Origin of the sequence: Streptomyces rimosus subsp. rimosus, assembly GCF_000720725.1 — a bacterium.
Taxonomy (GTDB): domain Bacteria; phylum Actinomycetota; class Actinomycetes; order Streptomycetales; family Streptomycetaceae; genus Streptomyces; species Streptomyces rimosus_A.
In genome coordinates, this window is record NZ_JOCQ01000052.1 from 1 (window position 1) to 57671 (window position 57671).

Below are 57671 nucleotides of genomic sequence, written 5' to 3' on the forward strand. Positions count from 1 at the left end.
GCTTGTCCTCGTCGGCATGCGGCCAGTTGAAACCGAGCATGTCCAGGACCCACTCCAGCGGATCCGGCAGCATGAGAGACAAGACGAAACTCCCCCGTGGAAATGCGTGAAATCGTTCAGTGGAAGGTGGCGGCCCGCGCGGGACGCCTCCTGTCCGGGAATCAGCTGTCCGTCCGGGCCCGGTGCCGGGGTGTGAAACCAACGGCACCCCTCGCCGCGGAGCGGAACGCATGAGTTCCGGTCACACCGGCCAGGCTCAGGGCGTCTCCCGGCTCAGCAGCAGGCGGTAGAGCTCGACGGCATCCTCCGGCGGATGGTTCGGAACGAACGTCACCTTGCCGTCGGCCTTGGCGATGACGGCGTTGCTGCCACCGGGGCAGGGCGGCGGCACGGTCGGATCGTCATGGACCGGATAGCCGGGGTAGATGAGGTAGCCGATGTCGAATTCGTGCACGAAAAGGCCGACCGGGCCGTTGGGCGAACCCTCAGGCGGAAACAGCGTACGGCCGATCTCCAGCGCGTGATCGGCGTCGGTCGGCACCACCGCGGGAGGGGTGGCGGACGGCGGGGGCGGCGGAGCGTAGGGCGGCAGCGACGGCGGTTGAGGGCCCGGGGCACCTGCTGTGTTTCCGCCGGCGATACCGGCCGCGTTCCCTTCCGTGCCGGCGCCTCCGTTGTTACGGGCGGAAGCCGCGTCATCCGGTATTCCACCCGTATTGCCGGACTCCGTCATGGAATGACCCTCCCCTTCTCATGGCTCAGCTGTCTGCTGATCAACCTAACCGACGCTCCTGCCGCCCTTTCGGTTTCCCGCGAGCGCGCCGACCCGCCGGTCGCCGGTCATGGCCCCGTGGCCGGCACCCCGTCACGCGTTTCGGCCGGTCGGCCGGTCGGACGTCGGCCAGACGTACGGCAACCCCGTCGGGACGTCCGGAAAGACCTGCCGGTAGTGCTCCGGATCCTTCGTCACCAATGCCGACCGGTGGCTCCGGTGGAATGCCGGGTCACCCAGCCAGTTCGGCAATTCTCCGGCGTCGGAAAGGGCGGCGTACGAGCGGATCTCAGCTCGTGGGCGGTGGGCGGTGAAGTCCGTGGTCATGGTGACGGCGCAGGTGTCCTGGCGGCCGGCGTCGGTCCATACCCGGCACATTTCCAGCCCGTACCGAACCAGCGCCTCCTCGTAGCCCTGCCACATCCGTACGGCCGGATGATGCCGCCAGCCATAGCCGGGCACGGTGAGGCCCCTCAGGACCTGGAGTGTCTCCACCCGCTGTTTCCCCAGGCGGCGTGCGTCGAGGACGGCGGCGGAGGCTGCGAAGTCGGGGTACGGGAGGAAGGTTTGCATGGGGACAGGTGTATGCCCTCGTGGCCGCCGCCGGCGGGATCGGCGGGGCCCGCTACGTCATCCGGGCGAGGTTGCGGGCCCCGTTCTCCCGACCGGCTACGGGAGCAATTCGGAGAGCGCCCTGTCCGGCCCCGCCACAGCCGCTCCCAATACTCCGATCAGCTTCTCCGCGATCCCCATCACAGTTCCCTCCTCGAACACATCCGTATTGAATTCCACAAACCCGTCCAGCCCCTCGGGAACCCCTTCCCCCGACCGCCTCTCCGTGAGCCCGAAGGACAGGTCGAAATGCGAGACCCCGAGATCCACCGGCTCGGTCCGGGCCGCGTGGCCGCCCAGGGTGAAATGGCGCTCCGGTGCGTTGTCGAGGGTAAGGAGGGTTTGGAAGAGGGGGTGGCGGGCGGTGGAGCGGGTGGGGTTGAGGGCTTCTACCAGTTGTTCGAAGGGGAGGTCCTGGTGGGACCAGGCGGCGAGGTCGGTTTCGCGGACGCGGTGCAGCAGTTCGCGGAAGGTGGGGTCGCCGGAGGTGTCGGTGCGCAGGACCAGGGTGTTGACGAAGAAGCCGACGAGGTCGTCGAGGGCCTGGTCGGTGCGGCCGGCGATGGGGCTGCCGAGGGGGATGTCGGTGCCGGCGCCGAGGTGGGTGAGGAGGGCTGCCAGGCCCGCCTGGACGACCATGTAGAGGCTGGTGCCGGTGTCGCCGGCCAGGGCGTTGAGGCCTTGGTGGAGGTCGGCGGGGATGTGCAGGGGGAACATGTCGCCCTGGTAGGTGGTGACCTCGGGGCGCGGGCGGTCGAGAGGGAGGGGGATTTCGGCGGGGAGGCCGGACAGCGTGGAACGCCAGAAGTCGAGCTGGCGGCTGTAGGTGCTGTCGGGGTCGGCCGGGTCGCCGAGGAATTGCTGTTGCCAGAGGGTGTGGTCGGCGTACTGGACGGGGAGCGGCGTCCACTGGGGTTCCTCGCCCGCGCTGCGGGCGTCGTAGGCCGCGGCGAGGTCGCGGGACAGGGGGGCCATGGACCAGCCGTCGCCTGCGATGTGGTGCAGGAGGAGGAGCAGGACGTGGTCCGTCGGGCCGGTCGAGAAAAGGGTCGCCTTCAGCGGGTGTTCGGCGGTGATGTCGAAGGGGTGGCGGGCGGCCTTCTGCAAGGCCGGAGCGAGATCGTCGGGGGTCGCCTCCACCACGGTGAGGAGGTCCCGGCCCGAGTCCGGCGGGAGGATGATCTGCTGCGCCGCGCGGGCGCGGCGCGGGAAGACGGTGCGCAGGCTCTCGTGGCGAGCCACGAGGTCGCCGATGGCGGCGCGTAGGGCCGCGGGGTCGAGTTCGCCGGAGAACCGCAGGGCCAGGGGGATGTTGTAGGTGGGGCTGGGGCCTTCGAGGCGGTGCAGGAACCAGAGGCGGCGTTGGGCGTAGGAGAGGGGGATGCCGGCGTCGGGGCGCACGGCGGGTTTCAGCGGTGGGCGGGCCTCGGACGTGGCGCTGTCGATGCGCCGGGCGAGGGCCGCGACGGTGGGGGCCTCGAAGAGGGCGCCGATGGGGAGTTCCACGTTCAGGGCCGTACGGATGCGGCTGATCAGGCGGGTCGCCATCAGGGAGTGGCCGCCGAGGACGAAGAAGCTGTCGTCGATGCCGACGCGCGGGACGCGCAGGACGTCGGCGTACAGCGCGCAGAGGATCTCCTCCTTCGGTGAACGCGGGCCGCGTCCGCCGAGTTCCGAGCGCGGGTCGGGGGCGGGCAGCGCCGCGCGGTCCACCTTGCCGTTCGGGGTGAGCGGCAGGGCGTCGAGTGCGACCAGGGCGTACGGGATCATGTAGGCGGGCAGCCGGTCGCGCAGGTGGCGGCGCAGGGCCGTGGAGTCGAAGGCTTCCTTGGTCACGGGGACGAGGTGGGCGATCAGGCGGGTGTCGCCCGGGGCGATCTCGCGCAGGTTGACGGTGGCCTGGGCGACGGCGGGGTGGGCGTCCAGGACGGTTTCGATCTCGCCGGGTTCGATGCGGAAGCCGCGCATCTTGATCTGGGAGTCGGCGCGGCCGACGTAGTCGAGCTGTCCGTCCGCGGTCCAGCGGACCAGGTCGCCGGTGCGGTACATACGGGCGCCCGGGGCGCCGAAGGGGTCGGGGAGGAAGCGTTCGGCGGTCAGCCCCGGCCGGTTCAGGTAGCCGCGGGCGAGGCCCGCGCCGCCGACGTACAGTTCGCCGGTCACCGACGGCGCCACGGGGCGCAGCGCGCCGTCGAGGACGTAGGCGCGCATGTTGTCCATGGGGCGGCCGATGGGGACCGTACCGGCGACGCGCCGCGGTGCCTGGAGCGCGTGGTACGTGGCCGCCATGGTGACCTCGGTGGGCCCGTAGACATTGTGGACGCGGGTGTCCGGGCAGGCGTTGAGGATCTTCTGTACGGCGGACGGGGAGGCCGCTTCGCCGCCCGTCCAGACCTGGCGGACGCCGGAGAGGGCGGCCGGACATTCGTCGGCGATCAGGTTGAACAAGGCCGTGGTGAGGAGGACCGCGGTGATGTGGTGGTCGGTGAGCAGGGCGCGGTAGTCGTCGGGGGTGAGGTCGCCGGGCGGGGCCATGACCAGGTGGCCGCCGTTGAGCAGGGGGACCCACAGGTCGAAGGTGGAGGCGTCGAACGCGGTGGAGGCGTGGCCGAGCACGGTGTGCCGGGCGCCGTCCGGCGCGCCCTCGCTCCAGCAGTGGTCGGCGGCCAGGCCCACCACGTCGCCCTGGGTGACGGCGATGCCCTTGGGGGCGCCGGTCGAGCCGGAGGTGTACATGACGTACGCGACGGTGTCGGCGCAGGCGGTGGGAGCGGCGAAGTCGGTGGCGGGGAGGTCCGCCGACGTGCCGTCGCAGGCGTCCACGTTCAGGGCCGGTACGCCGGGGAGGTAGGCGGCGGCCGGCACGTCGCGCCGGGTGAGGACGAGGACGGCCTCCGTCTCGGCCGCGATCAGGCGCATGCGGGCGGCCGGGTAGCGCCGGTCGAGCGGTACGTACACGCCGCCCGCCTTGAGGACGGCGAGGATCGCCACGACCAGGTCGGTGGAGCGGTCCAGCAGGATGGCGACGCGGCTCTCGCCGCCGACTCCGTACTCGCTGGTCAGGTGCCTGGCCAGGCGGTTGGCGCGGGCGTTCAGTTCGGCGTAGGTGAGGGTGGTGCCGTCGGCGGAGGAGGTCACGGCGGGGGCGTCGGGGTGGTCGGTCGCCGCGGCCTGGAACGCCTCGGCGAGGGACGTGCGCACGACGGGCCGGTCGGTGGCGTTGACCTCGCCGAGCAGCAGGGCGCGCTCGTCGGCGGTCAGCACGTCGAGGTGGGCGAGCGACTGGTCGGGGTCGGCGGTCACCGCGTCGAGCAGCGCGACGAGCCGGGCGGCCAGCGCTTCGACCGTGCCGCGGTCGAAGAGGTCGGTGCTGTATTCGATCGCGCCGTCCATGCCGGGCCGTTCACCGTGCGCGCCGCGCCGTTCGGTCAGGAAGACCGACATGTCGAAGCGGGACGCGTCGACGTGCACGGGTTCGGTGTGGGCGGGGTGGCCGCCGAGGGTGAACTCCCCCTCGGGCACGTTGTCGAGGGTGAGCATCGTCTGGAAGAGGGAGTTGCGGGCGGCGGAGCGGACCGGGTTCAGGGCCTCGACCAGCTGCTCGAAGGGGAGGTCCTGGTGGGCCCAGCCGGTGAGGGCGGTGTCCCGTACGCGCTGGAGGAGTTCGCGGAAAGTGGGGTCGCCGGAGGTGTCGGTGCGCAGGACCAGGGTGTTGACGAAGAAGCCGATGTGGTCGTCGAGGGCCTGGTCCGTACGGCCCGCGACCGGGCTGCCGAGCGGGATGTCCGTACCGGCGCCGAGCCGGGTGAACAGGGTGGCCAGGCCGGCTTGGAGGACCATGTAGAGGCTGGTGCCGGTCTCTCCTGCGAGCGCGTGCAGGCGCTGGTGCAGTTCAGCGGGGATCTCCCAGGTGATGGAGTCGCCGCGGAAGGAGGCGCGCTGCGGTCGCGGGCGGTCGAAGGGCAGGGCGATCTCCTCGGGGAGGTCGCGCAACTGCTCGCGCCAGTAGGCGATCTGACGGCCGTAGACGCTGTCCGGGTCCTCGGGGTCGCCGAGGAACTGCCGCTGCCAGAGGGTGTAGTCGGCGTACTGGACGGGCAGCGGCGTCCACTGCGGGGCCCGGCCCGCGCGGCGCGCGTCGTACGCCGTCGCCACGTCGCGCGACAGCGGGGCCATCGACCAGCCGTCACCGGCGATGTGGTGCAGGAGGAGGAGCAGGACGTTTTCCTCCCGGCCCTGCTCCTGCTGATTCCCCGGCCCGACGCGGAACAGCTTCACGTGCAGCGGCAGGTCGGCGGTCAGGTCGAAGCGGTGCCGCGCCGCCTCCTTGAGGAGTGCGCGGAAGGCGGCGGGGTCGTCCGGCACGTCCTCCGGCTCCGTGACGCTGAGGATGTCGAAGGCGTCCGGCTCCGTGGCCGGGTCGAGGACGACCTGCCGCGGTGTGCCGCCGGTCTCGCGGAAGACCGTGCGCAGGCTCTCGTGGCGGGCCAGCAGGTCGCCGAGCGCGGCCCGCAGCGCCTGCTCGTCGACCGGTCCCGCGATGCGCAGCATGAGCGGGATGTTGTACGTGGGGCTGGGGCCCTCCAGGCGGTACTGGAACCACAGGCGGCGCTGGGCGTAGGACAGGGGCAGGGCCTCGGGGCGCGGCATGGGCCGCAGGGCGCTGCGGGTGCGCGCGGTGGACAGGCCGAGGCGTTCCACCAGGGCCTCGACGGTGGGTGCTTCGAAGAGGGCGGCGATGGGCAGTTCCACGCCGAGTACGGCGCGGATGCGGCTGACCAGGCGGGTGGCGAGCAGGGAGTGGCCGCCGAGGGCGAAGAAGCTGTCGTCGATGCCGACGCGGGTGACGCCCAGGAGGTCGGCGTACAGCTCGCACAGGATCTCCTCCTGCGGCGAGCGCGGGGCCCGGCCGCCCGCTTCCCCGCCGGCGCGGGCCGGATCGGGGGCGGGCAGGGCCTTGCGGTCCACCTTGCCGTTGGGGGTCAGGGGCAGCGCGTCGAGCACCATGATCACGGACGGCACCAGGTGCTCCGGCAGCCTGCCGAGGAGGTCGCGGCGCAGATCGGCGGCGAGGGTCTGCCGGGCGGCGTCGGCGGTGGGCACGACGTAGCCGGTCAGGCGCAGGCCGCCGGTGCGGTCGGCGCGCGCCGCGACGGCGGCCTGGCGCACTGCCGGGTGTTCGGCGAGCGCCTGCTCGACCTCGCCCGGCTCGACGCGGTGGCCGCGCACCTTGACCTGGTCGTCGGCGCGGCCGACGAACTCCGGCTGCCCGTCCGCGCGGCGCCGTACGAGGTCGCCCGTACGGTACATGCGCGCGCCCGCCGGGCCGAACGGGCAGGCCACGAACCGCTCCGCGGTCAGCGCGGACCGCCCCAGGTAGCCGCGGGCCAGGCCGGAGCCCGCGAGGTACAGCTCGCCCGCGGCGCCGTCCGGGACCGGGCGCAGCAGCGCGTCGAGCACGAAGAGCCGTACGTCGCCGATCGGCGCGCCGAGCGAGGGCACGACGCGCCCGCTCAGCGGCTCACCGGCCGTGGCGCACACGGTGGCCTCGGTCGGCCCATACGCGTTGACCATGCGCCGCCCCGCCGACCACCGTTCCACCAGGTCGGCCGGGCACGCCTCGCCCGCCACCACCAGCGACGCCAGGCCGGGCAGCGTCGCCTGGGGCGGCAGCGCGGCCAGGACCGACGGCGGCAGGGTGGCGTGGGTGACCTGCTGCTCGGCGAGCAGTTCCTCCAGGCCCGCGCCGGGCAGCAGGCGCTCCCCCGGTGCCATGACCAGGGCGGCGCCGGACAGCCACGTCACGCACATCTCGGAGACCGACGCGTCGAAGCTCGGCGAGGCGAACTGCAGGACGCGGCTCTCCCCCGTGACCGCGAAGCGCTCGGCCTGCGAGGCCGCCAGCGCGGCGAGGCCCGCGTGCGTGACGACGACGCCCTTGGGCGTGCCGGTCGAGCCGGAGGTGTGGATCACGTACGCCGGGTGGGCCGGGCGCAGGGCGGTGGCAGGGGCCGTCTCCGGGTGAGCGGACAGGTCACGGCGTACGGCTGTCTCGTCCAGGACGAGGGCGGGCGCGGCGTCGGTGAGGACGAACTCGCGGCGCGCCTGCGGATATTCCGGGTCGACGGGTACGTACGCGCCGCCCGCCTTCAGTACAGCCAGCAGCGCCACCGCCAGCTCCACCGAACGCGGCAGCACCACGGCCACCCGCGCCTCCGGCCCCACACCCTGGCCGATGAGCCAGTGCGCCAGCCGGTTCGCCCGCGCGTCCAGCTCCCGGTACGACAGCGTCTCACCCTCGAAGACCAACGCCGTCGCCTCCGGCGTACGCGCCACCTGCTCGGCGAACAGTCCGGGCAGCGTGCTGTGCCGTACGGCGGGGGCGGCGGCCGACGCGTCCCGGCGCAGCCGCTCGCGCTCCCCGGCCGTCAGGATGTCGAGGTGGGCGAGGGGGACGTCCGGGGTGGCGGCCGCCGTTTCCAGGACGCGGACCAGCTGGGCGGCGAGTGTTTCGGCCGTGCCGCGGTCGAAGAGGTCGGTGCTGTACTCCACGAAGCCGTCCAGGCCGCGCGGCTCGCCGTGCGGGCCCTGGCGCTCCCAGAGGCTGAAGAAGAGGTCGTACTTGGCGGTGCCGGTGCTGATCAGCTCCGAGCGGGTGCGGACGCCGAGCCGTTCGAAGCCGCCCTCCGGGGCGTTCTGCACGGCGGCGACCACCTGGAACAGGGGCTGCCGGCCCGCCGAGCGCACCGGGTTCAGGGCCTCGACCAGCTGCTCGAAGGGCAGGTCCTGGTGGGACCAGGCGGCCAGGTCGGTGTCGCGGACACGGCGCAGCAGCTCACGGAAGGTGGGGTCGCCGGAGGTGTCGGTGCGCAGGACCAGGGTGTTGACGAAGAAGCCGACCAGGTCGTCGAGGGCCTGGTCGGTGCGGCCCGCGACGGGGCTGCCGAGCGGGATGTCCGTACCGGCGCCGAGGCGGGTCAGCAGAGCTGCCAGTCCGGCTTGGACGATCATGAACAGGCTGGTGCCGGTGTCGCGTGCCAGTGCGTGCAGGTCGGCGTGGAGGGCGGCGGGCAGCTCCAGGGCGAAGGCGTCGCCCCGGTACGTCGCGCGCCGCGGGCGCGGGCGGTCGTACGGGAGGGCGATCTCCTCGGGGAGGGCCTTCAGTTGCTCCGTCCAGTAAGCCAGTTGGCGGCTCTGGACGCTGTCCGGGTCCTGCGGGTCGCCGAGGAGGTCGCGTTGCCAGAGGGTGTAGTCGGCATACTGCACCGGCAGCGGGGACCACTGGGGCGCCGCGCCCTTGCGCCGTGCGTCGTACGCCTCGGCCAGGTCGCGCGCGAGCGGGGCGGCGGACCAGCCGTCCCCCGCGATGTGGTGCAGCAGGAGCAGCAGGACGTGCTCGCGATGTTTCACGTGGAACAGCGTTGCGCGCAGCGGAAGTTCGGTGGCGATGTCGAAGGGGTGGCGGGTGGCTTCGTGGAGCAGCCGCCGTACGTCGTCGGGACCGGTCCGTACGACGGAGAACACCAGCGGCAGATCGCCGGGGTCGCGGACGACCTGGTGCGGAGTGCCGCCCGCCGTCTCACGGAAGACCGTGCGCAGGCTCTCGTGCCGGGTGAGCAGGTCGCCGACTGCCGCCCGCAGCGCGTCGTGGTCCAGTTCGCCGGAGAGGTGCAGTGCGAGCGGGACGTTGTACGTGGCGCTCGGGCCCTCCAGGCGGTGCAGGAACCACAGGCGGCGCTGGGCGTACGACAGCGGGAGCGCGTCGGGCCGCGGGGCCGGGCGCAGCGCCGGGCGCCCCCCGGAGACCGCGGCGTCGATGTGCTCGGCGAGCCCGGCGACGGTGGGGGCCTCGAACACGGCGGTGATCGGCAGGTCCACGTCCAGGGCGGTGCGGATGCGGCCGATCAGGCGGGTGGCGAGCAGGGAGTGGCCGCCCAGGGTGAAGAAGCTGTCGTCGATGCCGACCCGCGGCACGCCGAGGACATCGGCGTACAGCTCGCACAGCACGCCCTCGCGCGGGGTGCGCGGCGCCCGGCCGCCGGTCCCGCCGCCGACGTGGGACAGGTCGGGCGCGGGCAGCGCGGCGCGGTCCACCTTGCCGTTCGGCGTCAGGGGAAGGGTGTCCAGCGCGACGATGGCGGAGGGCACGAGGTAGGCGGGGAGCCGGTCCCGGAGGTGCCGGTGCAGGTCGGTGACCAGGGCCGCGGTGGTCAGGGCGGCGCCGGGGTCGGTGGTGTGGTCCGCGAGGGGGCCGGTGAGGTCGCCGGACGGGCGGCAGAGGGCCACGGGGGACGCCGACGCCAGGTCGGCCTCCGGCGCGAAGAGGACGTCGTACTGTCCTTCCGTACCGTCGGGCGACCAAGTGACGGCCGTCCACAGACCGAGGCGGGCGCCCAGTTCGGTGATCAGCTCGGGTTCGACACCAGCGGTGGCGTCGGCTCCGCCGAGCCGGGCCCGCGCCTCACCCACCGGCAGCCCCGCCGCCACGGCGGCCACCGCCGCCGCCTCGCCCGCCAGCCGCGGGTTGGGCACTCCGGTCAGCCGCAGCCGCTGCCCGGACCGCTCCCGCAGGACGGCCTCCAAGCCACCGGTGTCGGCCACGTCCTCGCCCCAGGCCAGGCACGGTACGTCGGCGAAAGAGACGGTGCGCGCGGGCTGCTTGTGCAGGACGGCGTCGTAGCGGTGGCGGGTCAGCTCGTTGTGGTGGCGGGTGCCCTTGAGCCGGAGGTCGGCGCCTGCTGCCAGGTCCGGCAGTTCGGCGGGCAGCGCGGCGAAGAAGTCGGGGTCGACGAGGAGTTCCTTCTCCAGCCGGACGCCCTGGTCGATCACCGCCGCGAGCGCGCCCGTCCCGGTGCCGGCGTCGGCGCGGGTCAGCTCGACGGCCGTACGGAAGTGCCGGAGCAGGCGCCGGTTGCGGAGGTCGCCGAGGAAGATCCGGCCGCCGGGGGCGAGCAGGTCGGCGGCGTGGCGCAGGACGCGCAGGAAGTAGGCGGCGTTGGGGAAGTACTGGGTGACCGAGTTGATCACGATGGTGTCGAAGTAGCCGGCGGGCAGGCCCGTCGTGTCGTCGGCGGGGCGGCAGCTCAGCTCGACCTTGCCGGCCAGCTCCGGTACGGCGGCGACCTGGCGGCGCAGCCGCTCGACGGCGGGCGCGGAGAAATCCGCGCCCCAGTACGCCTCGCAGGCGGGCGCGACCTTCGAGAGCAGCAGGCCGCTGCCGACGCCCATCTCCAGGACGCGGCGCGGCTCCAGCGCGAGGATGCGCCGGACGGTCTCGGCGCGCCAGTCGCGCATCTCCTCCACGGGGATCGGGGTGCCGTCGTAGCTGCTGTTCCAGCCGCTGAAGTCCTCGCCGAACGGCGGTTCGCCGTCCTGCGGCTTGGCCTCGTCGGCGTACACGAGGTCGTGCATCCGCTGCCACTCGCCGACCTGGTGCGCGTCGGCCCCGGGGGCGTCCGGCGCGGGGCCGTCGGCCGGTACGACGTAGCCGATCAGGCGTACGTCGCCGGGCCGGTCCTCGCGGGCGGTGACCACGGCCTGCCCGACCCCGGGGTGCCCGGTGAGCGCCTGCTCGATCTCGCCCGGCTCGACGCGGTGGCCGCGTACCTTGACCTGGTCGTCGGCGCGGCCGACGAACTCCAACTCACCGTCGGCCCCGTACCGTACGAGGTCGCCCGTACGGTACATGCGCGCACCCGCCGGGCCGAACGGGCAGGCCACGAACCGCGACGCGGTCAGCGCGGACCGCCCCAGGTAGCCACGGGCCAGGCCGGTGCCGGTGACGTACAGCTCACCGGTGCCACCCGCCGGGACCGGGCGCAGCGACGCGTCGAGCACATACAGGCGCATGTCCGCGATCGGCGTGCCGAGCGAGGGCACCACCCGGCCGTACAGCGGCTCGCCGACCGTGGCGCACACGGTGGTCTCCGTCGGCCCGTACGCGTTGACCATGCGCCGTCCGGCCGACCAGCGTCCGGCCACGTCCGGCGGGCACGCCTCGCCCGCCACCACCAGCGACGCCACGCCCGGCAGCGTCGTCTGCGGCGGCAGCGCGGCCAGCACCGACGGCGGCAGGGTGGCGTGGGTGACGCGCTGTTCGGCGACCAGCTCCGCCAGGCCCGCACCGGGCAGCAGGCGCGCGGCAGGCGCCATGACGAGGGCGGCGCCCGACAGCCAGGCGACGCAGAACTCCGCGACCGACGCGTCGAAGCTGGGCGAGGCGAACTGCAGGACGCGGCTCTCCCCGGTCACCGCGAAGCGCTCGGCCTGCGAGGCCGCCAGTCCGGCGAGGCCCGCGTGCGGGACGACGACGCCCTTCGGTACGCCCGTCGAGCCGGACGTGTAGATGACGTAGGCGGCGTTCGCCGGTGCGAGGCGCGTCCCAGGGTCGGTCGCGGGGTACGCGGAGACGTCGCGGCGCAGGGTCTCCGCGTCGATCACCAGCGCGGGGGCCGTGTCGGCGAGGACGAAGGCGCGGCGCGCCTCCGGGTATTCCGGGTCGACGGGTACGTACGCGCCGCCCGCCTTCAGTACAGCCAGCAGCGCCACCGCCAGCTCCACCGAACGCGGCAGCACCACGGCCACCCGTGCCTCCGGCCCCACGCCCTGGCCGATGAGCCAGTGCGCCAGCCGGTTCGCCCGCGCGTCCAACTCGCCGTACGACAGCGTCTCACCCTCGAAGACCAACGCCGTCGCCTCCGGCGTTCGCGCCGCCTGCCGGGCGAAGAGTTCCGGGAAGGGCATGGCGGAAACCCCCGCGTCGGCGGAAACCCCCGCGTGCGTCCTGTCGTTCACTGGTCCTCCACTCGTCGGCCGACGCCTGGAGCGGGCCGTTCAAAAGGGTCGAAAGCGGGAATGGGGTTGCCTTGCCCGGTCCGTGGGCGCTCTGGAAAGGTGATCACCATGGGGGCGAGCGGACGGCCGTGGGCGATGGTGGCGGACACGGACGAGGTGCTGGGTCTGGTTCCGGCGTACGAACGGCTGCTCACCGACGTCGAGCGGCGGCGCGCGGACGCGATGCTGACGGCACGCGCCCGGGCCGACTTCGTCGCCGCGCACGTGCTGGTGCGGCTCTGCGCGGCCCGGCTGCTGGACCGGCCCGCCGACACCCGGGTACTGGAACAGCTCGTACTGGAACAGCGCTGCCCCGGCTGCGGCTCCGCCGAGCACGGCCGCCCGTCGCTGGCCGGGCTGCCGAAGGTGTCCGTGAGCCTGTCGCACACGACGGGCGTGGTGGCCGCGGCGGCGGGCCGCGAACCGGTCGGGGTCGATGTGGAGCGGCGCAGGCTGCCGGACGGCGTACGGAGTGCCGCGGTCCGGGTGCTGAGCGCCGCCGAGCGGGCAGCGATGGGCGAACACGCTGACCCGGACGCGTACTTCCTGCGCCAGTGGGTGCGCAAGGAGTGCTTCGTCAAACTCGGCAGGACGACGCTCGGCGGGCTGGCCGCCGTCGATCTCTCGGGCCTGCCGGACGGCACCGCGGAGGGCCCGTCCCGCCACGGCGACCTGTACGTGCTCGACCACACGGACGCGCGCCTGGACGCCGTGGCCGCCGTGGTGAGCGCGGGGCGTCCCCGCATCGGAGCGCTGCCCGCGCCCGCCGATGCGCGGTGCCCGGCCGCCCCGGAGGGCCCGATCACCTGACCGTCACCCCTCACGCCAGCAGCTCGGCGAGCCGCGCGCGGTTGAGCTTGCCGTTGTCGTTGTGCGGCAGTTCCTCCAGGCGCCGGATGCGGCGCGGCACCATGTGCAGCGGAATGTGCTGCCGCAGCCAGTGGCCGAACTCGTGCGCGCGCATCTCCTTGCCCAGGTAGGCGGCGAGCAGCCGTACCTCGTCCTTGACGGTGACGGCCACCACGGCGGCCTCGGTCACCTCGGGGTGGCGCCGCATCGCGGCCTCCACCTCGCCCAGCTCCACCCGGTGCCCCATGATCTTGACCTGGCTGTCCAGTCGCCCGCGGTGTACCAGCAGGCCGTTCTCCCGGCGGACCCGGTCGCCGGTGCGGTACCAGTGGGCGCGGGTGAGCGGGCCGGTGCCGTCGTACGGGACGGCGGGCGCGCCCGGCTCGTGGCGGACGAAGCGTCCGGCGTTGTCGGCCGGGTCGAGGTAGCCGTCGAAGCGCTGGGCGCCGCGCACGCACAGCTCCCCGTCGTCGCAGGGACGTCCGTCCTCGTCCAGCAGGACGGCTTCCATGTGCGGGTACGGCTGTCCGATGGGGACCGTGCCGTTGGAGCTGCCCGCCGCGCCGGGAGCGTCGGTGACGTCGTGGTCGGTGCAGGTGATGGTCAGCTCGGTCGGGCCGTACAGGTTGTGGATACGGGTATTGGGCGCCACCTGCTGCCACAGCTCGGTGAGCTGCGCGGTGACCGGCTCGGCGCTGAAGCAGCTGTGGCGGAGCGTGGTGACCTGTCCCAGCGGCAGGTTGCCGTAGCGCTGGGCGGTGGTGACCAGGGACGGTACGGAGAACCAGTGGGTGAGCCGGCGGCGTACGGCATAGTCCACCGGCCGGTACAGCTCGTCCTGGTCCGGCACGACGACGGTGGCGCCGGAGCCCCACGCCACGAACAGGTCGTAGACGGACGGGTCGAAGGTCAGGCCGAAGGTCTGCGAGATCCGGCAGCCGGGGGCCGCCGCGTAGCGGGCGATGTTGTACGCGATGTACGGGGAGACGTTGCGGTGGCGGATCGGCACGCCCTTCGGGCGGCCCGTCGAGCCGGACGTGAACAGCAGGTACGCCTCCGCCTCCGGGTCGGCCGGGCACGCGGGCAGGGCGTCCGCCGTCGGCTCCGGGAGGCCGTCGCCGTCCGCCGGGACGACGGTCACCGCGGGCCGGAAATCGGCGGGCAGGCCGGTGAAGGTGGCGCGGTGCTCCTCGCCGACGAGGATCGCGCCGACCCCGGCGCGGCGGGCGATGTCGAGGTTGCGGGGCAGCGGGTGGTCGGCGTTGAGGGGGACGGCGGAGGCGCCGAGGCGCTGGACGGCCAGGTACGCCACGTAGGTGGCCACCGTCCGGGAGGCGACCAGCGCGATCCTGGCGGGCGGGCGTACGGGACCCGCCGCGCCCTCGGTGGGCAGCTCGTCGAGGACCCGGGCCGCCAGGGCCTCCGCCCTGCGGTGCAGTTCGCCGTAGCTCAGGACCTGCTCGCCGAGTTCGAGGGCCGGGGCGTCGGGCCACCGGCGGGCGGAGTCGGCGAACCACTGGTGGAGGGTGCGGTCTTCCAAGGCGGGCTCCTGGCGTACGGGCGGGGCGGGGGCGTTGCTGGTGGTGGGCGGGCGGTTCACGAAGCGGCCTCCGCCGGGGCTCCGGCGCGTTGCTCCTGCGCCGCCCCCATCCGTACGACCGGCCGCGCGACCAGCACGAAGAGCAGGAGCACACCGGCTCCGGCGGCCACGTACGGGATGTTGACCTGGACCAGCTTGGCCACCGCGCCGCCCGCCAGCGCGCCCAGCGGGATGGTGCCGGTGCCCACCAGGCGGTAGACGCCGTTGAGGCGCCCCAGTTGGCCGGGCGGGGTGGTGGCCTGGCGGAAGGAGACGGTCAGCGCCTGGTAGACGGCGGCGCCGAGCGCCATCAGGGCGAAGCCGATGGCCGCGACGAGCGCGTGCTGCACCAGGCCGGTGAGCAGCATCGCCACGCCCATCAGGGCCATGCCGCCGAGCGCGGCCGGGAAGAGCCCGAAGCGGTCGGCCAGCCGCGAGTTGAGGAGGCCGCCCGCGATGCCGCCGAGCGCGCCGACCGCCAGGAAGACGCCGAAGGCCGCCTCCGGGAGGCCGAGCCAGCGCACCACGTAGAGGACTTCGAGGGTGCCGGTGACGCCCATGAAGAAGTTCAGCGCGCCGAGCATGCCCGCGAGGGTGGCCAGCAGCCGGTCGGTGCGGAGCAGGCGTACGCCGTCCAGGATCATGGTGCGCCAGCGCGGCGCGCCGCCCGGCCCCGTACGGGCGGACGGCCCGGGAAAGCGCGGCAGGCTGACCAGCAGGGCCACGCCGAGCAGGAACGACACCCCGTCGATCAGGAACGGCAGACCCGCGCCGGCGACGAAGGCGAGGCTGCCGAGCGGCTGCCCGGCGGAGTCGCGAAAGATCAGCTGCGCCACGTGGAGCCGTCCGTTGGCGGTGGCGAGGCGGCCGGGGTCGACGACCATCGGCAGGTACGACTGGGACGCGACGATGTGCACCGTCTCGCCCAGCCCGAGCACCGCCGCCACCGCGCAGACCACCGGCAGGCTCACCACGCCGGTGAAAACGGTCAGCGTGAGGACCAGGACCGCGGCGGCCCGCAGCAGGTCGACGCCGATCAGCAGTGAGCGCCGGTCGGCCAGGTCCGCCCAGACGCCGGCCAGCGGCGAGAGCAGCAGCGGCAGCCAGTTGGCGACCGTCACCAGGGAGATCAGCAGCGGGTCGGTGGTGAGGGAGAGGGCGAGCAGCGGCAGGGCGGTGAGCCGTACACCGTCGCCCAGCGCGGAGACCGCGGTGGACGCCCACAGGCGTCCGAAGGGCGTGAAGCGGCGGCCGGAGGCCGGTTCGCCGGGCCCCTCCGCCGGGCCCTCCGTGGCGTCCCCCGCCGCGCCCTCCGTCACACCCACGGTTTTTCCGTGCCGTCGCCGGACCACAGGACGGGGCCCGCCGCGGTGAGCGTCGTGGGAGCGGCCTGGCGCTGCGGCACCAGGTGCAGGCGCTGGACGTCCGCCGGGGCGTCCGTGGCCGGCTCGCGGCCGTCCTGGCAGGCGCAGGGCTGGGAGTTGAAGCCCGCGAAGCGGTAGGCGACCTCCATGATCCGGTTGCGTTCGGTACGGCGGAAATCGGCCTCCAGGTGCACGTCCGCCCGGGTGGCCTGGTCGGCGATCCAGCGCAGGACGTGCGTGCCGATGCCGAAGTTGACCACGCGGCAGGAGGTGGCGAGCAGCTTCAGGCGCCAGCTGGCCGGCTGCCGCTCCAGCAGCGCCACGCCGACCGCGCCGTGCGAGCCGAAGCGGTCCTCGACGGTGGTGACCAGCACCTCGTGGTCCGGGTCGGTGAGCAGGGCACGCAGGTCGGCGTCGGAGTAGTGCACGCCGGTGGCGTTCATCTGGCTGGTGCGCAGGGTCAGTTCCTCGACGCGCGCGAGGTCGTCCGCGTCGGCGCGGGCGATGCGCATGCGCATGTCCAGGGAGCGCAGGAAGTCCTCGTCGGGCCCGTTGAACTCGCTCTGGGCCGCCTCGCGCCGGAACTTCTCCTGGTACATGGCCCGGCGGCGGCGCGCGTCGGTGGTGACGGTGGGGGCGAAGTCGGCGAGGTCCGGCAGGCCGGCCGCCTCCGCCGCGTCGTAGCAGCGCACATCCGGCAGGTGGTAGGCGACCTCGGCGCGCTCGGTGTGCTGGTCGTCGATGAACGCGATGGTGTTCTGCGCGAAGTTCAGCTGCTCGGCGACGGCGCGCACGGCGTCCGATTTGCGGCCCCAGCCGATGTGCGGCAGGACGAAGTACTCGGCGACGCCCAGCGCCTCCAGCCGGGCCCAGGCGTCGGCGTACTCGTTGCGGCTGGCCACCGACTGGAGGATCCCGCGCTCGTCCAGGGCGCGCAGCGTCTTCAGGACGCCGGGGCGCAGCTCCAGCTCGTCGTTCTCCAGCAGGACGCCCTGCCACAGGGTGTTGTCCAGGTCCCAGACCAGGCACTTCACCGTGGGACGCGCCGCCGTCGCGCCCTCGGTGTCCATGGTCTGCGCCGTGTCGCTGCCCGCCATGCCGGTCATACCTCCCAGAGGGTCACGGCCCACGCCGCGACCGGGCTGTTGTTCAGGACGAGGACGAGGTCGCCGGGTGCCAGTTCACCGCGGGCCAGCAGCCGGTCGAGGTTGAGGACCACGTCCATGGCGCCGAGGTGGCCGTACGCCTGGAGGTGGTCGGTGCACACGGGGTGGATCGGCAGGCCGAGCAGGGTCTCGTAGAACTGGAAGGCCGGCGCGGTGACGTTCTGCATGAGGGTGGCGGCGATCCGCTCCCGCGCCACGCCCGCGTCCTGGAGCACCTGCCCGACCAGGCGCTTGAGGTGCTGCTGGCTGTGCAGGGCCAGTTCGAAGCGGTAGCGGTCGGCGGAGTCGACCTCCTCGCGCCACTCGTACCAGGGGGCGTTCTTGTAGTCGACCCGGAGGAGGTCGTGGAAGCGGCCGTCGGTGTGCTGGCGGTGGGCGCGCAGTACGGGGCGGCCGCCGCGCACCAGGGTCATGGCGAAGGCGCCGTCGCCGACGACGGTGACCGGGTGGCGCACCCGCTCCAGCGCGACCGGGCGGCTGGCGTGCGCGATCATGACGGACTGCCGGGACGGGTCGGCGACGAGGAGGTCCCGGGCCAGCGACCAGGCCGAGCTGGAGCCCGTACAGCCCAGGCCGTCCAGGACGAAGGAGAAGGCCGAGGTCAGCCCGGCCTCGGACGCGATACGGCCGGAGTCGGAGCCGAGCAGCACCTCGGGGGCGCGGGCGCCGACCACCACCAGTACGTCGGGGTCGGTGACGGCCGTGTGCTGCTCGCGCAGTTCGCGTACGGCACGGGCCGCGAGGGCGGCCGCCGTGGGATCGTCGGCGAACCTGCCGACCGTACGGATGCCGCAGTTGAGCGCGAAGTCGGCTTCCTCGCGCGGCAGTTGACCCATCTCGTCCAGCTTCTCGACGGGTATCAGCTCGTCGGGCAGGAGGCAGTGCACGGCCCCCACCCCGACGGCCGTGTCCGTGCCGCCGCCGACGTCCGTGCCGCCGCCCGCGTCCGTACCGCCCGTGTCCGTCGTCGTCATCCCCGGCCCGTCCGTACGTGGTCCGCGAGGAGCAGCTGGCTGATCTCCGTGCTGCCCTCGATGATTTCCATGAGTTTGGCGTCGCGGTACGCCCGTGCCACCGGATGGCCGTCGCGCGCCCCGCGGGAGGCCAGCACCTGGACGGCCGTGGCGGCGCCCTGGACGGCTTCCCGGGAGGCGACGTACTTGGCGATCACGGCCTGGGTGCCCAGCTCCGGCCGGTTCTCGTCCCAGCAGGCGCTGGCGTGCTCGCAGCAGCGCAGCGCGACCTGCTCGGCGACGGCCAGTTCGGCCAGGTGCCGGGCGACCAGCTGGTGGTCGGCGAGCGGCTTGCCGAACTGCTCGCGGGTACGCGCGTGCGCCGACGCGCTGTCCAGGCACGCCCGCAGGATGCCCGCGCAGCCCCAGGCGACGGAGAGCCGCCCGTAGGTCAGCGCGGCGGTGGCGAGCAGGGCGACCGGCAGGCCGGCGCCGGAGAGCAGGTGGTCGGCCGGTACGCGGACGTCGTCGAGGTGTACGTCGGCGTGGCCCGCCGCCCGGCAGCCCATCGGGTCCGGCACCCGCTCGATGCGGACGCCCGGCGCGTCGGCCGGTACGACCACCACGGCCGCGCCGGAGCCGTACGTCCCGAAGACCACCAGCAGGCTCGCGTACGCGGCGCCGGTCACCCAGACCTTGGCGCCCGTGACGTGCACGGTGTCGCCCTCACGGCGGATCTCCGTGCGCATCGCCGACAGGTCGCTGCCCGCGCCGCTCTCGGAGAACGCGACACCGGCCGTCTCGCCGCCGGTGAGCCGGGGCAGGAACGTGCCGCGCTGGGCCGCGGTGCCGAAGCGCTGCACGGTCCAGGCGGCCATGCCCTGCGAGGTCATCAGCGAGCGCAGCGAGCTGCACAGCGATCCGGCGTACGCGGTCAGCTCGCCGTTGGCCCGGCTGTCCAGGCCCAGGCCGCCGTGTTCCGCGGCGACCTGCGCGCACAGCAGTCCGCGCCGGGACGCTTCCCGTACGGTCTCCTCGGGAATGCGGCCGGCCAGATCCCACTCCTCGGCGCGGTCGCCGACGAGTCCGCCGAGTGCGGCGCGGGCGTCGTCCGCGGTCGCCTGAGCCGTCACGCGCCCGCCGCTCCTTCGCCGCGCAGCCGCTGGACGAGCGCGGTGATGGCGGGCACGGTACGGAAGTTGTCCAGGGTCAGGTCGTCGCCCTCGACGGTGACCTGGAACTCCTGCTCGACGTACTGGAGCAGTTCCAGGGAGAACAGCGAGGAGAACGCCCCGGAGGCGAACAGGTCCTGGTCCACGGCCCAGTCGCCGCCGGTGCGCTCGCCCAGGAACGCCACCAGGCGCTGCTGCACCGCCGCGGCGCCGGGTCCGGTCGCCGCGTCCTGGTTGTCGACGGTGGTCATGCGCGCGTTCCTCCGTAGGAGTAGAAGCCGTTGCCGGTCTTGTGGCCGAAGTCGCCGTCGCGGACCTTCTCCAGGAGCAGGTCGCAGGCGCGGTATCCGTCGTCGCCGGTGCGGTCGTGCAGCACCTTGAGGGTGTCGACGATGTTGTCCAGGCCGATCAGGTCCGCGGTGGCCAGCGGCCCCGTACGGTGGCCGAAGCAGCCGGTGAAGACGCGGTCGACGGACTCGGCGGAGGCGCGGCCCTCGGCGACCAGCCGGGCCGCGTCGTTGATCACCCGCATCAGGATGCGGTTGGAGACGAAGCCGGGGCCGTCGCCGACCACGATCGCCTCCCGGTCCAGGGCGGTCAGCAGCCGGTCCAGGCCGGCCATCGCCGCATCGCCGGTACGCGGGCCGCGGATCACCTCGACGGCGCGGATCAGGTAGGGCGGGTTCATGAAGTGGGTGCCGACCACGTCCTCGGGCCGCTGGGTGTAGCCCGCCAGCTCGTCGACCGGCACGGCCGAGGTGTTGGAGGCGATGAGCGTGCCGGGCCGGACCGCGGCCGAGATGGCGGCCAGCGCCTCGGTCTTGGCCTCGGTGGTCTCGGTGACCGCCTCGATGACGGCCGCGGCGGACTCCAGACCCGTGGCGGAGGTGTCGGTGATCAGCTCACCGTCCGGGCCCTTGGGCAGCTTGCCCAGCAGCCGCGCGTGCCGCAGCTGCTGGCGCACCGCGCCGCGGGCCCGCTCCAGCTGCTCCTTGGACACGTCGGTCAGCAGCACCGGAAGGCCGCGGCCCACGGCGAGCGTGGCCAGCGCCGTACCCATGACACCGGCCCCGACGATGGCCAGCCGGCCGTCGCCCCATTCCTCGTCCATCGTCGTCCTGTCGGTCGTTCCGTCGGTGGTCACCGTGTCGCACCTTCCGTCACATGAGTCAGCAGGCCCGCGAACGCCGGGCGGCCGGCGAGGTGGCGCAGGGCCCGCAGGGTGCGTTCGCCGTCCAGGCGGGGGTCCAGGCCGTGTTCGTCCAGCCACGCCTGCCAGAGCCGGCTCTCCACGTCCACGCGGGGCGTGTCGAGGTCGTGGGTCTCGTACAGCGCCATGGTCGACAGCACCGGGTCGCCGGTCTCCAGCGCCCGCCGCCCGGCCAGCCGCGCCCATGCGGCGACCGGCACGCCGCGGGTCGGCGCGCCCAGCGCGGCCAGTTCCGCGAAGAGCGCGGCGAAGGTGGTGGTGTCCTCGCCGACCAGGTGGTACGCGCGGCCGACGGAGCCGGGCTCGCGGCCGAGCCGGACGACGGCGCGCGCCACCAGGTCGATGGGGGCCACCGGCAGCGGCATGTCGTCCGCCGGGTGGGCGCCGATGGCCAGGCACGCGGCGATCAGCCGCCAGAGCAGGTCCAGGTCGTTGCAGGCGCCGGTGGCGGTGTCGCCGCCGATCAGGCCGGGACGGAAGACCCGTACCCGCATCCCGTCCCGTTCGGCCTTGTCCAGCAGGCGTTCGCTGACCCACTTGGAGATGCCGTAACCGCCGGCGTCCGGGTCCAGGGGCTGTTCCCGGCGCTCCAGCAGCCGGCCTTCGGAGCCGAGGGCCTGACCGCAGGCGGCGAGGGTGGAGATGTAGCTGATGTCCGCGATGCCGTGGCGGCGCATCCAGCCGAGGAGATGGTACGTGGCCAGGGTGTTGGCCGGGCGCAGGACCTCGTACGGCTCGGTGAAGACGACGTGGGCGCCGCAGTGCACGACGTGGCCGATGCGGCGGGCCAGTTCGCCGTCCCGGTAGGACGCGCACACCTCGGCGATGTCCCGCAGATCGCCGGGCACGACGTGCACGCGGTCCGGGTCGGGTTCGGGGAGGCGGAAGCGTGCGGCGGCCTCGCGCAGGCGCCGTCGGCCGTGGTCCGCGTCGTCGGCGCGCACCAGGCAGTAGACGCGGCGGTCGCGGTAGCCGGGGTCCTGGAGGAGTTCGTGCAGCAGGAAGGCGCCGACGAAGCCGGTGGCGCCGGTGAGCAGCACGTCCGTGCCGGGTGGTGTCTCCCGGGATGCGAGCGGCGGGAGTTCGAGGGCCAGGTCCGCGTCGATGAGAGCGGCGTCCCGCGCGGCGCCTGACGCCTCGGTGGCCCCGCTCTCCGTACGGTCCGACGCGCCGCGGATCGCTTCCGCCACGCGGGCGACGGTGGCCTGGCTGCCGCCGGTGCGGTGCAGGTTGAGCAGCGTGCCGTAGCGCTCCTGCACCTCCAGGGTCATCCGCAGGCCGAGCAGGGAGGTACCGCCGAGGGCGCCGAAGGTGTCGTGCAGGCCGATGCCTTGGGTGCCGAACAGTTCCTCCCAGAGGGCGACCAGTTCGCCTTCGAGACCGGCGGGCCGGCCGGCGGGCGCGCTCGGCCGGGCGGGCTCCTGGGCAGCGGCACCCGGCGCGTCGAAGACCGAGTCGTCCAGCGCCGAGCAGCGCCGCCGGGTGAACGGGTACGTGGGCAGCGTGACGCGCCGGCCGGTGCCGTCGTCCAGCGCGCGGGCATCCACCGGGACACCGTGCAGCCAGGCGTCCGCGAGGGCCGCGGCGACCTGTTCGCCGAGGTCGGCGACGTCGTCTGCGGGGATCACGTACCGTCCGGGCCCGCTCTCCCCCTCGCCGACGACGATCAGGTGCGCGTCGGCGGGCAGCGCCGCGGGCACGGTGCCGTGTTGCTCGGTACGGCGGCCGAGCGCCGCCAGCAGGGCGGTGCGTATCTCCTCGGCGCGCTCCCCGGCCGCGGTGACGGCCAGCACCGGGCGGCGGGTGCCCGCGCGGACCGTGCGGACGGCGGGCGGGCGCGGCAGGCGCAGGGCGGCGGCCAGCCGGTCGGGGGCCGCGGTGACCACCCGGCGCTCGGCGAAGTCCTGCCGTCCGACGCGCAGGGTATGGGCGATGTCCCCGGCCGGGGCGCGGTCCTGGTCGATCTCGTCGGCCAGGCTGCGGGAAAGGGCGTCCAGTTCTTTACGCGTACGGGCGGAGAGCTGGAGCCGTACGACGGGCCGGGCGGGCGCCGAGGGGCGGACCGGCTCCGGCGGCGGGGCGAGGACGACGGACGCGTTGGCGCCGCCCAGGCCCATCGAGTTGACCAGTACCTGGCGTCCGGGGTCGGTGCACCGCTCCAGGTCGGTGGGGACGTAGAAGGGGCTGTCGGCGAGGACGCCGGGGTCGCGGGCGTGCTCGAACATCGGGTGCGGGACCAGGTGGCCGGTGCGGGCGACGTGGACCGCCTTGATCAGCCCGGCGATGCCGGCGGCCGATCCGGCGTGCCCGATGTTCGCCTTGACGGTGCCGAGCGCGACCTGGCCGCGGCCGGCCGGGCGCCCGCCCGCCGCGCGCAGGCCGTCGATGAGGCCGCGCAGCTCCACCTGGTCGCCGAGCGGCGTGCCGGAGCCGTGTGCTTCGGCGTACCGCAGGTCGGCGGGGTCGGTGCCGGCCACCGCGAGCGCGGCGGCGACCACCGAGGCGAGGCCGTCGGGGCTGGGCGCGGTGAAGCCGGGCCGGTGGGCGCCGTCGTTGCCGACCGCGCTGCCGCGGATCACCGCGAGGACCGGGTCGCCGTCGGCGAGCGCGTCGGCCAGGCGGCGCAGCACGACGACGCCGATGCCGGAGCCCGCGCCGGTACCGGTGGAGCGGATGTCGAAGGCGCGGCAGAAGCCGTCCTCGGACAGGACGCCGCCGGGCTGGTAGCGGTAGCCGACGGACGGGTACGACAGGCCGCTGCCGCCCGCCAGCGCGATGTCGCACTCCTCGGACAGCAGGCTGAGGACCGCGTAGTGCACGGCGGTCAGCGAGGAGGAGCAGGCGGTCTGGACGGCCATCGAGGGCCCGCGCAGGCCGAGTTTGTACGAGACGCGGGGCGCCATGAAGTCGACGCCGCCGCCGAGTTGCAGCGTCAGGTCGTCAAAGGCGGCGGGCCCCTCCGTACGGGCGCGGGCGTACTGGAGGAGCGTGTTGTACGTGCTGTTGCTGGCGCCCGCGAAGACGCCGACCTGCGGGCCGTGGTCGCCGTTCGGCAGGTGGCCGGCCCGCTCCAGGCCCTCCCGGCACGCCTCCAGGAACAGGCGCTGCTGCGGGTCGATCAGCTCGGCCTCGACGGGCGGGTAGCCGAAGAACTCCGCGGCGAACAGCTCCGGGTCCTCGACCCATCCGGCCCGGGTCACGAAGCCGGGCGCGGCGGCCGTTTCGGCGGACACACCACAGCGGCGCAGGTCCTCGGCGGGGATGTCCCGGAGCGAGACCACGCCCTTGTCGAGGTTGCTCCAGAACTCCTCGGGAGTCGCGGCCTCCGGGAACCGGCAGCCGACGCCCACCACCGCTACGGCGGTCTCGCTGTTCATCGCGCGGCGGGTCCTTCCGCCTGGTCCGGGCCGCTGTCCGCGCGCCCGCGCCGGGCACTGCCGAGCAGCCGGCCTCGGCCTGCCGCGGCGGCCACCGGGGCCGGGGCCTCGGGCTCGTACGACGGGTCCAGCAGCCTGGCCTGCGCGCGCACGGTGTCGTGCCGGAACAGCTCGGCGACCTCCAGCTCGCGGCCGGTCTGGTCGGACAGTTCGTCGCTGAGCATGACCAGCAGCATCGAGTTGCCGCCCGCCTCGAAGAACCCGGTGTCCAGGGGCGCTTCGTCGATGCCCAGCACGTCCTGCCACGCCTGGCGTACGAGCCGGAGCGGGTCCGCCGGGGCGGACGCGCTGTCTTCGGGGTTCACCACGGGGGCCTCCGGGAGGGTGTCGGGGTCAAGCACGCCGCGCCGCCGCGGTCTCGAAGAAGGCGCGGGACCGGGCCATCGCCCGGCCGACCTTGTCGTAGGCGTTCTCCGGGTCGGCGAACGGGCCGACCTCGACGCCGATCCATCCGGCGCCGACGGCGAGGAGCTGTTCGGTGAAGGCGGCCATGTCCGCGACGCCCTCGCCCGGCACCAGGTGCTCGTGGAAGGTGCCGTTGGAGTCGGAGTAGTCCACGCTGTTGACCCGGCCGGCCAGCCGGCCCACCTCGGACGCGGGCACGCCCGCGACGACCAGGTGGGAGACGTCGACGTTGGCCTGGAGCGCCGGGGAGTCCACATCGTCCAGCAGCCGGACGAGGTCGTCGACGTCGGTGATGAGCGAGGTGTCCATCGGCTCGGGTTTGACGCTGAGTCCGATGCCGCGCGCCGCGGCGTACTCGGCGAGGCGGCGCACCGAGGCGACCAGCATCCGCCACTGCGCCTCCTCGGGCCACATGGCGCGCCAGAACCAGTCCCCCAGCAGCAGCTTCATGACCTCGCCGCCCAGGTCGCGGGTGAGGTCGACATGCTTCTCGGCGCGCTTGAGGTGGAATTCGCGCACGACATCGCGGAAATCGCTGAGGCCGAATGCGTGACAGGCCGTCAGGCTGATCGGCAGGCCTACCGCTTCCGCGTCGCTGCGGAATTGCAGCAGCCTTTCCTGTTCCAGTTCCATCGCCTCTTCGACGATGCAGATCCATTCGGCGCCCAGCTCGGCGGCGGCCCGCCAGGCGTCCTTGCCCTGGTACGGGGAACCGTAGAACGCCTGGTCCACCAGCAGCCCGAGGCTTGTCTGACCGGTCATGGTTGGTTCCGCTCCTCGTCGGTGCGCGTTAGGACAGGGGCCCGCAGAGCTTCGGCCGCGCGGGCGCCGAAAAGGCCCGGCCGGGCATTCCGTTGTGTGCGGTGGTGGTCGGTGCGGGGCGGGCGTGTATATCCGTCAGCTATATCCGTCAGCGGTGGTGAAACGCCCGCCGCCGTACATGCCGGGGCGTATACGGCCCGGCGCCGTTTCCGGCGGGGCTCGGTCCGCTCACGGGAGGTTGACGACTGTCGGGTGATCCGGCTTCGGACGCCGGTCCGTGCCCGCTACGCGGCGGCGGCCGCCGGGGGGCGTGGTGGTGCGGTGCGGCGGCCCGCGGCCCGCCGGATCGCGCTGCCGGAGCGGCCGGCGACGCTCGTCGCCGCGTCCGCTCTCTCGTCGATTGCCATCATCCGCGCCCCCGTCGGCCAACGATCCTGACGACCTGTTGCGGCCCTGTCGAACACGGGGATGCTAGCACGCATCTCTGTGCGCACTCTATGGCGAAATGTCACCTCATGAAGCAGCGTGCGGCGACGAACGCGCAGCTCAGAAGGGGCGGTTGGACGAAGCAACCGAAAGCGGGAGGGGGCGGCCCGAACACCCCGGGCAGGGTCGGCCGGCGGCGTGGACACCGGCCCCGGCGTACGCCCGCGGCCGGAACACCCGGCCGCGCGTCGCCCGCGCGCCGGGCCCCGGACGGCCGGTCACGGCACACCTCCCGTCCGGGCGCGACGAGTTGTTACTGTGCGTCGCGGAGCGGCCGGACGGGCGACTCCAAGAAGCCCGAGGAGCAGGAGAATCCATGCCCAGCCGCATCATGCTGAGTCCGGATGACATAGCGACGCTGGACCTGACCGATCCGCGCACCCACGCCGAGTACGACCTGTCCGAGGTCTGGCGGCAGCTGCGGAAAACGCGGCCGTTCCACTGGCACCCGTCGGTCGGCGGCGCGCCGGGATTCTGGGTCGTTTCCCGGCACGCGGACGTTTCCGAAATCTACCGGGACAACAAACGGTTCACGTCGGAGCGGGGAAATGTGCTCACCACGCTGCTGATGGGCGGCGATTCGGCGGCGGGCATGATGGCCGCCGTGACGGACGGGCCACGGCATTCCGACATCCGCAAGATCCTGCTCACGGCGTTCTCGCCGCGCGCCCTGGAAGGAGTGGTGGAGAACATCCGGCAGTCCACCCGGGCGCTGGTCGCCGAGGCGGTCGCCCGCGGGGAATGCGACTTCGCCCGGGACGTGGCCGCGGACATCCCGCTCACCGCGATCTGCGACCTGATGGGCGTGCCCGCGGCGGACCGCGCGAAGGTGCTGGAGCTGACCGCGACGGCCCTCGGCAACGACGGCGCCGCCCAGTCGCCCGCCGCCGCGTGGCAGGCGCGCAACGACATCCTCGCCTACTTCGGCACGCTGGCCGAGGAGCGCCGCGCGAACCCGGGGTCCGACGCGGTCAGCGTGCTGGCCACCGGCACCATCGAGGGCGAGCCGCTGACCATCGACGAGATCGTGGTCAACTGCTACAGCCTGATCATCGGTGGCGACGAGACCAGCCGGATGTCGATGACCGGCGGGGTGCTCGCGCTCATCGAACACCCCGAACAGTGGCGGGCGTTGAAGAGCGGCGAGGCGGACCTCGCCACCGCCGTCGACGAGATCCTGCGGTGGACGACGCCCGCGCTGCACTTCGGCCGTACGGCGCTGGAGGACGTACCGGTGGGCACCCAGGGGCAGGTGATCAAGGCCGGGGACATCGTCACGCTGTGGAACGACTCCGCGAACATGGACGAGGAGGTCTTCGAGGCCCCGGAGCGCTTCCGGCTCGACCGCACCCCCAACAAGCACCTGTCCTTCGGCTACGGCCCGCACTTCTGCCTCGGCGCCTACCTCGGCCGGGCGGAGATCGCCGCCATGCTGAGCGCGCTGCGCGAGCTGGTGGCGTCGGTGGAGCTGCGCGGGGACACCCGGCGCAACTACTCCAACCTGCTGAGCGGTGTGACCAGCCTGCCGGTCGCGCTGCGGGCGGAGTAGGACGGGAAGGCGGGGGGCGGCCCGGACCGGTATGCCGCCGGGGGCGCGCCGCGGGTCACTTCACCAGGTCCGCGTAGAAGACGATGTTGTCCGAACGGTGGCCGTCCACGATCGGGCCGCCGCAGGTGAGCAGGCGCAGTTCGGGGCGGCCGGTGTCCCCGTACACCTTGTCCGTCGGGAAGTCCTTCTTGTCGACCTGCTGGACCTCGCGGATCCGGAAGGTGGCGGTGGAGCCGTCGGCGCGGCCGACCTTGATGACGTCGCCGATCCTCATCTTCCTGACGTCCTTCATCAGGGCCGGGCCGCGGGCCGTGTCGTAGTGCGCGACGAGGACGGCCGGGCCCTTCTCCCCCGGGGTGACGCCCTTGGTGAACCAGCCCGCCTTGTCCGCCTTGTCCACCGGGGGGACGTCGAGTTCGCCGTCGCCGGTGAGTCCGAGCGGGAGGACCGGTCCGCTGTCCACCCCGGCCGACGGGATCTGTACGCGGGTGGGCTCGGACCGCTTCATCGGCGCGGCGGCCTGTCCGGCCGGGCGGGTGGCGGCGCTGTCCACCCGTACGTCCGGGCCGGGGCCGCCGCCGCAGGCGGTCAGGACGCCGCTGACGGCGAGCGCGAGGACGCTCAGTGCGGCGGTGCGTCCGATGCGGCCGGGGCGGGGCGTGGTGGACGTGGTCACGGTGGCTCCTGGTGCGTACGGAGAGAAGACGGTACGGAAGGGCGGCGGCGGGTACGGCGGTGGCCAACCGGGCACGGGCCGCTCCGGTGCCGGCGGAGCGGCCCGTGCCCGGACCGGTACCGCGGGCTCAGGCGTCCTCGCGGGCCTTGCGGCGGTGCAGCAGCGCGAAGCCCAGGCCCGCGGCGGCCGCGGCGGCGCCACCACCGGCGAGCAGCATGGCCGGGGTGTCCGGCGTCTCGCCGACGCCCTCGGCACCGGCCTTGACGCCGCCCTTCGGCGTGACCCGGGTCTGCTGCCCGTCGCCCTGCCGCTGGTTCTTCTTCCCGTCCGGGTGCGCGTCCTTCTTCTCGTCCTTCTTCTTGTCGCCGCCCTCGACCCAGGAGGTCAGGGTGCCGTCGGACCGCAGGACGAAGTGGGCGCCGTTGTGCTGACCGGAGGCGGGCTTGCCGCCCTTGGTCTCCAGCGTGTCCATCTTGACGAGCTTGCCGGTGCCCGGGTCCTTGGCGTACATGTCGGCCTGGAAATGGTTCGGGCCCAGCTTGTAGATCTTGGCGAGGAATCCGCCGGACAGATTCTGCGTACGGATCAGCTTGCGCTCGGCCTTGTGCTGGTCGCCCTTGTCGTCGTTCTTCTTCTCGTCGTTCCGCTTCTCGTCGTTCTGCTTATCGTCGTTCTTCTGCCGGTCGTCCTTCTGCCGGTCGTCCTTCTGCTGCCGGCCCTCGGCCCCGGGGCTTCCGGCGGTGGTCGGCTGCGGGCTGTCCGCGAAGGCGGCAGCGGCGGGCAGCAGCATGGCGGAGCCGGCGACGGCCGCGACGGCGGTGGTACGGACGAGCTTGCGGCGGCGGGTGATGGTCATCAGGAGTTCCTTCGCGGTTTTCCGGACTGGGGATCGCCGTCCGGCGGTGCGCCGACGACACCGACGAAGTTAGGCAGCCCACATCACGGCAATTCGCCGGATTTGTAACAGCCGGCCGGAGATGCGGACACGGGAAGGAAACTCCCGCGCTTTCCGGGACTTCGGTCCCGGCAGAATTCCCCGTCCCTCGTCCTCGCGACGGAAAAGCGACGACCGGGTATCGGCCTTTCGGCCGATACCCGGTCGTTGAAAACGAATCGATTTTCCGGCTCAGCCGCCCAGGTGCACCGGCAGCGACTCGATGCCGTACACGATGGACAGCTTGCGGAATTCCAGCGCGTCCGGCTCCACCGCGAGCCGCATGTTCGGGAACCGCCGCACCAGCGCGGGATAGGCAGCGCGCAGTTCCATACGGGCCAGCTCGGCGCCGACGCAGCGGTGTATGCCGTAGCCGAAGGCGAGGTGCGAGGGAACGTTGCGGGACGGGTCGAAGCGCTCCATGTCGGGGCCGAGCTTGCCGTCCCGGTCGGCGCCGCTGAGCGAGCACAGCACCACGTCGCCCTTGGTGATCGGCACGCCGGCGATCTCCATGTCCTCGCGCGCGAAGCGGGGGAAGGCGACCTGGACGACGGTGAGGTAGCGCAGCAGCTCCTCGACGTAGCGCTCGGCCGCCTCGTCGCCGTCCTTGAGGGCGGCGAAGTGCTCGGGGTCCTGGAGGAGGACCAGGGCGCCCAGCGCCAGCATGCTCGCGGTGGTCTCGAAGCCGCCGGTCAGCACGCCGTCGGCGAGGCCCGCCAGCTCCTCGTCGCTGACCGAGTCGCCGTGTTCCTTCACGATCATGCCGAGCAGGCCGTCGCCCGGATTCTGCCGCTGCTTCTTGACCACCTCACGGAAATAGGCGAGCGATTCCGATATGGCGCCGAAGGACGCGTTGGCGCCGCTGAAGAGGTCGAAGCGCGCGGCGCTCAGCCGCTCGAAGTCCGCGCGGTCCTCGTACGGCACGCCGAGCAGTTCGCAAATGACCAGCGACGGAATGGGCAGCGCAAAGGTTTCCACGATGTCGACCGGCTCGCCGGAGCTGCCGGCTTTCTCCATGGCGTCCAGCCGCTCCTCCACGATCTCGTGGATGCGGGGCGTGAGCCGGCCGAGCCGGCGCATGGTGAATTCGGGGGTCAGCAGGCGGCGCAGCCGGGTGTGCACCGGCGGGTCGGCGAAGCCGAGACCGCCGGGGTTCTGGTCGGTGCTGGCGCCGGCCTGGCCGATGAGGTTGGTGAAGTCCGAGCTGAAGGCGTTGGCCTTGCCCAGTACCGCCTTGACCTCGTCGTAGCCGGTGACGAGCCACACATTGGCGGCGATCGGCACCGGCAGCTTGGAGATGGGCTCCCGCTCGCGCACCGTCGCCAGCTCGCCCACCGGATCCATGCCGTTCCGCCGCAACGGCATCAGCACAGAATCGGGCAAGAAAGACATCCGAGACAGGTCGAAGCCCTTCTTCCGCGTCCTGGCCATATACAGCCGGCCGGCCCAGGCGATGATCCGGGAACGGAGAGTCGTCATGACGCTAATACTGCCTTTCGTCGAGGGGGACGGTCACCCGCCCTCGGCGGCCCCCCGTACGGGCTGCCGAACACCGGGACATCCGCTCGGCGTTCGCGGATGTGACGTGCGCCATGGACCGGTCGGCCGCATCCAGCGTGACGAGCTCAGCCTTGTACATATGTGTGCGCGTGGTCAGAGGCGAGTTTACAAACTGCCATTGCGCCCAATCACGGAACAACCCTTGTTCGCCCCCTAGGGGCGCCCCCGAGAAGGCCGCGGCGCCCGGGCGGCCCGGGCGAACCGGCCCCGCCCCCGGGCCAGTAGGCCGCTGCCGCCGGGCACACCGCCGGGGTTGTGCGCGTACCGGACTTCACGGGCGAAAGCCAACCGTATGCGGGGTATGCGGCCCGCCGTTTCCGTCACGGGCGAACGGGGCAACCCGTACGCCGCTCCCCGCGTCCACCCGCCCCGGACCCCGCGTGCGAGCCCGCCGGGAGCACCCCGCTCCGCCGCCCGCCCCGGAAAATCGTGCCCGCCCGGCCCGGGGCTCCGTGCCGTACGGCCCATCGGCCGGGCGCCGCCCGCACCCCGCCCTCCCGGAATCCGTGCCCGCGCGGCCCTCCCGCGCAGGGCCGGACCCTCCCCGCACGGGGCCAGGCCCTCCCCACACCCGGCCGCCACCCCCACCCCTCGGCACCCACCTCACACCACACGCCCCACCCACCCCGACATAAAGGACATATATCCCGGCACTTGCTACGTTGCCCGATATGACCGCAACCACGGCGGACGCTCCCCCACCGGGCCTGAGACTGCCCAGACGCCGGGGCACCGAGCTGGTCCTCCTCGTCGGTGCCGTGCTGATCAGCGTCTACGGGTACATCGACGTCGGGCTCGCCCGGCAGAACGCGGTGCCGGGCGACGCGGTGAGCTACGGCGCGGGCCTCGGCGCCCTGGCCCTCCTCGGCCACCTCGCCGTCCGGTGGCGGGCGCCGTACGCGGACCCCCTGCTGCTGCCCATCGCCGTGCTGCTCAACGGGCTCGGGCTGGTGCTCATCTTCCGCCTCGACCTGGAGACCCCGCGGAACCAGGCGGCGCCCACCCAGCTGGTGTGGTCCGCCCTCGGCGTCGCCCTGTTCGCCGCCGTCGTCCTGCTGCTGCGCGACCACCGCGTCCTGCAGCGGTACGCGTACGTGTCGGTGGCCGCCGGGCTCGCCCTGATGATCGTGCCGATCTTCTTCCCCGCGGTGAACGGGGCGAAGATCTGGATCCGGGTGGCGGGCTTCTCCTTCCAGCCCGGCGAGTTCGCGAAGATCCTGCTGACCGTCTTCTTCGCCGCCTACCTGGCGGCCAATCGCAACGCCCTCGCCCATACGGGCCGGCGGATGTGGCGGTACCAGTTCCCCACCGGCCGGGTGCTCGGCCCGATCCTCACGATCTGGCTGGTCAGCGTCGGCGTCCTGGTCCTCGAACGCGATCTGGGCACCTCACTGCTCTTCTTCGGCGTCTTCGTCGTCCTGCTGTACGTGGCCACCGGCCGCACCGGCTGGATCGCGATGGGCCTGCTGCTCGCCGCCGCCGGCGCCGCCGCCGTCGGCTCCCTCGAACCGCATGTGCACAGCCGGGTCTCGGACTGGCTGCACCCGTTCGCGAGCATCGACGCGGGCCACGGCGCCGGCCAGCTCGCCCAGTCGCTGTTCGCCTTCGCCGCGGGCGGCATGCTCGGCACCGGCCTGGGCGAGGGCCACTCCGCGCTCATCGGCTTCGCCATGAAGTCGGACTTCATCCTGGCCACCTTCGGCGAGGAACTGGGCCTGGTCGGCCTGACCGCACTCTTCCTGCTGTACGCGCTGCTGGTCGCGCGCGGCTACCGGGCGGGCCTGGCGCTGCGCGACCCGTTCGGCCGCCTGCTGGCCGTCGGCCTCGCCTCCCTGCTGGCGATCCAGGTCTTCGTCATCGCGGGCGGCGTGATGGGGCTGATCCCGCTGACCGGCATGGCGATGCCGTTCCTCGCCCAGGGCGGCTCGTCCGTCGTCACCAACTGGGTCATCGTCGCGCTGCTCATCCGGATCAGCGACAGCGCCCGCCGCCCGGACCCGGCCGCCGCCGAGCCCGGGATCATCGCGGCGATGCGCCCCGGCGGCGGACCGTCCGGGGCCTCGGCCGGGCCGTACGAGGAGGAGGACACCCCGTACCGGTCCGGGTACGGGTTCGGCGGCAGCAAGGAGCGGGACCGGTGAACCGTTACATCCGCCGCGCCAGCGTCTTCGGCCTCGTGCTGCTCGTCGCGCTGCTCCTGAACGCCGCCCGCATCCAGGTCTTCAGGGCCGACGCCTACGACGCGAACCCCGCCAACCGGCGCACCGCGCTCACCCGTTACAGCCAGCCGCGCGGGAACATCCTGGTCGACGGCAAGCCCGTCACCGGCTCCCGGGACAGCGGCGGGCGGCTGCGCTACGAGCGCACGTACACCGAGGGGCCGCTGTACGCCGCCGTCACCGGCCACGCCTCCCAGATCTACGGCACCTCGCTGCTGGAGCACGCCGAGGACGGCGTACTGTCCGGCACCGACCCCCGGCTCGCCCCGGTCCCGCTGTGGACGGACATCACCCGCGAGCAGCAGCCGGGCGGCGATGTGCGCACCACGATCGACGTCGCGGCGCAGCGGGCCGCGTTCGAAGGGCTGGGCGGCAAGAAGGGCGCGGTGGCCGCCGTCGAGCCGCGCACCGGCAAGATCCTGGCGCTGGCCAGTACACCGTCGTACGACCCGAACGAGCTGGCCGGCACCGGCCGGCCGGTCACCGCGGCCTGGGACCGGCTCAACCACGGCGCCGAGCAGCCGATGCTCAACCGGGCGCTGCGGCAGACCTACCCGCCGGGCTCGGCCTTCAAGGTCATCACGGCCGCGGCGGCGCTCGACCACCACAAGGTCACGGGCCTCGACGCGCCCACCCGCACCCCGGACCCGTACATCCTGCCGGGCACGTCCACCCGGCTCGGCAACGAGGCGGGCGGTTGCGCGAACGCGTCCCTGCGCCACGCCTTCGAGGTGTCCTGCAACACCGTCTTCGCCCGGCTGGGCGTGGACGTGGGCCTGGACGGCATGGCCGGGACGGCGGAGAACTTCGGCTTCAACGACGCGGGCCTGAGGATTCCCTCCACCGCCGCCCGCAGCAACTTCGACACCGACATGAACGACGCGCAGCTGGCCCTCTCGGCCATCGGCCAGTACGACACCACCGCCACCCCGCTCCAGATGGCCGTGGTCGCCGCGGCGGTGGCCAACGACGGAGAGGTCAGGGCCCCCTATCTCGTGGACAAGGTGACCGACGCGGACGGCGGAACCGTCTCCACCACCCGGCAGCGGACCCTGCACCGGGCCATGAGCCGGGGCACGGCACGCCACCTCCAGGAGCTGATGACGGGCGTGGTCACCCGGGGCACCGGCAGCAACGCGGCGATCGACGGCGCCACCGTCGGCGGCAAGACCGGCACCGCGCAGCACGGGGCGCACAACGAGGGCACGCCGTACGCGTGGTTCATCTCCTGGGCCGAGCGGGACGGCGCGCGCGACCCGGCGGTGGCCGTGGCGGTGGTCGTCGAGGACGCGGCGGCCAATCGCGCGGACATCAGCGGCGGCGGCAGCGCGGCCCCCATCGCCCGCGCGGTGATGCGGGCCGCGCTACGGTGACGTAAGGGGAGACCGGGGATGCGGGGCCGTACTCGCGAGGGGGCAGGGATACGCATGGTACGTACGCACCGGAAGGAACGCGGCCGGCAGCCCGCAGGCCGGGGCCCGGCCGCCGTACTGCCGCTCTCCGAGGTCGAGGCGCTGGCCCGCCGCGCGCACGAAGGACAGACGGACAAGGCGGGCCGCCCGTACGCGGAGCACCTGGCCGCGGTCGCCGAGGGGGTACGGGCGCGTGGCGGCAGCGACGAACAGATCGCCGCCGCCTGGCTGCACGACGCGATCGAGGACGACGCGCTGCCGCCCGCCTGGCTGGACGGCGCCGCGCTCACACCGCGTACCAAGGCGATGGTCCGCGCGGTGACCAAGCGCCGGGGCGAGCCGGTCGAGGCGTACACGGCCCGCATCCTGGCCACGCCCGGAGCGCTGCTGATCAAGCAGGCGGACCTGGCGCACAACGCGGACCCGGCGCGGCTGGCGGTGCTGGACGCGGCGACGCGGGAGCGGCTGACCGTGAAGTACGCCCGGGTGCGTGCGCTGCTGGGCCTGGCGTAGCGCTGACGGCCGCAGGTCCGGGTCCACACCCCGGACACCCCCCTCACAAAGCTGCCCCATACAGCTAACCTGCCCGCCATGACGACCTCGGAGCCCTCGGACCCCGCCCCCTCTGCCCCTGTGGCCCCTTCGGCCCCCGGCGACCAGGTGATCGCGGCCCTCCACGCCGCGAGCGTCCGCCGTCTCACCACCGGGCAGGTCATCCTCGACGGCATCGACTGGACCGTACGCACCGGTGAGCACTGGGCGCTGCTCGGCGCCAACGGCGCGGGCAAGACGACCGTGCTGCGGCTGATCGGCGCGCTGATGTTCCCCACGACCGGCACGGTCGAGGTGCTGGGTCACCGCCTCGGCACCGTGGACGTACGCGAACTGCGCGCCGCGATCGGCCTGGTCTCCAGCGCGCAGAAGGTGCCCCAGGACGCCACCGGCCACACAGTGGTCCTGACCGGTGCGACCGGGACCGTGCAGCCGCTGTGGGGGAAGTACGACGACGCGACCCGCGAGCGCGCGCACGCACTGCTGGCGGAGCTGGAGTGCAAGGACCTGGCGGACCGGCCGTACGGCGTGTGCTCCGGCGGCCAGCGGGCCCGGCTGCTCATCGCCCGCGCGCTGATGGCCGACCCGTCGCTGCTCCTCCTGGACGAGCCGTTCAACGCGCTCGACCTGCCGTCCAGGGAGGACCTGATCGACACCATGCACCACCTGGCCGAGGGCCGTCCCGGCCTGGCGACCGTCACGGTCACCCACCACCTGGAAGAACTCTCCCCCGCCATCGGCCATGCGCTGCTGCTGCGCGAGGGCCGCGTCCAGGCGCTGGGACCGGTCGCGGATGTCCTCACCGACGACCGCATGACGGCCTGCTTCGGCCGCCCCATCGAGGTGTCCCGCCACGACGGCCGCTGGCTGGCCCGGTCGGGGCGGCGCTAGCCCGGCGTCGCCGGCCCGGCGGCGTTAGCCCGGGACGGCGCAGTTCGGGACGGCGCTAGCTGTCCAACTGCTCAACCTTGCCCCCCTCAGCAATCGCCTCCGCCACCTCAGCCGTGCGTTCGCGCTCTTCTTTCGCGAAGCGTTCGGCGTCGAGCTGTTCGGCCAGTTCCTCGTCCTGGGCCATCAGCTGGTCCAGGTTGGAGTCGCCCAGCTCGAAGACGCCCATGTCCACGTAGGCGCGCTGGAGGCGTTCGCCCCACAGGCCGATGTCCTTCACGCACGGGACGATGCGGCTGAAGAGCAGTTTGCGGAAGAGGTGGAGGAATTCGGAGTTCTCGGTGATGTCGGCGGCCTCCTGGCGGGGGACACCGAAGTTCTCCAGCACCTCCAGGCCGCGCAGCCGGTCGCGCATCAGGTAGCAGCCCTCGATGACGAACTCCTCGCGTTCGCGCAGTTCGGCGTCGGTGAGCTGCTTGTAGTAGTCGCGCAGCGCCAGCCGCCCGAAGGCGACGTGGCGGGCCTCGTCCTGCATGACGTAAGCGAGGATCTGTTTGGGCAGCGGCATGGTGGTGGTGTCGCGGATCATGCCGAAGGCGGCCAGCGCGAGGCCCTCGATCAGCACCTGCATGCCCAGGTAGGGCATGTCCCAGCGGGAGTCCCGGAGGGTGTCCCCCAGGAGTGCCTGGAGGTTGTCGTTGACCGGGTAGAGCATCCCGATCTTTTCCTTCAGGAAGCGGCTGTAGATCTCCGCGTGCCGGGCCTCGTCCATGGTCTGGGTCGCGGAGTAGAACTTCGCGTCGAGGTCGGGGACGGTCTCCACGATGCGGGCCGCGCACACCATCGCGCCCTGTTCACCGTGCAGGAACTGGCTGAACTGCCAGGAGGCGTAGTGCCGCCGGAGTTCGCCGCGCTCCTTCTCCGACATGCGGTCCCAGTAGGGCGTGCCGTACAGGGCCACCGATTCGTCCGGGGTGCCGAGCGGGTCGTGCGGGTCCACCTCCTGCGCCCAGTCGATGCGCAGGTTGGCGTCCCACTGCTTGTCCTTGCCCTTCTGGTAGAGCGCGAGGAGCCGTTCCCGGCCGTCGTCGTACTCCCAGCTGAAGCGGGCCGGGCTGCCGGCCGGGACGGTCCACTCGTACGCGCCCGGGGCCTGTGCGTACAGCTCGCGGCTCGACATCCACGCCTCCTCGCTCGGCCCGACCCCCGTGCCGGGGGCGGTCGTTGGCAGGCTCACACGAACTTACCGGCGGGTCAACAATTCGCGCACAGGGGATTGACGCGCTTGCTGACACGGAGTCTCATAAGACGGTGACCGCGGGTAACCCACGAGCGAGGTAACCACAGCCATGACAACCGTGACGACAGCGACGACCGTGACGGAGCCGGACGCCCTCCGGGACGCCCTCGGGCTGCTCAAGGACCGCGAGCAGGTGGCGGAACGGCTGCTCGACTCCTCCGCCAAGCACTCCTTCGACCCGGACACCGAACTCGACTGGGACGCGCCCCTGGAAGAGGGCAAGTGGTTCTGGCCGCCGGAGCTGGTGTCCCTCTACGACACCCCGCTGTGGAAGAAGATGTCCGAGGAGCAGCGGATGGAGCTGTCCCGGCACGAGGCCGCCTCGCTGGCCTCGCTGGGCATCTGGTTCGAGATCATCCTGATGCAGCTGCTGGTACGGCACATCTACGACAAGTCCGTCACCAGCGCGCACGTACGCTACGCGCTGACCGAGATAGCCGACGAGTGCCGGCACTCGAAGATGTTCGCGCGCATGATCCAGAAGGGCGAGGCGCCCGCGTACCCCGTCTCCCGCCTCAACCACAACCTGGCGCGCGTCCTCAAGACCGTCTCCACGACGCCCGGTTCGTTCGCCTGCACACTGCTCGGCGAGGAGATCCTGGACTGGATGCAGCGGCTGACCTTCCCGGACGAGCGGGTCCAGACGATCGTGCGCGGCGTCACCCGCATCCACGTCGTCGAGGAGGCCCGGCACGTCCGCTACGCCCGCGAGGAACTGCGCCGCCAGATGGTCACGGCGCCGCGCTGGGAACAGGAACTGACCCGGGTGAGCTGCGGGGAGGCGGCCCGCGTCTTCTCCATCGCGTTCGTCAACCCGCAGGTGTACACAAACGTCGGGCTGGACCGGCGGGAGGCGGTCGCCCAGGTGAAGGCGAGCGGGCACCGGCGCGAGGTGATGCAGTCCGGCGCGGGCCGGCTGACGGAGTTCCTGGACGACATCGGCGTCCTGCGCGGCGTGGGCCGCAAGCTCTGGAAGAGTTCGGGGCTGCTGGCGTAGGCACCGGCGCAGCGCGGGCCCGTGCGCGCGAGTGCGCCCCGGGCCCCCGAACCCACCCCGGCACCCCCGCGACGGGGCGGTTACGCTGCTGGGATGAACGGCAGCGGCACCGCCCCAGCAGTACCCCGGCCCGCCTACCGGCGGCTCAGCGTCGAGGAGCGCCGCTCCCAACTCCTCACGGCCGCCCTGGGACTGTTCGCGCAGCGCGCCCCGGAAGACGTCTCGCTGGACGACGTGGCCAATGCCGCGGAGGTGTCCCGGCCGCTCGTCTACCGCTACTTCCCCGGCGGCAAGCAGCAGTTGTACGAGGCCGCCCTGCGCAGCGCGGCCGACATACTGGAAGGCTGCTTCGACGAGCCGGAGGAAGGCCCGCTGACGCGGCGCCTCGGCCGGGCGCTCGACCGCTACCTGGCCTTCGTGGACGGGCACGACGCCGGGTTCAGCGCCCTGCTCCAGGGCGGCAGCGTGGTCGAGACGGCCCGTACGTCCGCCATCGTGGACGAGGTGCGGCGTACCGCGGCCGAGCGGATCCTGCACCACCTCGGCGCCCCCGCCCCGTCGCCCCGGCTGCGGATGGCGGTCCGTACGTGGATCACCGCCGTCGAGGCCGCGTCCCTGATCTGGCTGGACGAGGACAAGCAGCCGCCGCTGGACGAGCTGCGCGACTGGCTGGTCGACCACTTCGTGGCGCTGCTGACCGCGACCGCGGCGACCGACGAGCAGGCCGCGCAGGTGACGCGCGCGGCGCTGGCGATGGAGTCCGCCGAGGGCCCGGTGGGGGTGCTGGCCCGGCGCGTGCTGCCCGTCGTGGGGGACGCGGCCCACCTCCTGTGACCGCCACCCGTCCGGACGCATTCCCGCCGCACCTGGCCTGACCTGCGCTTTCACCGGCTCGCAGGAGGATGTGAGACTGGTGGGGTGAGAAGTGAGAACACCCCGTTCGTCGGCGGCCCGCTCGATGGGCGGGTGCTGCCGGTCCTCGTCGGCGCGACCGGCCAGCCGCCGAAGACGTACGAGATCCCGGTGCCGAACGACGACGGCAGCCCGCCGACGGTGCACCTGTACCGGCGGGCACCTGGCCGGGTGGGGCGGCTGGGGCTGCCGCGGGGGTGGAAGTACGAGTACGACCCGGCGGGGAAGCCGCGGGGCGGGCCGAAGTGGCCGTGGTCCGGACGGCGTTGATCACGTGGGCGATCGCACGGCCGACCGGCGGGGCGACCGCCCTGCCGACCGCATATCGGACGGCCGCTCCCGGCATGCCGTCCGGCATCCACCACTCTGGTCCGGACCATTGACAGCACTGGTCTAGTCCTGTTTTCTGCCTCTCCAGGGGGGAGCCGCGCTTGCGCCTCCCTGGCAAGGCCCCACCCCCGCAAGGGCGGCCCCTCCCGTTCCGGCTCGCGCGTACGCCCCCTCCGTACCGCCGACGACAAGGAGCACCCCCCATGCGCCGCAGACGCCGTCTGTCCGAGAGACCCCTGGCCGGCCCCCTGGCCGCCCCCTTGATTGCCGCTGCCGCCGGCCTCCTCGGCGCCACGGCCCTGTTCACCTCCCCCGCCCAGGCCGCCCCGGCCCCGGCCCCGGCCCCCGCCCCCGCACCGGCCGCCCGTACGCAGGCGCTTCCCGAGCACGCCCTCGTCGGCTACCTGCACACGAGCTTCGCCAACGGCTCCGGCTACACCCGCCTGGCCGACGTGCCGGACAGCTGGGACATCATCAACCTGGCCTTCGGCGAGCCGACCTCCACCACCTCCGGCGACATCCGCTTCTCGCTCTGCCCCAAGGCCGAGTGTCCGGGCGTGGAGAGCGAGGCGGAGTTCAAGGCCGCGGTCAAGGCCAAGCAGGCCGCGGGCAAAAAGGTGCAGATCTCGATCGGCGGGCAGAACGGACAGGTCCAGCTGACCACCACCGCCGCCCGGGACCGGTTCGTGCAGTCGGTCGGCGCGATCATCGACCGGTACGGGCTGGACGGCCTGGACGTCGACTTCGAGGGCCACTCCCTGTCGCTGGCCACCGGCGACACCGACTTCAAGAACCCGAAGACCCCGTCGATCGTCAACCTGATCTCGGCGGTGAAGACCCTCAAGGCCAAGTACGGCCCGGGATTCACGCTCACCATGGCGCCGGAGACGTTCTTCGTCCAGCTCGGTTACCAGTTCTACGGCTCGGGCCCCTGGGGCGGCCAGGACCCGCGCGCCGGCGCGTACCTGCCCGTCATCCACGCACTGCGCGACGACCTGACCCTGCTGCACGTCCAGGACTACAACTCCGGCCCGATCATGGGCCTGGACAACCAGTACCACTTCATGGGCAGCGCGGACTTCCACATCGCGATGACCGACATGCTGCTGACCGGCTTCCCGGTCGCCGGCAACCAGAACAACGTCTTCCCGGCCCTGAAGCCGTCGCAGGTCGCCATCGGGCTGCCCGCGTCGCCGTACGCGGGCAACGGGCACACCGCGCCCGCCGAGGTCACCAAGGCCCTCAACTGCCTCACCCGGGGCAGCGACTGCGGCAGCTACCGCACCCACGGCCGCTGGCCGGACATGCGGGGCCTGATGACCTGGTCGGTCAACTGGGACCGGTTCGGCGGCTGGGAGTTCCAGAAGAACTTCGACGCGTACTACGGAAGCTGACCCCTCCTCAGCAGCACACCGCCACCGCCATCGGGCGCCGGGACACGCCCCCGGCGCCCGATCGGGTGACCGTACCGCCCCGGTGGCCGCACCCCCACGGCGAAGATACGACCACCGTGGCACGATCCGAACGAATCGGGCGGCGGGCCGCGGGTCCGCCGCGGCCGCAGCTGTCCGTCGGAGGTGGGTTCGTGTCGCAGCGGTGCTTGTCGGGCCGGTCCGGTCCTGGCCGGGTCGTACGGTCGGTCTGCGCGATGGCGCTGGTGGGCGCGGTCACGCTGACGCTGCCCGCCGCCCCCGTACACGCCGCTCCGGAGCCGGATCCGGCGGCTGCCGGGGAGACGGCCGGGACAGGGGGGACGGCCGCGGCCGAGGATACGGCGGACCCCGGAACCGCCGACTCCGGCACCGCCGCGCCCGACACCGCCGACTCCGGCACCGCCGCCTCCGACACCACCGCCTCCGACACCACCGACTCCGGCGATGTCTCCCCCCGCCGTCTGCTGACCCGCCTCCAGGACCTCTACCGCCGCGCCGAGCAGGCCACCGAGGCGTACAACGCCACCGAGGAGGACCTGAAGGCGCAGCGCAAGAAGTCGCAGGACCTCAGCGTCCGGCTGGCCCGTGCCCGTACGCGGCTCGCCGACGGGCAGGCCGACGCGGGGCGGCTGGCGCGCCGGCAGTACCAGGGCAGCGGCGCCGCCGGACTGTCCACGTACCTGCGCATGCTGCTGTCCGCCGACCCGGAAGAGGTGCTGGAGGAAGGCCACCTGCTCAAGGAGGCGGCCGGCAGTCAGGCCGCCGCCGTCGCGCGTCTGACCGGCGCCGAGAAGCGGGCGAACGGGCTGGCCAGGCAGGCGCGGGCGGCGCTGGACAAGCAGCAGGTGCTCACCGAACGGCGCAAGCGGCAGCGGGACGCGGTGACGGGGCGCCTCAAGGAGGTCGAGGAACTGCTCGCCACGCTCTCCGACGACCAGCTCGCCGAACTCGGCACGCTGGAACAGCGGGGCACGGACGACGCGCAGTCCCGCCTGCTGGCCTCCGGTGAGCTGAGCGGGTCGCGGGCGCCGTCGGCGAGCGGCGACCGGGCCGTACGGTACGGCCTGCGGCAGGTCGGCAAGCCGTACGTGTGGGGCGCGCAGGGGCCCGGCTCCTTCGACTGCTCCGGGCTCACCTCGCAGGCGTGGTCGCACGCGGGCCGGGCCATCCCGCGCACCAGCCAGGAGCAGTGGCGGCAGCTCCCGCACGTACCGCTGCGCGCGCTGCGCCCCGGCGACCTGGTGCTCTACTTCCCCGGCGCCACGCATGTCGCGATGTATCTGGGCGACGGCATGGTGGTGCAGGCCCCGCGCCCCGGCGCCCACGTCAAGGTCTCCCCCATCGCGGCGAACCCGCTGCTCGGCGCGGTCCGCCCGGACCGGGACGCGGCGGCCCTGCGCGCGTACGAGCCGCCGCGGTGGTACTGACACCACCCCCGGGACTCACACCAGCTTCATCGACTCCCCCGGCCGCGCGGCGCAGCATCGTTCCCGTGCGGCACACAGCCGTACGCGCCTACAGGGGAGGAACGTATGCGGGTGTTCGAAGGGCGGCGGTGGCGGAAAGCTTCCGCGGCGGGGCTGGTGACCATGGCGATGGCAGCGCTGCTGCCGGCGGCAACCGGGCCCGCGGCAGCCGCGGGCGCCGCGCGCATACCCGCGCGCTACACGGAGCAGCGGCTCAGCTGGCACGCCTGCGACGGCAAGCCGTCGCTGGAGTGCGCGACGATGACCGTGCCGCGCGACTGGCACCACCCCGCGGACGGCCCGGACATCAGCGTCTCCGTGTCCCGGCACCGGGCTGCCGACCCGGCGGCCCGACGCGGCGTCCTGATGATGGCGGCGGGCGGACCGGGCGGGCAGGGCCTGCTCAGACCGGCGAACTTCGCCAAGAATGCGCCCGCGGTGGCCGCCGCCTACGACATCGTGAGTTTCAACCAGCGCGGGCTGCCGCTCAGCACGCCTCTCACCTGCCAGACCAAGGAGGAATTCGACGCGTTCTTCGGCAACGACGCGCGGGACCGCTCGCCCGCGGCGGTACGGGGTGTGGTGCAGCGTTCCCGTCAGCTGGCGCGCGCCTGCCAGGAGCGGAGCGGCGGGCTGGCGCCGTACATCACCACCGACCAGACCGTGCGCGACATGGACCTGTTCCGCGCGCTGCTCGGCGCCCGCAGGATCGCGTATTACGGTCCCTCGTACGCGACCATGATCGGCGCCTATTACGCGACGGAGTTCCCGCACCGTGTCGACCGGCTCGTGCTGGACAGCCCGGTCGGCTTCGCCGGTACCTGGCAGGCCTTCGAGGAGGGCCAGCCGCTCAGCTTCCAGCGCCGGTTCGAGCAGGACTTCCTGCCGTGGCTGGCCGCGCGGGACGCCACGTACCACTACGGGCGCACCGCGGCCGAGGCGAAGGAGAAGTGGGAGGCGCGGCGGCGGGCCCTGCGCGACCAGCCCGCCGACCTGGGCCATGGGCAGCGGGTCACCCCCAACCGGCTGGACTTCGGCACCAGCCAGGCCCTCTACAACGCGGCCGGGGGCTTCGCCCCGCTGGCCACCGCGCTCACCGCCCTCGACCACTGGGACACCGCCACACCGGCCGAGCGCCTCACAGCCCAAAAGGTCTTCGGCGGCTACCTAAGCCCGGAGTTCCTCGCCGAGTACACCGCGGTGACCTGCAATGACACTCCGTGGAGCCGGGACATGGGCGGCTGGGTCCGCCGTACCGCCGACTACACCGCGAAGCACCCGCTGGTCGGGGCGCGGGCCCTGGCCTTCGCGGCGACCTGCGCCGCCTGGCCCGCCTCCCGCGCCCCGCACATCCGCGTCACCGGCAAGGGCCTGCCGACAACGCTCATGCTCGCGTCCCGGCACGAACCGGCCACCCACTACGAGGGCGCGCTCGGGGCGCACCGGGCCCTGCGCGGCTCCCGCCTGGTCACCGTCGGCGGCGGCGACCACGGCCAGTACATGAACGGCAACCGGTGTGTGGACTCCCTGGTGGAGCGCTATCTGCTGACGGGCGCGGCCCCGGCGCGGGACACCACGTGCCCGGCGCCGGGAGCCACCGGCTGAGGCCCGCCCGCTAGCCGAGCGATGCCAGGTACTTCTCGGCCTTCTCCGCCTCGAAGAAGAAGTTCTCGAAGTCGGCCGGGTCGTTGAACCCGTTCGCGAACCGGTCGGCGGCCGGCTGGAGCTGTCCGGCCGCGCCGATCAGGTTCAGCACGTGCTCCGGCGGCGGCGCCAGCATCGCGTTGGTCCACTTGGTGACGTGCCGGGCGGTCTGCCAGTAACGGTCGAAAGCGGTCTGCATCCAGTCCGCGTCGAAGGGGCGGTCGCCGTGCTCGGTGATCGAGGCGAGGTACGAGGCGGCGCACTTGGACGCGGAGTTGGAGCCCTGGCCGGTGATCGGGTCGTTGGCGACCACGACATCCGCGACGCCGAGGACCAGCCCGCCGGAGGGGAGCCGGCCGATGGGGTGGCGGACGGTCGGCGCGTAGCGGCCGGCGAGCGTGCCGTTGGCGTCGGTCAGCTCGACCTTGGTGGCGCGCGCGTACTCCCAGGGAGTGAAGCGTTCCATCAGCTCCAGGGTCGTCGCCAGGTGCTCGTTGGGGTCCCGGACACCCGCGAAGACGTCCAGCGGGCCGCCGGGGATGCCCTCCCAGAAGAGGATGTCGGCGCGGCCCGAGTTGGTCAGCGTCGGCATGATGAACAGCTCGCCCACGCCCGGTACGAGGTTGCAGCGCACCGCGTCGAAGTCCGGGTGCTCCGGGCGCGGGCCCAGACCGTGCACGTACGCGACGGCCAGCGCGCGCTGCGGGGCGTCGTACGGCGAACGCGACGCGTCGCGCGCGAACATCGACACCAGTTCGCCCTTGCCCGCCGAGACCAGCGTCAGGTCGTAACGGCTCGCGAAGAAGTCGAGGTCGGAGACGGCGGCGCCGTGGATGACGAGTTGCCCGCCGCGCTGCGCGAAGGTCTCCATCCAGCCGGCCATCTTCAGACGCTGGTCGACGGACTGGGCGTATCCGTCCAGCTTGCCCACCCAGTCGATGGCCCGCTGCGTACCGCCGGGCTCCGCGTGGCTGCCGGGGGCGGCGACCGAGACGCCCAGGCCCTCGATGCGCGGGGCCTGGCTCTCCCAGAAGTTCAGTCCCAGGTCGCGCTCGTGCTGGAGCGCGGTGTGGAACATGCACTGCGTGGACATGACCCGGCCGGCGCGGATCTCGTCGGCGGTGCGGTTGGACATGAGGGTGACCTCATAGCCCTGGGACTGGAGTCCGAGGGCCAGCTGGAGCCCGGACTGGCCGGCTCCGACGATGAGTATCTTCCGCATGGTTGTGCTCTCTTCCCAGGTACGGGGGGGCGGCTCGGGCTATTCGGGAGTGGTTTCGAGGGCGTGCGCGACCAGCGCGAGCAGCGACTCGACCACCGTGATCCGCTTGCGCGCGTCCATGATCACGACGGGTACGTGCGGCGGCACGGTCAGCGCCTCGCGTACGTCCTCGACGGCGTACTCGGCCGTCCCCTCGAAGTGGTTGACCGCGACCACGTACGGCAGGCCGCAGCTCTCGAAGTAGTCGAGCGCGGGGAAGCAGTCGTCCAGGCGGCGGGTGTCGGCCATGACGATCGCGCCGATCGCGCCGCGCACCAGGTCGTCCCACATGAACCAGAAACGTTGCTGCCCCGGCGTACCGAACAGGTAGAGCACCAGGTCGGAGTCGAGGGTGATCCGCCCGAAGTCCATCGCGACCGTGGTCGTGGTCTTCTGCGGGGTGGCGGACAGATCGTCCGTGCCCTCGCTGGCCTGCGTCATCACCGCCTCGGTCCGCAGCGGGGTGATCTCGGAGACCGAACCGACGAAGGTCGTCTTGCCCACGCCGAAGCCGCCGGCCACCACGATCTTGGTCGCGATGGGGGCGCGGGAACGATCCGTCTGCCAGCTCTGCAGCCCCGCCTCCTCGGCGACGGCCGGCTCCCCGGCTGCGGCGGAGACCTCCGCCGCTCCGGCCGCGGCGGCCGTCATCGTGTCAGAGCCTGCGAAGTCCACCCAACACCCTTTCCAGCAGCGCGCGGTCGGGCCGGCCGGTGCCGTGCCCGGTGCCGTAGACGCGGATCTTTCCTTGGTCGGCGAGGTCGCTGAGCAGCACCCGGACCACGCCCAGCGGCATCTTGAGCAGCGCGGAGATCTCCGCGACCGAGCGCATGCGGCGGCACAGCTCGACGATCGCGCGCATCTCCGGCATCAGCCGGTCGCCCCAGTTGCCGGCGGTCAGCTCGCGCCGCTCCTCGGGGCCGTCCAGCGCGGCCACGAACGTCTCGACGAGCAGGACGTGGCCGAAGCGGGTGCGCCCGCCGGTGAGCGAGTACGGGCGTACCCGGGACGGTTTGCGGTCCCCGCCGCGCACGGGGAGCTGCGGGCTCGTGCTCACTGGGCGCTCTCCATCGACTTGCGCAGCTCGCTGCGGAGTTCGGGGGTCAGGACGTGGCCGGCCCGGCCGACGAACAGCGCCATGTGGTAGGCGATGACGCTCATGTCGCAGTCCGGGGCGGCGTGCACCCCGAGCAGCGAGCCGTCGCTGATCGACATGACGAAGAGGCTGCCCTCCTCCATGGCGACCATGGTCTGCTTGACCGTTCCGCCATCCATCAGCTGGGCGGCTCCCGTGGTCAGGCTGCCCAGCCCGGAGACGATGGTGGCGAGGTCCGCGCTGGACCCGCGCGGGCCCGTCGGCCCGCCCGGCTCCCCGGCCTGGAAGGCCGCGGCGGCGAGTCCAGGGTCGGAGGAGAGCAGCAGCAGTCCGTCGGAGGAGACCACCGCCACCGAGCGGATGCCCGGTACCTCATCGACCAGATTCGTCAGCAGCCAGTGCAGATTCCGTGCCTGGCTGCTCAGCCCGTAAGCAGTGGGCGCTTGCGCCTTCAATCGCGTGCCTCCTCGACAACGTGGCTCTCTCCCGGGGCCCCCGCTCCGTCGGTGTCCGTCTGTGGGATGGTCTGCTCCGCTGTACGTTCCGCGATCTCGGCCTCGACGTCGCGCCGGCCGTCCCGCGCCCCCTGCTGGAAGCCGCCGAGCCGGGCCCGCAGGGCTTCGGCGTTGGCCGCCGCGTTGCCCGTACGGGGTGCGGCGGGGGGCTTCCGCGCCACGATCCGGGGCGTGCGCTTGGGCAGGCCCTGGTCGGTCAGCCGTCGTGGCGCACCGGCGCCGTGGCCGGTGGTCGTGTCCGCGGTGGGCGCCGCCGGGCCGGGAACCGCCGCCCCGGGCGCCGGGCGCGCCGCTTCCGCGGGCCGGGTGTGCTCGGCCGTCTCCTTGGCGTACGGGCCGGGTGACTGCGGCCCGTACGGGCTCGCGGCGGCCGTCGTCTCCCCACCGGCTTCCGCGTCCACCGCAGCGTCCACCGCCGTGGCCGGCTCCGCGGCCTGGTCTCCGGGCCGCGCCGCGGCTCGCGCTGTGGCTGCTGCCGGGGCCGGGGCCGCCGGAGCTGCGACTGCCGGACCCGGGTCTGCCGGCGCCGCGGCCTCCTCCGTACCGTCCGCGGCCCCCTCGGCCGCCCCGCCCCGCTCCAACCGCGGCAGCCGCGTCTGGAGCGTGTTGGAGTTGGCCTCGGCGACCGAGCCGGGCAGGTTCTGGGTGCCGCCCTCGCCGGGCATGGTGGGCGCGACGGCGCCCGGGGCCGGGCGGGTGGGCAGGATGGCCGCGGGCAGCACGACGACCGCCGTGATCCCGCCCTGCTTCTGGTCCCGCAGCTGCACACGCACACCGTGGCGCGCGGCGAGCCGTACGACGACGTACAGGCCGAGGCCCAGCGTCTCGTCCACCGGCTGGAGTTCGAGGTCGGTTTCGCCGGCGTCGGCGAGGCGGGCGTTCAGCTCCGCCAGCCGCTCCGCGGTCATCCCTATGCCCTCGTCCTGCACCGAGAGCATGACCTCGCCGCTCTCCAGCAGCCAGCCGGACAGCTCGACGCGGGAGTCCGGCGGCGAGAAGGCGGTGGCGTTCTCCAGCAGCTCCGCGACGAGGTGGCTGAGGTCGTCGGCGGCGAATCCGGCGACCTGGGAGTGCGGCGGCAGCGACTGGACGCGGACCCGCTCGTACCGTTCGATCTCGCTGACCGAGGCGCGCAGCACGTCCAGCAGCGGGACCGGCCCCGCGTGCCCGGTGCTGTGCTCGGCACCGGCCAGTACGAGGAGGTTCTCGCTGTTGCGCCGCATCCGGGCGGCGAAGTGGTCCAGCTTGAACAGGGTCTCCAGCCGGTCCGGGTCCTGCTCCTTCTGCTCCAGCGACTCGATGACGGTCAGCTGGCGCTCCACCAGGCCCAGGGTGCGCAGCGCCAGGTTGACGAACCGGCCGTGCACGCCGGTGCGCAGCGCCGTCATCCGCTCGGTGAGGTCCGTGATCTCCTGGCGCAGCGACGCGCGCTCCTCCTGGAGGACGTCGCGCTCGGCGACCAGGCGCTTGCGGCCGCCGATCAGCCGGGCGCGTTCGGCCTCCAGTTCGCCGGCCCGGGCGGACAGCTCGCCGATCCGGGCGTGCAGGGCGTTGACGGACCGTACGGCGTCGGCGAACTCGTCGTTGCGCCCCTTGAACGCCACCGGGGACTCGCCCACAGGGTCGGCGGCCACCCGCTTGGCGCCCAGCCGCAGCGCGGCGAGCGGGCGGGTCACCGAGCGCCACGCGGAGACGCTGGCGCCGACCGCGAGCAGCAGGCAGACGCCGGCCAGGGCGATACGGATCTCCAGCGCCGTCACGTCGTCGTCGCGCAGCGCGCCCAGCCGGTCGATGTCGGCGGTGGCCATCGACGCCTCGACGCTGCGCATCAGCCCGATCCGGGCGGTGAGCGCGGTCTGCACGCGCGCGCTGCTCAGCTTCTGGTCGTCGGCGTCCAGCCGCGGCTGGTCGGTGAGCTTGGCGAGGTAGCCCTCGGCGGTGTTCACGTCGCCGCCGTTGACGGCGCGGTCGTAGGAGTCCCGGGCCTTGGGGCTCGCCGACTGCTTGAAGGCGGCCAGCGCGGCCTGCTCCCGTACGGACGCCTGCTGGGCGAGGGCGGTCAGCCGGGGCTGCGGGCCGCCGGCGGCCAGGGCCGGGACGAGCAGGGCGCGGGCCGCGGCCGCCTGGTCGGTGGCGCGGCCGAGCTGCGGCAGGGCCCGGACGTCCGGGGCGACCTCGCTCGCGCGGGCGGGCAGATCGCGGGCGATGGCGTCGGACAGTGCGCCGAGCGCCTGGACGGCGGCCGTGTAGGCGTCGAAGGTCTCGGTCACCTGCCCGGGGCCGGACAGCGCCTTCTGGCGGGTCTGCGGCAGCGCGGCCAGGAGCTTGTCGGCCGCACGGTAGGCGGCGTCGGCGCCCGCCGCGCCGTTCGCCACCGCGCGCAGCTCGCTGATCTGCCGGTCCACGCGGGCCCGCTGGGCTTCGGTGACTCCCGCGCCGCCGTTCTTGGCGGAGCGTCCGCCCTCGACGAACCCGGTCATCGCGTCCCGCTCGTCGGCGAGGGAGTGCGCGAGCGTCACGGCGTGGGCGTTCAGCCCCGCGAGGTCGACCAGCCGCTGGGAGTCGTGGACGTCGTCCACGGCGGAGAGGACGGCGGGCGCGCCGGCGCCCAGGACGGCCAGCGCGGCGACGGCCACGGAGCCGACGAGGCGGTTGCGCACCCGCGCGGGGCGCCCGGTGGGCGACGGGACGGAGGCGGCGTTCTGCAGAGCGTTCTTCTTACGGCCCTTGGGCGCAGCGGGAGCGGCTACGGGGCCTGGAGTCGCCACGGAGCCGGAAGTCGCCACGGAGCCGGGTGCCGTCCCGGTCCCCGCGGGTGCGCCCGGGGCGACGCCCGGAGCCGTACCCGAACCCGAACCGGCCGGCGATCCCGGCTCGACCGCGCCGTCCCGAAGCCGCTTCTTGCGCACCGCTGCTCGCATTCCTGTCTCGCCTGCCCACACCGTGTGGTCCCGCGGACCCGGCTCGCTCCCCCGCTCACGGGGCGGCCCTGTGCGAAGACCGCAGCAACGCACACGTCCGCGAGGGAAGCAGCCCGGCTCTGCGCGTCGCGACGAGCGTCACGGCCCCTCCCATGATCCGGGCCACGACCATTCCACCGGCATCGCGCAGCGGCCCGGCAACGCATGCCTGGCCACTCGAATGAGTGAACATCAATCGGAAGTTGACCATCAACTTGCGATCTTGACTGCCGCGGCGTGCAACCCCTCGCAACCCCCGGGCGGGTTTGGCGAACCGTACGGGGTCCTGGAAGGATGCGCGCCCGCATCCCGGGGAGCCGCGTTCTCCAGCCCCCGTTACGCCCCTGACCAGCCCATACGCCCTCCGTACCCGGCGAAGTCCGCACACCGCGGGAAACCGGGCGCGCTCCGGCAGACTGGCCGGCATGCGTATCGAACTGGCCACCGAGCCGGGAGACCCTCAACACCCGAACGAGGACTATGCGTCCGTCGCCCTGCCCGCCTCCGGCCAGGGCGGAGTGCTGGTCCTGCTGGACGGCGTGACCCCGCCGCCGTACGAGGTCGGCTGCGCCCACTCGGTGCCGTGGTACACCGCGCGCCTCGGGGGCGCAATGCTCGAACTGTCCGGTTCATTCCGGGATATGACGCTCCCTGAGGCGCTTTCGGCCGCCATCTCCAGGACGGCCGAAGTTCACCGGTCGACCTGTGACCTTTCTCACGCCCGCACTCCGCAGGCAACCGCGGTGTCCGTGCGCTGGTCGCCGGAGGCCGTCGAGTATCTGGTCCTGTCCGATTCCGTACTGCTCGTCGAGCACCCCGACGGCACGGTCCGGCCGGTCCTGGACACCCGCCTGGACGAACTCCCGCCCACCGTACAGACCCTGCGCGAGACCGTACGGGGACTGCCGCGCGGCTCCGCCGAACGCGCCGCCGCAGGCCGCGAGTACGTGGCCGCGGTCGAGGCGCTGCGCAACGCCGAAGGCGGCTTCTTCACCGCCGCTGCCGACCCGGCGGTGGCCGCCCGAGCGGTCACCGGCTCCCTGCCGCGCGCCGAAGTGCGGTCCCTGACCGCGCTCAGTGACGGGGCATCACGGTGGGTCGAGGTGTTCCGGGAGGGCTCCTGGGCGGACTGCGTCGCGGTGGTGCACAAGGAGGGACCGCAGGGCCTGGTCGATCGCGTACGGGCACTGGAGGCCGCCGACCCGGACGGTACGGCCTTCCCGCGCGGCAAGTCCCGGGACGACGCGACGGTGGTGCTGGTGGAGCCGTAGGGGCGGACGGGGCGCAGGCCCGACGACATGGCGCACGGCCGCACACGGCCGGAAACCGCCTTATCCGGCAGGCACCGCCCGGCCTACTTTGACTGCGTGACCGGATTCGAAATCTGGTCACGCAGTCAGGAAGGCGGGCAGGGGGGCGCGTGGAACCGGAAGAGCGCACGGAACGGGGCGAACGCATCCTGGACGCCGCGTGCGAGCTGCTGCTCGCCTGGGGATACCGCCGCGTGACCACCGACGAGATCGCCCGCCGGGCGAACGTCGGCAAGGGCACGGTCTATCTGCACTGGAAGACCAAGGACGCCCTGCTGCTGGCGGTGGTGCTGCGGGCCAAGTCGTGCGACCACGCCCGACAATTGGCCCGTATACGGGCCGATCACCGCAACATCCTGCCCAGTCGGCTGCTGCGCTGGGCCCTCCTCGACTTCATGGAGGACCCGGTACTGCGCGCGGTGTACCTGGACGACTCCGATGTCCTCGGCCGACTGAACGACGTCGCCAAGAAGGAGATGGCGGACCTGGTGGCGGAGAGCGTCCAGACGCTGCGCTCCCAGCTCACCACCCTGCGCGCGCACGGCCTCGTACGGGAGGACCTGGGCGTCGACCAGCAGATGTACGCCTGCATGTCGATCGCCGGCGGCTTCTTCCAGGCCGAGGCGCTCTACCCCGAGTACGCGCCGGACCGGGCGGAGGACCGGGCCGACGTGCTGTGCCACACCGTACGCACCGCTTTGGAGACCCACGCCGATCCCGACCCACGGCTCATCGCCGCGGCCGCTCCCGCAATCATCGCGCTCTACCAGCGCCTGGAGGAGCTGAGCCGGCAGGAAGTGCGGCGGCAACTGCGCCCGTGATCCCCGATCACACCCCTGATCAGGAGGGAGAACGCACGATGACCACATCGCCCACCGAGTCCACCACGGCCACCCCGCCCGACTCCACCACCGCCCCCGCCGCCTCCGGCCCCGGCACCCCGCCCGACGCCCTGCCGTCCTATGTCGGCCTGCACCCGGGCGAGCCGAACGTGATGGAACCGGAACTGCTCAACGACCCGTACGCCGGTTACGGCAAGCTGCGCGAGCAGGGCGCGCTCGTACGCGGCCGGTTCCTCGACGACTCGCCCGTCTGGCTGGTGACCCGCTTCGACGTGGTACGCGAGGTGATGCGCGACCCGCGGTTCGTCAACAACCCGACCACCGTGCCCGGCCTCGAAGGCAAGGACCCGCGCGCCCAGGTGATCGAGCTGTTCGGCATCCCCGACCACGTGGCCCCGTACCTGGTGGACACCATCCTCACCAGCGACCCGCCGGACCACACCCGGCTGCGGCGGCTGGTCTCGCGGGCCTTCACCGCCCGCCGCATCCAGGACCTGCGGCCGCGGGTCGAGCAGATCACCGACGAGCTGCTGGACCGGCTGCCGGACCACGCGCAGGACGGCGTCGTCGACCTCGTCGAGCACTTCGCGTACCCGCTGCCGATCACGGTCATCTGCGACCTGGTCGGCATCGACGAGGAGGAACGGCCGCTGTGGCGGCAGTTCGGTGCCGCCCTCGCCTCCCTGGAGCCGAAGCGGATCGGCGCCACCGTGCCGGCCATGGTCGACCACATCCAGGAGGTGATCCGCCGGCGCCGCGCCGCCCTGCGGGACGACCTGCTCAGCGCGCTCATCCGGGCCCGGGACGACGACGGCGGCCGGCTGAGCGAGACCGAGATGGTCACCATGGTCCTGACGCTGGTGCTGGCCGGCCACGAGACCACCGCCCACCTCATCAGCAACGGCACCCTCGCCCTGCTCACCCACCCCGACCAGCGGCGCCTGCTCGCCGCGGACCCGGCCCTGCTGCCCCGCGCGGTCCACGAGCTGATGCGCTGGTGCGGGCCGATCCAGGCCACCCAGCTGCGGTACGCCTCCGAGGACACCGAGGTGGCCGGCACACCGGTCCGCAAGGGCGACGCCCTGATGTTCAGCCTCGTCGCGGCCAACCACGACCCGCGCCACTACACCGAGCCGGAAAAGCTCGACCTGACGCGCCAGCCGGCGGGCCGGGCCGAGGACCACGTCGGCTTCGGACACGGCATGCACTACTGCCTGGGCGCCTCACTGGCCCGGCAGGAAGGCGAAGTCGCCTTCGGCAAGCTGCTCGCGCGCTATCCGGAGGTGGAACTCGCCATACCCCACGAACAGCTGGAGGAGCAGGAACGCATGCGCCAGCCGGGGGCGTGGCGGCTGCGGCGGCTGCCGTTGAGGCTGCGTCCGGAGAACTGACCTGTACGGAGCGCCACGGCGCGCTGCGGAGCGCCGGCCGTCCGCGGAGGAGGCGGTCGGCGTGGTGACCGGAATCGGTCACAGGACGAGAGCCGGTGCACCGGGCCCCGCCGGGGTCCGCGCACCGGCTCTCAGTCGTTTGCGGCGCTACCGGTGTTCCCGCCGTCTCCGCCTCCATCGCCCTTCCCGGCCCGTTCCCCCTTGCCGGGCGTGCCGCAGCCCTCCTCCGCGTCCTGCTCACCGTTCAAGCGATGCAGGAGGCGGGCCAGTTCCGCCACCTCGCGGCGGTCCCAGGAGGCCAGCTGCCGGGCGTACTGCGCGCGGCGGCTGTTGCGTACGCAGCTGAACCGGTCGTGTCCCTCGTCGGTGAGGCGGACGAGCACCGCCCGCCCGTCGGCCGGGTCCGGCTCGCGGGCGATGAGGCCCAGGTCTTCCAGGGCCCGCAGCTGCCGGCTCATCGTCGCCTTGCCCACGCCGAAGTACCCGGCGAGGTCGGTGGCCCGCTGCCGGCCCGCGTCGGCAAGGCGTACGAGCAGGCCGTACGCCGCCGACTCCAGCTCCGGGTGGACCGCCCGCGCCAGCTCGCCGGAGGTGGCGCGGGCACGGCGCAGGAAGACCGCCAACTCCCGCTCCAGGGACAGGAACACCTGGTCCACGCCGCTGGGTTCGTCCGTCCCGGCCATGCCGTCGGCTTGGGTGTTGTGCACGTCAGCGCCCTCTCCCGCTTTCCGGACCGTGAAACTTGTCTGCCGCGGCGGCCGAAGCCGCAGCTCGTCCAGTATTTCGCAGGATTAGACCAACGGAAGCCCGGCTCCCCTCTTTTGCCGTAAGCATCTACGCGCGTACCGTCATCGCACTGCCTGGCATGACCACGCCACTCCTCCCACCTTCACCATTTGTCATGCCCAGACCAGGACAGTGCTTTCCCCCCTCAGGTCAGTTCACCGAGATCTCGGAGGCACCCATGCCTGTGCACAGATCCGGCCGCCCCGCCCGCCGCCGCCCGCGCTCCCCGGCGGGCCCGGCCGTCCTGTTCCTCACCCTCGCCGCCCTCCTCCTCGGCCTGCCCGGCACCGCCGGCGCCGCCCCGTACGGAACGGCCCCCGAGCCCGCCCACCCGGGCCAGGACTGGGCCGGCTCCCAGGTCGCCAGGCACGAGGGCAACGCGCCGGGCGAGGCCCCGCCCCCCACCCTCGCCTCCGTCGAAGGCGTCGACGTCAGCAGCCACAACGGCAATGTGCCGTGGCAGACGCTGTGGAACGCCGGGGTCCGCTTCGCCTACGTGAAGGCCACCGAGTCCACCAGCTACCTCAACCCGTACTTCGCGCAGCAGTACAACGGTTCCTACAACGTCGGCATGATCCGCGGCGCGTACCACTTCGCCACCCCCGACACCTCCAGCGGCGCGGCCCAGGCGAACTACTTCGTGGACCACGGCGGCGGCTGGTCCGAGGACGGCCGTACGCTGCCCGGCGCCCTCGACATGGAGTACAACCCGTACGGCTCGACCTGCTACGGCAAGAGCGCGTCCGGCCTGGTCGGCTGGATGAAGGACTTCTTCGCGACGTACAAGGCACGCACCGGCCGGGACGCCGTCATCTACACCTCCACCAGCTGGTGGAAACAGTGCACCGGCAACTACGCGGGCTTCGGCTCCGTCAACCCGCTGTGGATCCCCCGCTACGGCTCCTCGGTCGGCGAACTCCCCGCGGGCTGGGACTTCCACACGATCTGGCAGTACACGTCCTCCGGCACCACGGTCGGCGATCGCAACCGCTTCAACGGGGCGTACGAGCGATTGCAGGCGTTGGCGAACGGGTGAGAAAGGCCGGGGCCCCGGCGCGAGGTGTGCGCCGGGGCCCGCTCGATCACTCCCACCCGAATTCCGCCGTGTCCAGCGAGAGACCGACGACCGTGTCGGTCAGATCCACCGGCTCGCCGAACTTGATGGCCGGGCCGAGGCGGTAGGTGCCGTCCTTGGGGTCTGTGAAGAGGTGACACTGCCCGAGGTACGGATCAACGATGAGGTAGACGGGCACTCCTGCCAGCGCATAGGCATCCTTCTTGGGGCCGTAGTCGTTGCGCGACGTGTCCCTGGAGGTGACCTCGGCGACGAATTCGATGTCCTGGTATCGCCAGCGTCCCTTGCCGTCCACCACCGCGCCCTCCCGTAGCGCGATCACGTCGGAGGCGAAACCGTTGAGGTGGCCGGGGAAGTCGATACGGACATCGGACTTCACCCGCTTCCTCGGGTACCGGGCCCGCAACTGGTCGTAGATTGCCGCGATGATGTCCCAGTGATTGTCCCGTTGCGGCGACATGAAGATGGCCCCCTCGACGATCTCAGTCTTATAGCCCTCGGGGACGGGCATCCGCTCCAGCCAGTCGAACATCATGTCCAGGCTGAGCTTGTCGCTGTCGGCCATCTCGATCTCGATCCTGTTGTCGGTCAGCTCGATGGTCACCGTGCGCTCCTCCCCACCGCCGCGGTGTGCGGGCAGTCGCGCGGTACAACGATACGCACGGTGAGCGGGACACGGACGGCCCGGAGCCCGTGTCGTGGGCTCCGGGCCGTCGTGGCCGGTCGCGTCCGTCACGCCGCGGCCGGGACCTCCCGGGGGGACGGGGCCGAGGCCGGGGTGAGGGCCAGGTCGAGTACCTGGCGGACGTCGGAGACGGGGTGGACGTCCAGCTTCTCCAGGATCTCGGCGGGGACGTCGTCCAGGTCCGGCTCGTTGCGCTTGGGGATGACCACGGTCGTGATCCCCGCCCGGTGCGCCGCGAGCAGCTTCTGCTTGACGCCGCCGATCGGCAGCACCCGCCCGGTCAGCGAGACCTCACCGGTCATCGCCACGTCCGGCCGCACCTGCCGGCCGGAGAGCAGCGAGGCCAGCGCCGTCGTCATCGTCACGCCCGCGCTCGGGCCGTCCTTCGGCACGGCGCCCGCCGGTACATGCAGGTGCACGCCGCGCTCCTTCAAGTCGCCGACCGGCAGCTCCAGTTCCGCGCCGTGCGAGCGCAGGAAGGACAGCGCGATGTGCGCGGACTCCTTCATCACGTCGCCCAGCTGGCCGGTGAGCTGGAGGCCGGATGCGCCGCTCTCCGGGTCGGCGAGCGAGGCCTCCACGTACAGCACGTCGCCGCCCGCGCCGGTGACCGCGAGGCCGGTGACCACGCCGGGCACGGATGTGCGCCGCTCGGCCGGGTCCTGCGCCGACTCCGGCGTGTGATGCGGCCGCCCGATCAGCGGGCGCAGCTCGTCCACGCCCACCGTGAACGGCAGCTCGCGCTCGCCCAGCTCGCTCTGGGCCGCGACCTTGCGCAGCAGCCGCCCGACGGCCCGCTCCAGGTTCCGTACGCCCGCCTCGCGGGTGTACTCGCCGGCCAGCTTGTGCAGCGCCTCGTCCGTGAGCGTGACCTCGCCGGACTCCAGCCCGGCCCGCTCCAGCTGGCGGGGCAGCAGGTGGTCACGGGCGATGACGACCTTCTCGTCCTGGGTGTAGCCGTCCAGCCGGACCAGCTCCATACGGTCGAGCAGCGGCTCCGGTATGGCCTCCAGGACGTTGGCGGTGGCCAGGAAGACCACGTCGCTCAGGTCGAGTTCGACCTCCAGGTAATGATCCCGGAAGGTGTGGTTCTGCGCCGGGTCGAGGACTTCGAGGAGGGCGGCGGCCGGGTCGCCCCGGAAGTCCGAGCCGACCTTGTCGATCTCGTCCAGCAGGACGACCGGGTTCATCGAACCGGCCTCCTTGACGGCGCGCACGATACGGCCGGGCAGCGCGCCGACGTACGTACGCCGGTGCCCCCGGATCTCCGCCTCGTCCCGTACGCCGCCGAGCGCGACCCGCACGAACTTGCGGCCCATCGCACGGGCCACGGACTCACCCAGCGACGTCTTGCCGACGCCGGGCGGCCCGACCAGCGCCAGCACGGCGCCCCCGCGGCGCCCGCCCACCAGGCCCAGGCCGCGGTCCGCGCGCCGCTTGCGCACCGCCAGGTACTCGGTGATGCGCTCCTTGACGTCCTCCAGACCGGCGTGGTCGGCGTCCAGGACCTCCTTGGCGTCCGGGATGTCGTACGCGTCCTCCGTACGCTCGTTCCACGGCAGCTCCAGCACCGTGTCCAGCCAGGTCCTGATCCAGCTGCCCTCCGGGCTCTGGTCGCTGGACCGCTCCAGCTTGTCGACCTCCTTGAGCGCCGCCTTGCGGACCTCCTCGGGCAGCTGGGCGGCCTCGACGCGGGCACAATAGTCCTCGCCCTCGTCCTCCGGGTCGCCGTTCAGCTCGGCCAGCTCCTTGCGCACGGCCTCCAGCTGGCGGCGCAGCAGGAACTCGCGCTGCTGCTTGTCGACGCCCTCCTGGACGTCCTTGGCGATGGACTCCGCCACGTCCTGCTCGGCGAGGTGCTCACGCAGCGCCTCAGTGGCCTGCTTCAGGCGGGCCACCGGGTCGGTGGTCTCCAGCAGCCGCACCTTCTGCTCGGTGCTCAGGAACGGCGAGTAACCGGAGTTGTCCGCCAGCTGCGAAACGTCCTCGATCTGCTGGACACGGTCCACGACCTGCCAGGCGCCGCGCTTCTTGAGCCAGTCGGTGGCCAGGGCCTTGTACTCCTTGACCAGCTCGGTGACGGCACCGGGCAGGGGGTCGGGCACCGTCTCGTCGACGGTCGCACCCTCCACCCACAGGGCGGCGCCGGGGCCGGTCGTCCCCGCACCGATCTTCACGCGGCCGAGGCCGCGGATGAGCGCCCCGGGATCGCCGTCGGACAACCGCCCGACCTGCTCGACGCGCCCGAGCACACCGAACGCCGCGTACGCACCGTCGA

The 57671-nt window shown here is 72.9% G+C and carries 41 protein-coding genes (1 of these 41 running past the window's edge); 16 read left to right on the plus strand and 25 right to left on the minus strand.

What is annotated here, in order from left to right:
- Positions 1-256 precede the first annotated feature (256 nt).
- From IH45_RS0125120 to IH45_RS01000000144085, 3 genes are all read right to left on the minus strand, one after another.
- Positions 257-544, minus strand: a complete 288-nt coding sequence (locus tag IH45_RS0125120) for a hypothetical protein (protein WP_032918297.1) — start codon at positions 542-544, stop codon at positions 257-259.
- 321 nt (positions 545-865) lie between these two features.
- A complete protein-coding gene (locus IH45_RS0125125) occupies positions 866-1345 on the minus strand; it encodes an MSMEG_6728 family protein (protein ID WP_030672705.1) in 480 nt (159 codons plus the stop codon).
- A 96-nt stretch (positions 1346-1441) separates the two neighbouring features.
- The gene (locus tag IH45_RS01000000144085; protein ID WP_050515166.1) at positions 1442-12178 is read right to left on the minus strand and encodes a non-ribosomal peptide synthetase; all 10737 of its coding nucleotides are present in this window, start codon (positions 12176-12178) and stop codon (positions 1442-1444) included.
- A gap of 108 nt (positions 12179-12286) precedes the next feature.
- Here IH45_RS01000000144085 and IH45_RS1000000145440 point away from each other — a divergent pair, with 108 nt between their 5' ends.
- Positions 12287-13027, plus strand: coding sequence for a 4'-phosphopantetheinyl transferase family protein (locus tag IH45_RS1000000145440; protein ID WP_158813265.1), 741 nt, complete (start codon positions 12287-12289; stop codon positions 13025-13027).
- Positions 13028-13037: 10 nt separating this feature from the next.
- Here the strand turns inward: IH45_RS1000000145440 and IH45_RS0125140 are convergent, their stop codons facing one another.
- From IH45_RS0125140 to IH45_RS0125185, 10 genes are read right to left on the minus strand one after another with little or no spacing between them, the layout of a single operon-like run.
- A complete protein-coding gene (locus IH45_RS0125140) occupies positions 13038-14666 on the minus strand; it encodes an amino acid adenylation domain-containing protein (protein WP_078897773.1) in 1629 nt (542 codons plus the stop codon).
- The gene (locus tag IH45_RS0125145; protein ID WP_234440660.1) at positions 14663-15970 is read right to left on the minus strand and encodes an MFS transporter; all 1308 of its coding nucleotides are present in this window, start codon (positions 15968-15970) and stop codon (positions 14663-14665) included. Before IH45_RS0125145 ends, IH45_RS0125140 begins: the two co-directional genes overlap by 4 nt.
- The gene (locus tag IH45_RS0125150; RefSeq protein WP_234440661.1) at positions 15961-17106 is read right to left on the minus strand and encodes an HAD-IIIC family phosphatase; all 1146 of its coding nucleotides are present in this window, start codon (positions 17104-17106) and stop codon (positions 15961-15963) included. The genes IH45_RS0125145 and IH45_RS0125150 overlap by 10 nt, the downstream gene beginning before the upstream one ends.
- Before the next feature lie 5 nt (positions 17107-17111).
- Positions 17112-18149 carry a 3-oxoacyl-[acyl-carrier-protein] synthase III C-terminal domain-containing protein gene (locus tag IH45_RS0125155; RefSeq protein WP_050515167.1) on the minus strand — a complete coding sequence of 346 codons (1038 nt, stop codon included), beginning with the start codon at positions 18147-18149 and terminating at the stop codon, positions 17112-17114.
- On the minus strand, positions 18146-19261 hold the full coding sequence (locus IH45_RS0125160; RefSeq protein WP_030672717.1) for an acyl-CoA dehydrogenase family protein: 1116 nt from the start codon (positions 19259-19261) through the stop codon (positions 18146-18148). Before IH45_RS0125160 ends, IH45_RS0125155 begins: the two co-directional genes overlap by 4 nt.
- Positions 19258-19551, minus strand: a complete 294-nt coding sequence (locus IH45_RS0125165; protein WP_030672718.1) for an acyl carrier protein — start codon at positions 19549-19551, stop codon at positions 19258-19260. Before IH45_RS0125165 ends, IH45_RS0125160 begins: the two co-directional genes overlap by 4 nt.
- Entirely contained in the window at positions 19548-20411 is an 864-nt protein-coding gene (locus IH45_RS0125170; protein WP_030672719.1) for a 3-hydroxyacyl-CoA dehydrogenase family protein, read from the minus strand. Before IH45_RS0125170 ends, IH45_RS0125165 begins: the two co-directional genes overlap by 4 nt.
- Before the next feature lie 29 nt (positions 20412-20440).
- On the minus strand, positions 20441-23887 hold the full coding sequence (locus IH45_RS0125175; protein ID WP_030672720.1) for a thioester reductase domain-containing protein: 3447 nt from the start codon (positions 23885-23887) through the stop codon (positions 20441-20443).
- Entirely contained in the window at positions 23884-24255 is a 372-nt protein-coding gene (locus tag IH45_RS1000000145885) for an acyl carrier protein (RefSeq protein WP_063763051.1), read from the minus strand. The genes IH45_RS0125175 and IH45_RS1000000145885 overlap by 4 nt, the downstream gene beginning before the upstream one ends.
- A 25-nt stretch (positions 24256-24280) precedes the next feature.
- Positions 24281-25114 carry a sugar phosphate isomerase/epimerase family protein gene (locus IH45_RS0125185; RefSeq protein ID WP_030672722.1) on the minus strand — a complete coding sequence of 278 codons (834 nt, stop codon included), beginning with the start codon at positions 25112-25114 and terminating at the stop codon, positions 24281-24283.
- 802 nt (positions 25115-25916) lie between these two features.
- Between IH45_RS0125185 and IH45_RS0125190 the strand changes: the two genes are divergently transcribed.
- Positions 25917-27149, plus strand: coding sequence for a cytochrome P450 (locus tag IH45_RS0125190; RefSeq protein WP_050515168.1), 1233 nt, complete (start codon positions 25917-25919; stop codon positions 27147-27149).
- Between the two features lie 55 nt (positions 27150-27204).
- Here IH45_RS0125190 and IH45_RS0125195 read toward each other — a convergent pair whose 3' ends face one another.
- The 3 genes from IH45_RS0125195 to IH45_RS0125205 form a co-directional block, all read right to left on the minus strand.
- Positions 27205-27825: a class F sortase gene (locus tag IH45_RS0125195; RefSeq protein ID WP_050515169.1), complete on the minus strand. Its 621-nt coding sequence runs from the start codon at positions 27823-27825 to the stop codon at positions 27205-27207.
- A gap of 127 nt (positions 27826-27952) precedes the next feature.
- On the minus strand, positions 27953-28681 hold the full coding sequence (locus IH45_RS0125200; RefSeq protein WP_030672730.1) for a hypothetical protein: 729 nt from the start codon (positions 28679-28681) through the stop codon (positions 27953-27955).
- A 270-nt stretch (positions 28682-28951) separates the two neighbouring features.
- Positions 28952-30190, minus strand: coding sequence for a cytochrome P450 (locus IH45_RS0125205; RefSeq protein WP_199810720.1), 1239 nt, complete (start codon positions 30188-30190; stop codon positions 28952-28954).
- Positions 30191-30990: 800 nt separating this feature from the next.
- Here IH45_RS0125205 and IH45_RS0125210 point away from each other — a divergent pair.
- The 4 genes from IH45_RS0125210 to IH45_RS0125225 all read left to right on the plus strand — a co-directional run bounded on the left by IH45_RS0125210 (position 30991) and on the right by IH45_RS0125225 (position 35393).
- Complete coding sequence (locus IH45_RS0125210; protein ID WP_030672736.1) at positions 30991-32460, plus strand: FtsW/RodA/SpoVE family cell cycle protein; 1470 nt, start codon at positions 30991-30993, stop codon at positions 32458-32460.
- Positions 32457-33911, plus strand: coding sequence for a penicillin-binding transpeptidase domain-containing protein (locus tag IH45_RS0125215; protein ID WP_030672739.1), 1455 nt, complete (start codon positions 32457-32459; stop codon positions 33909-33911). The genes IH45_RS0125210 and IH45_RS0125215 overlap by 4 nt, the downstream gene beginning before the upstream one ends.
- 54 nt (positions 33912-33965) lie before the next feature.
- Positions 33966-34463, plus strand: coding sequence for an HD domain-containing protein (locus IH45_RS0125220; protein WP_234440662.1), 498 nt, complete (start codon positions 33966-33968; stop codon positions 34461-34463).
- A gap of 78 nt (positions 34464-34541) precedes the next feature.
- Positions 34542-35393 carry an ABC transporter ATP-binding protein gene (locus tag IH45_RS0125225; RefSeq protein ID WP_234440663.1) on the plus strand — a complete coding sequence of 284 codons (852 nt, stop codon included), beginning with the start codon at positions 34542-34544 and terminating at the stop codon, positions 35391-35393.
- Between the two features lie 55 nt (positions 35394-35448).
- On the opposite strand, the gene IH45_RS0125230 is transcribed toward IH45_RS0125225, so the two are convergent.
- Positions 35449-36570 (minus strand): ferritin-like domain-containing protein, encoded by a 1122-nt coding sequence (locus IH45_RS0125230; RefSeq protein WP_030672745.1) that lies wholly within the window; start codon positions 36568-36570, stop codon positions 35449-35451.
- A gap of 169 nt (positions 36571-36739) precedes the next feature.
- Between IH45_RS0125230 and IH45_RS0125235 the strand changes: the two genes are divergently transcribed.
- From IH45_RS0125235 to IH45_RS0125260, 6 genes are all read left to right on the plus strand, one after another.
- On the plus strand, positions 36740-37687 hold the full coding sequence (locus IH45_RS0125235) for an AurF N-oxygenase family protein (RefSeq protein ID WP_030672748.1): 948 nt from the start codon (positions 36740-36742) through the stop codon (positions 37685-37687).
- 93 nt (positions 37688-37780) lie between these two features.
- Complete coding sequence (locus IH45_RS0125240; RefSeq protein WP_030672750.1) at positions 37781-38521, plus strand: TetR/AcrR family transcriptional regulator; 741 nt, start codon at positions 37781-37783, stop codon at positions 38519-38521.
- Positions 38522-38605: 84 nt separating this feature from the next.
- The gene (locus tag IH45_RS0125245; protein WP_030672751.1) at positions 38606-38869 is read left to right on the plus strand and encodes a hypothetical protein; all 264 of its coding nucleotides are present in this window, start codon (positions 38606-38608) and stop codon (positions 38867-38869) included.
- 263 nt (positions 38870-39132) lie between these two features.
- On the plus strand, positions 39133-40323 hold the full coding sequence (locus IH45_RS0125250) for a chitinase (protein WP_078897774.1): 1191 nt from the start codon (positions 39133-39135) through the stop codon (positions 40321-40323).
- Between the two features lie 191 nt (positions 40324-40514).
- On the plus strand, positions 40515-41789 hold the full coding sequence (locus IH45_RS0125255; protein ID WP_030672759.1) for a C40 family peptidase: 1275 nt from the start codon (positions 40515-40517) through the stop codon (positions 41787-41789).
- A 105-nt stretch (positions 41790-41894) separates the two neighbouring features.
- Positions 41895-43433: an alpha/beta hydrolase gene (locus tag IH45_RS0125260; protein WP_030672762.1), complete on the plus strand. Its 1539-nt coding sequence runs from the start codon at positions 41895-41897 to the stop codon at positions 43431-43433.
- Between the two features lie 10 nt (positions 43434-43443).
- Here the strand turns inward: IH45_RS0125260 and IH45_RS0125265 are convergent, their stop codons facing one another.
- Genes IH45_RS0125265 through IH45_RS0125285 form a run of 5 tightly spaced genes read right to left on the minus strand, consistent with a single transcriptional unit; the run spans position 43444 to position 49265 of the window.
- The gene (locus tag IH45_RS0125265) at positions 43444-44694 is read right to left on the minus strand and encodes a styrene monooxygenase/indole monooxygenase family protein (protein ID WP_030672765.1); all 1251 of its coding nucleotides are present in this window, start codon (positions 44692-44694) and stop codon (positions 43444-43446) included.
- Positions 44695-44733: 39 nt separating this feature from the next.
- On the minus strand, positions 44734-45384 hold the full coding sequence (locus tag IH45_RS0125270) for a GTP-binding protein (protein WP_030672767.1): 651 nt from the start codon (positions 45382-45384) through the stop codon (positions 44734-44736).
- A 4-nt stretch (positions 45385-45388) separates the two neighbouring features.
- On the minus strand, positions 45389-45790 hold the full coding sequence (locus tag IH45_RS0125275; protein ID WP_030672769.1) for a DUF742 domain-containing protein: 402 nt from the start codon (positions 45788-45790) through the stop codon (positions 45389-45391).
- Complete coding sequence (locus IH45_RS0125280) at positions 45787-46284, minus strand: roadblock/LC7 domain-containing protein (protein WP_030672771.1); 498 nt, start codon at positions 46282-46284, stop codon at positions 45787-45789. The genes IH45_RS0125275 and IH45_RS0125280 overlap by 4 nt, the downstream gene beginning before the upstream one ends.
- Positions 46281-49265 carry a sensor histidine kinase gene (locus tag IH45_RS0125285; protein ID WP_234440664.1) on the minus strand — a complete coding sequence of 995 codons (2985 nt, stop codon included), beginning with the start codon at positions 49263-49265 and terminating at the stop codon, positions 46281-46283. The genes IH45_RS0125280 and IH45_RS0125285 overlap by 4 nt, the downstream gene beginning before the upstream one ends.
- Positions 49266-49729: 464 nt before the next feature.
- On the opposite strand from IH45_RS0125285, the gene IH45_RS0125290 reads away from it, so the two are divergent.
- From IH45_RS0125290 to IH45_RS0125300, 3 genes are all read left to right on the plus strand, one after another.
- A complete protein-coding gene (locus tag IH45_RS0125290) occupies positions 49730-50575 on the plus strand; it encodes a protein phosphatase 2C domain-containing protein (protein ID WP_030672775.1) in 846 nt (281 codons plus the stop codon).
- Positions 50576-50724: 149 nt separating this feature from the next.
- The gene (locus IH45_RS0125295; RefSeq protein ID WP_030672776.1) at positions 50725-51435 is read left to right on the plus strand and encodes a TetR/AcrR family transcriptional regulator; all 711 of its coding nucleotides are present in this window, start codon (positions 50725-50727) and stop codon (positions 51433-51435) included.
- Positions 51436-51473: 38 nt separating this feature from the next.
- Positions 51474-52847: a cytochrome P450 family protein gene (locus tag IH45_RS0125300; RefSeq protein WP_030672777.1), complete on the plus strand. Its 1374-nt coding sequence runs from the start codon at positions 51474-51476 to the stop codon at positions 52845-52847.
- 131 nt (positions 52848-52978) lie between these two features.
- On the opposite strand, the gene IH45_RS0125305 is transcribed toward IH45_RS0125300, so the two are convergent.
- Positions 52979-53530 carry a MarR family winged helix-turn-helix transcriptional regulator gene (locus tag IH45_RS0125305; RefSeq protein ID WP_107058721.1) on the minus strand — a complete coding sequence of 184 codons (552 nt, stop codon included), beginning with the start codon at positions 53528-53530 and terminating at the stop codon, positions 52979-52981.
- Between the two features lie 281 nt (positions 53531-53811).
- On the opposite strand from IH45_RS0125305, the gene IH45_RS0125310 reads away from it, so the two are divergent.
- Positions 53812-54669, plus strand: coding sequence for a lysozyme (locus IH45_RS0125310; protein WP_030672779.1), 858 nt, complete (start codon positions 53812-53814; stop codon positions 54667-54669).
- A gap of 46 nt (positions 54670-54715) precedes the next feature.
- Here IH45_RS0125310 and IH45_RS0125315 read toward each other — a convergent pair whose 3' ends face one another.
- Together IH45_RS0125315 and lon are read right to left on the minus strand one after the other, a co-directional pair.
- Complete coding sequence (locus IH45_RS0125315) at positions 54716-55273, minus strand: Uma2 family endonuclease (protein WP_050515172.1); 558 nt, start codon at positions 55271-55273, stop codon at positions 54716-54718.
- Positions 55274-55440: 167 nt separating this feature from the next.
- A protein-coding gene (lon, locus tag IH45_RS0125320) for an endopeptidase La (RefSeq protein WP_030672783.1) crosses the window boundary here: on the minus strand, positions 55441-57671 show its 3' portion. Its footprint extends 178 nt past the window's final position; the window shows 2231 of its 2409 coding nt (coding positions 179-2409); the start codon falls outside the window, past its right edge; its stop codon occupies positions 55441-55443.

Coding starts and splice junctions, on each gene's coding strand:
- IH45_RS0125250 (WP_078897774.1), top strand. CDS start 39,133: ATGCGCCGCAGACGCCGTCTGTCCGAGAGACCCCTGGCCGGCCCCCTG.
- IH45_RS0125230 (WP_030672745.1), bottom strand. CDS start 36,570: ATGTCGAGCCGCGAGCTGTACGCACAGGCCCCGGGCGCGTACGAGTGG.
- IH45_RS0125155 (WP_050515167.1), bottom strand. CDS start 18,149: ATGACGACGACGGACACGGGCGGTACGGACGCGGGCGGCGGCACGGAC.
- IH45_RS0125175 (WP_030672720.1), bottom strand. CDS start 23,887: ATGAACAGCGAGACCGCCGTAGCGGTGGTGGGCGTCGGCTGCCGGTTC.
- IH45_RS0125150 (WP_234440661.1), bottom strand. CDS start 17,106: ATGGCGGGCAGCGACACGGCGCAGACCATGGACACCGAGGGCGCGACG.
- IH45_RS0125315 (WP_050515172.1), bottom strand. CDS start 55,273: ATGGCCGACAGCGACAAGCTCAGCCTGGACATGATGTTCGACTGGCTG.
- IH45_RS0125305 (WP_107058721.1), bottom strand. CDS start 53,530: ATGGCCGGGACGGACGAACCCAGCGGCGTGGACCAGGTGTTCCTGTCC.
- IH45_RS0125125 (WP_030672705.1), bottom strand. CDS start 1,345: ATGCAAACCTTCCTCCCGTACCCCGACTTCGCAGCCTCCGCCGCCGTC.
- IH45_RS0125210 (WP_030672736.1), top strand. CDS start 30,991: ATGACCGCAACCACGGCGGACGCTCCCCCACCGGGCCTGAGACTGCCC.
- IH45_RS0125260 (WP_030672762.1), top strand. CDS start 41,895: ATGCGGGTGTTCGAAGGGCGGCGGTGGCGGAAAGCTTCCGCGGCGGGG.
- IH45_RS0125200 (WP_030672730.1), bottom strand. CDS start 28,681: ATGACCATCACCCGCCGCCGCAAGCTCGTCCGTACCACCGCCGTCGCG.
- IH45_RS0125220 (WP_234440662.1), top strand. CDS start 33,966: ATGGTACGTACGCACCGGAAGGAACGCGGCCGGCAGCCCGCAGGCCGG.
- IH45_RS0125225 (WP_234440663.1), top strand. CDS start 34,542: ATGACGACCTCGGAGCCCTCGGACCCCGCCCCCTCTGCCCCTGTGGCC.
- IH45_RS0125290 (WP_030672775.1), top strand. CDS start 49,730: ATGCGTATCGAACTGGCCACCGAGCCGGGAGACCCTCAACACCCGAAC.
- IH45_RS0125300 (WP_030672777.1), top strand. CDS start 51,474: ATGACCACATCGCCCACCGAGTCCACCACGGCCACCCCGCCCGACTCC.
- IH45_RS0125205 (WP_199810720.1), bottom strand. CDS start 30,190: ATGGCCAGGACGCGGAAGAAGGGCTTCGACCTGTCTCGGATGTCTTTC.
- IH45_RS0125190 (WP_050515168.1), top strand. CDS start 25,917: ATGCCCAGCCGCATCATGCTGAGTCCGGATGACATAGCGACGCTGGAC.
- IH45_RS0125240 (WP_030672750.1), top strand. CDS start 37,781: ATGAACGGCAGCGGCACCGCCCCAGCAGTACCCCGGCCCGCCTACCGG.
- IH45_RS0125270 (WP_030672767.1), bottom strand. CDS start 45,384: ATGACGGCCGCCGCGGCCGGAGCGGCGGAGGTCTCCGCCGCAGCCGGG.
- IH45_RS0125285 (WP_234440664.1), bottom strand. CDS start 49,265: ATGCGAGCAGCGGTGCGCAAGAAGCGGCTTCGGGACGGCGCGGTCGAG.
- IH45_RS0125265 (WP_030672765.1), bottom strand. CDS start 44,694: ATGCGGAAGATACTCATCGTCGGAGCCGGCCAGTCCGGGCTCCAGCTG.
- IH45_RS0125185 (WP_030672722.1), bottom strand. CDS start 25,114: ATGACCGGTCAGACAAGCCTCGGGCTGCTGGTGGACCAGGCGTTCTAC.
- IH45_RS0125170 (WP_030672719.1), bottom strand. CDS start 20,411: ATGGACGAGGAATGGGGCGACGGCCGGCTGGCCATCGTCGGGGCCGGT.
- IH45_RS0125310 (WP_030672779.1), top strand. CDS start 53,812: ATGCCTGTGCACAGATCCGGCCGCCCCGCCCGCCGCCGCCCGCGCTCC.
- IH45_RS1000000145440 (WP_158813265.1), top strand. CDS start 12,287: ATGGGGGCGAGCGGACGGCCGTGGGCGATGGTGGCGGACACGGACGAG.
- IH45_RS0125235 (WP_030672748.1), top strand. CDS start 36,740: ATGACAACCGTGACGACAGCGACGACCGTGACGGAGCCGGACGCCCTC.
- IH45_RS0125165 (WP_030672718.1), bottom strand. CDS start 19,551: ATGACCACCGTCGACAACCAGGACGCGGCGACCGGACCCGGCGCCGCG.